This window comes from Ottowia sp., from assembly GCF_016703145.1.
Taxonomy (GTDB): domain Bacteria; phylum Pseudomonadota; class Gammaproteobacteria; order Burkholderiales; family Burkholderiaceae_C; genus Ottowia.
This window is the reverse complement of record NZ_JADJCO010000003.1, coordinates 1,070,001-1,124,303: the sequence shown is the minus strand read 5'-3', so window position 1 is coordinate 1,124,303 and position 54,303 is coordinate 1,070,001. Positions and strand designations below refer to the sequence as shown.

The 54,303-nt window shown below is 68.2% G+C and carries 56 protein-coding genes and 2 rRNA genes (2 of these 58 running past the window's edge); 21 read left to right on the top strand and 37 right to left on the bottom strand.

Annotated elements, in window-relative coordinates:
• From IPG65_RS09090 to IPG65_RS09055, 8 genes are all read right to left on the bottom strand, one after another.
• Positions 1 to 202, bottom strand: partial view of a deoxyguanosinetriphosphate triphosphohydrolase gene (locus IPG65_RS09090; RefSeq protein WP_293188895.1) — the start only. 944 nt of this gene lie to the left of the window's left edge; the window shows 202 of its 1,146 coding nt (coding positions 1-202); the start codon lies at positions 200 to 202; its stop codon lies off the left edge, out of view.
• Positions 203 to 256: 54 nt separating this feature from the next.
• A complete protein-coding gene (gene aroB, locus IPG65_RS09085) occupies positions 257 to 1,369 on the bottom strand; it encodes a 3-dehydroquinate synthase (RefSeq protein WP_293188894.1) in 1,113 nt (370 codons plus the stop codon).
• 25 nt (positions 1,370 to 1,394) lie between these two features.
• Positions 1,395 to 1,919 (bottom strand): shikimate kinase, encoded by a 525-nt coding sequence (locus tag IPG65_RS09080; RefSeq protein WP_293188893.1) that lies wholly within the window; start codon positions 1,917 to 1,919, stop codon positions 1,395 to 1,397.
• Positions 1,920 to 2,146: 227 nt separating this feature from the next.
• Complete coding sequence (locus IPG65_RS09075) at positions 2,147 to 4,237, bottom strand: type IV pilus secretin PilQ (protein WP_293190016.1); 2,091 nt, start codon at positions 4,235 to 4,237, stop codon at positions 2,147 to 2,149.
• Between the two features lie 68 nt (positions 4,238 to 4,305).
• Positions 4,306 to 4,848, bottom strand: a complete 543-nt coding sequence (locus IPG65_RS09070; RefSeq protein ID WP_293188892.1) for a pilus assembly protein PilP — start codon at positions 4,846 to 4,848, stop codon at positions 4,306 to 4,308.
• Positions 4,845 to 5,531, bottom strand: a complete 687-nt coding sequence (locus IPG65_RS09065; protein ID WP_293188891.1) for a type 4a pilus biogenesis protein PilO — start codon at positions 5,529 to 5,531, stop codon at positions 4,845 to 4,847. Before IPG65_RS09065 ends, IPG65_RS09070 begins: the two co-directional genes overlap by 4 nt.
• 19 nt (positions 5,532 to 5,550) lie before the next feature.
• Positions 5,551 to 6,177, bottom strand: coding sequence for a PilN domain-containing protein (locus tag IPG65_RS09060; RefSeq protein ID WP_293188890.1), 627 nt, complete (start codon positions 6,175 to 6,177; stop codon positions 5,551 to 5,553).
• Positions 6,174 to 7,211 (bottom strand): pilus assembly protein PilM, encoded by a 1,038-nt coding sequence (locus IPG65_RS09055; RefSeq protein WP_293188889.1) that lies wholly within the window; start codon positions 7,209 to 7,211, stop codon positions 6,174 to 6,176. Before IPG65_RS09055 ends, IPG65_RS09060 begins: the two co-directional genes overlap by 4 nt.
• A 361-nt stretch (positions 7,212 to 7,572) precedes the next feature.
• Here IPG65_RS09055 and IPG65_RS09050 point away from each other — a divergent pair, with 361 nt between their 5' ends.
• A complete protein-coding gene (locus tag IPG65_RS09050) occupies positions 7,573 to 9,960 on the top strand; it encodes a penicillin-binding protein 1A (RefSeq protein WP_293188888.1) in 2,388 nt (795 codons plus the stop codon).
• On the opposite strand, the gene cyaY is transcribed toward IPG65_RS09050, so the two are convergent.
• Entirely contained in the window at positions 9,957 to 10,286 is a 330-nt protein-coding gene (gene cyaY / locus IPG65_RS09045; protein ID WP_293188887.1) for an iron donor protein CyaY, read from the bottom strand. The genes IPG65_RS09050 and cyaY overlap by 4 nt on opposite strands.
• Before the next feature lie 13 nt (positions 10,287 to 10,299).
• Here cyaY and IPG65_RS09040 point away from each other — a divergent pair, with 13 nt between their 5' ends.
• Together IPG65_RS09040 and lysA are read left to right on the top strand one after the other, a co-directional pair.
• On the top strand, positions 10,300 to 10,542 hold the full coding sequence (locus IPG65_RS09040) for a lipoprotein (protein WP_293188886.1): 243 nt from the start codon (positions 10,300 to 10,302) through the stop codon (positions 10,540 to 10,542).
• A complete protein-coding gene (lysA, locus tag IPG65_RS09035; protein ID WP_293188885.1) occupies positions 10,539 to 11,834 on the top strand; it encodes a diaminopimelate decarboxylase in 1,296 nt (431 codons plus the stop codon). Before IPG65_RS09040 ends, lysA begins: the two co-directional genes overlap by 4 nt.
• 39 nt (positions 11,835 to 11,873) lie before the next feature.
• Here lysA and IPG65_RS09030 read toward each other — a convergent pair whose 3' ends face one another.
• The 5 genes from IPG65_RS09030 to IPG65_RS09010 all read right to left on the bottom strand — a co-directional run bounded on the left by IPG65_RS09030 (position 11,874) and on the right by IPG65_RS09010 (position 18,053).
• Positions 11,874 to 12,494 carry a sulfite oxidase heme-binding subunit YedZ gene (locus tag IPG65_RS09030; protein WP_293188884.1) on the bottom strand — a complete coding sequence of 207 codons (621 nt, stop codon included), beginning with the start codon at positions 12,492 to 12,494 and terminating at the stop codon, positions 11,874 to 11,876.
• A gap of 14 nt (positions 12,495 to 12,508) precedes the next feature.
• Positions 12,509 to 13,513, bottom strand: a complete 1,005-nt coding sequence (gene msrP, locus IPG65_RS09025) for a protein-methionine-sulfoxide reductase catalytic subunit MsrP (RefSeq protein ID WP_293188883.1) — start codon at positions 13,511 to 13,513, stop codon at positions 12,509 to 12,511.
• A 268-nt stretch (positions 13,514 to 13,781) separates the two neighbouring features.
• Positions 13,782 to 15,113: a c-type cytochrome biogenesis protein CcsB gene (gene ccsB, locus IPG65_RS09020; protein ID WP_293188882.1), complete on the bottom strand. Its 1,332-nt coding sequence runs from the start codon at positions 15,111 to 15,113 to the stop codon at positions 13,782 to 13,784.
• Positions 15,110 to 17,179 carry a cytochrome c biogenesis protein ResB gene (locus IPG65_RS09015; protein WP_293190014.1) on the bottom strand — a complete coding sequence of 690 codons (2,070 nt, stop codon included), beginning with the start codon at positions 17,177 to 17,179 and terminating at the stop codon, positions 15,110 to 15,112. The genes ccsB and IPG65_RS09015 overlap by 4 nt, the downstream gene beginning before the upstream one ends.
• Before the next feature lie 256 nt (positions 17,180 to 17,435).
• Positions 17,436 to 18,053, bottom strand: coding sequence for a c-type cytochrome (locus IPG65_RS09010; protein ID WP_293188881.1), 618 nt, complete (start codon positions 18,051 to 18,053; stop codon positions 17,436 to 17,438).
• A gap of 110 nt (positions 18,054 to 18,163) precedes the next feature.
• On the opposite strand from IPG65_RS09010, the gene yihA reads away from it, so the two are divergent.
• Positions 18,164 to 18,868: a ribosome biogenesis GTP-binding protein YihA/YsxC gene (gene yihA / locus IPG65_RS09005; protein ID WP_293188880.1), complete on the top strand. Its 705-nt coding sequence runs from the start codon at positions 18,164 to 18,166 to the stop codon at positions 18,866 to 18,868.
• On the opposite strand, the gene IPG65_RS09000 is transcribed toward yihA, so the two are convergent.
• Positions 18,865 to 19,275 carry a DUF488 domain-containing protein gene (locus tag IPG65_RS09000; RefSeq protein ID WP_293188879.1) on the bottom strand — a complete coding sequence of 137 codons (411 nt, stop codon included), beginning with the start codon at positions 19,273 to 19,275 and terminating at the stop codon, positions 18,865 to 18,867. The two genes, yihA and IPG65_RS09000, sit on opposite strands and share 4 nt — an antisense overlap.
• A 155-nt stretch (positions 19,276 to 19,430) precedes the next feature.
• On the opposite strand from IPG65_RS09000, the gene IPG65_RS08995 reads away from it, so the two are divergent.
• Positions 19,431 to 20,345, top strand: a complete 915-nt coding sequence (locus IPG65_RS08995; protein WP_293188878.1) for an alpha/beta hydrolase — start codon at positions 19,431 to 19,433, stop codon at positions 20,343 to 20,345.
• An 11-nt stretch (positions 20,346 to 20,356) separates the two neighbouring features.
• Here IPG65_RS08995 and IPG65_RS08990 read toward each other — a convergent pair whose 3' ends face one another.
• Together IPG65_RS08990 and IPG65_RS08985 are read right to left on the bottom strand one after the other, a co-directional pair.
• A complete protein-coding gene (locus tag IPG65_RS08990; protein WP_293188877.1) occupies positions 20,357 to 21,220 on the bottom strand; it encodes a lipid A biosynthesis acyltransferase in 864 nt (287 codons plus the stop codon).
• Entirely contained in the window at positions 21,217 to 22,050 is an 834-nt protein-coding gene (locus tag IPG65_RS08985; RefSeq protein ID WP_293188876.1) for a lysophospholipid acyltransferase family protein, read from the bottom strand. The genes IPG65_RS08990 and IPG65_RS08985 overlap by 4 nt, the downstream gene beginning before the upstream one ends.
• Before the next feature lie 144 nt (positions 22,051 to 22,194).
• Between IPG65_RS08985 and metK the strand changes: the two genes are divergently transcribed.
• Complete coding sequence (gene metK, locus IPG65_RS08980) at positions 22,195 to 23,376, top strand: methionine adenosyltransferase (RefSeq protein WP_293190012.1); 1,182 nt, start codon at positions 22,195 to 22,197, stop codon at positions 23,374 to 23,376.
• Here metK and IPG65_RS08975 read toward each other — a convergent pair.
• Positions 23,369 to 23,935 (bottom strand): C40 family peptidase, encoded by a 567-nt coding sequence (locus IPG65_RS08975; protein ID WP_293188875.1) that lies wholly within the window; start codon positions 23,933 to 23,935, stop codon positions 23,369 to 23,371. The two genes, metK and IPG65_RS08975, sit on opposite strands and share 8 nt — an antisense overlap.
• Positions 23,936 to 24,059: 124 nt before the next feature.
• Positions 24,060 to 24,494: a DUF2127 domain-containing protein gene (locus tag IPG65_RS08970; RefSeq protein WP_293188874.1), complete on the bottom strand. Its 435-nt coding sequence runs from the start codon at positions 24,492 to 24,494 to the stop codon at positions 24,060 to 24,062.
• 127 nt (positions 24,495 to 24,621) lie between these two features.
• On the opposite strand from IPG65_RS08970, the gene IPG65_RS08965 reads away from it, so the two are divergent.
• The 5 genes from IPG65_RS08965 (at position 24,622) to IPG65_RS08945 (ending at position 26,833) form a co-directional block, all read left to right on the top strand.
• Positions 24,622 to 25,704 (top strand): phospholipase D-like domain-containing protein, encoded by a 1,083-nt coding sequence (locus IPG65_RS08965; RefSeq protein ID WP_293188873.1) that lies wholly within the window; start codon positions 24,622 to 24,624, stop codon positions 25,702 to 25,704.
• Positions 25,689 to 26,066 (top strand): phospholipase D-like domain-containing protein, encoded by a 378-nt coding sequence (locus IPG65_RS08960; RefSeq protein ID WP_293188872.1) that lies wholly within the window; start codon positions 25,689 to 25,691, stop codon positions 26,064 to 26,066. Before IPG65_RS08965 ends, IPG65_RS08960 begins: the two co-directional genes overlap by 16 nt.
• Positions 26,067 to 26,208: 142 nt before the next feature.
• A complete protein-coding gene (locus tag IPG65_RS08955) occupies positions 26,209 to 26,367 on the top strand; it encodes a hypothetical protein (protein WP_293188871.1) in 159 nt (52 codons plus the stop codon).
• Positions 26,364 to 26,501: a hypothetical protein gene (locus tag IPG65_RS08950; protein WP_293188870.1), complete on the top strand. Its 138-nt coding sequence runs from the start codon at positions 26,364 to 26,366 to the stop codon at positions 26,499 to 26,501. The genes IPG65_RS08955 and IPG65_RS08950 overlap by 4 nt, the downstream gene beginning before the upstream one ends.
• A 2-nt stretch (positions 26,502 to 26,503) precedes the next feature.
• Positions 26,504 to 26,833, top strand: a complete 330-nt coding sequence (locus tag IPG65_RS08945) for a BrnA antitoxin family protein (RefSeq protein ID WP_293188869.1) — start codon at positions 26,504 to 26,506, stop codon at positions 26,831 to 26,833.
• Positions 26,834 to 26,905: 72 nt separating this feature from the next.
• Here the strand turns inward: IPG65_RS08945 and IPG65_RS08940 are convergent, their stop codons facing one another.
• From IPG65_RS08940 to IPG65_RS08920, 5 genes are all read right to left on the bottom strand, one after another.
• Complete coding sequence (locus IPG65_RS08940) at positions 26,906 to 27,181, bottom strand: thermonuclease family protein (protein ID WP_293188868.1); 276 nt, start codon at positions 27,179 to 27,181, stop codon at positions 26,906 to 26,908.
• Entirely contained in the window at positions 27,117 to 27,557 is a 441-nt protein-coding gene (locus tag IPG65_RS08935; RefSeq protein WP_293188867.1) for a LexA family transcriptional regulator, read from the bottom strand. Before IPG65_RS08935 ends, IPG65_RS08940 begins: the two co-directional genes overlap by 65 nt.
• 268 nt (positions 27,558 to 27,825) lie before the next feature.
• Positions 27,826 to 28,734 (bottom strand): pirin family protein, encoded by a 909-nt coding sequence (locus IPG65_RS08930; RefSeq protein WP_293188866.1) that lies wholly within the window; start codon positions 28,732 to 28,734, stop codon positions 27,826 to 27,828.
• The gene (locus tag IPG65_RS08925) at positions 28,731 to 29,039 is read right to left on the bottom strand and encodes a GNAT family N-acetyltransferase (protein ID WP_293188865.1); all 309 of its coding nucleotides are present in this window, start codon (positions 29,037 to 29,039) and stop codon (positions 28,731 to 28,733) included. Before IPG65_RS08925 ends, IPG65_RS08930 begins: the two co-directional genes overlap by 4 nt.
• Positions 29,040 to 29,183: 144 nt before the next feature.
• Entirely contained in the window at positions 29,184 to 30,047 is an 864-nt protein-coding gene (locus IPG65_RS08920; RefSeq protein ID WP_293188864.1) for a pirin family protein, read from the bottom strand.
• 125 nt (positions 30,048 to 30,172) lie between these two features.
• On the opposite strand from IPG65_RS08920, the gene IPG65_RS08915 reads away from it, so the two are divergent.
• Positions 30,173 to 31,111: a LysR substrate-binding domain-containing protein gene (locus tag IPG65_RS08915; protein WP_293188863.1), complete on the top strand. Its 939-nt coding sequence runs from the start codon at positions 30,173 to 30,175 to the stop codon at positions 31,109 to 31,111.
• A 3-nt stretch (positions 31,112 to 31,114) separates the two neighbouring features.
• On the opposite strand, the gene IPG65_RS08910 is transcribed toward IPG65_RS08915, so the two are convergent.
• Complete coding sequence (locus IPG65_RS08910) at positions 31,115 to 31,567, bottom strand: low molecular weight protein-tyrosine-phosphatase (RefSeq protein WP_293190010.1); 453 nt, start codon at positions 31,565 to 31,567, stop codon at positions 31,115 to 31,117.
• Between the two features lie 122 nt (positions 31,568 to 31,689).
• On the bottom strand, positions 31,690 to 33,108 hold the full coding sequence (gene ffh / locus IPG65_RS08905) for a signal recognition particle protein (protein ID WP_293188862.1): 1,419 nt from the start codon (positions 33,106 to 33,108) through the stop codon (positions 31,690 to 31,692).
• 96 nt (positions 33,109 to 33,204) lie between these two features.
• Between ffh and ccsA the strand changes: the two genes are divergently transcribed.
• From ccsA to IPG65_RS08865, 8 genes are all read left to right on the top strand, one after another.
• A complete protein-coding gene (gene ccsA, locus IPG65_RS08900) occupies positions 33,205 to 34,014 on the top strand; it encodes a cytochrome c biogenesis protein CcsA (RefSeq protein WP_293188861.1) in 810 nt (269 codons plus the stop codon).
• The gene (locus IPG65_RS08895; RefSeq protein ID WP_293188860.1) at positions 34,011 to 34,238 is read left to right on the top strand and encodes a PP0621 family protein; all 228 of its coding nucleotides are present in this window, start codon (positions 34,011 to 34,013) and stop codon (positions 34,236 to 34,238) included. Before ccsA ends, IPG65_RS08895 begins: the two co-directional genes overlap by 4 nt.
• A 31-nt stretch (positions 34,239 to 34,269) precedes the next feature.
• Complete coding sequence (locus IPG65_RS08890) at positions 34,270 to 34,620, top strand: hypothetical protein (RefSeq protein ID WP_293188859.1); 351 nt, start codon at positions 34,270 to 34,272, stop codon at positions 34,618 to 34,620.
• On the top strand, positions 34,617 to 36,134 hold the full coding sequence (locus tag IPG65_RS08885) for a sigma-54 dependent transcriptional regulator (protein WP_293188858.1): 1,518 nt from the start codon (positions 34,617 to 34,619) through the stop codon (positions 36,132 to 36,134). Before IPG65_RS08890 ends, IPG65_RS08885 begins: the two co-directional genes overlap by 4 nt.
• On the top strand, positions 36,121 to 36,711 hold the full coding sequence (gene ampD, locus IPG65_RS08880; RefSeq protein ID WP_293188857.1) for a 1,6-anhydro-N-acetylmuramyl-L-alanine amidase AmpD: 591 nt from the start codon (positions 36,121 to 36,123) through the stop codon (positions 36,709 to 36,711). Before IPG65_RS08885 ends, ampD begins: the two co-directional genes overlap by 14 nt.
• Positions 36,712 to 37,087: 376 nt before the next feature.
• Complete coding sequence (locus IPG65_RS08875) at positions 37,088 to 40,021, top strand: ribonucleoside-diphosphate reductase subunit alpha (protein WP_293188856.1); 2,934 nt, start codon at positions 37,088 to 37,090, stop codon at positions 40,019 to 40,021.
• Between the two features lie 118 nt (positions 40,022 to 40,139).
• On the top strand, positions 40,140 to 41,303 hold the full coding sequence (locus IPG65_RS08870) for a ribonucleotide-diphosphate reductase subunit beta (RefSeq protein ID WP_293188855.1): 1,164 nt from the start codon (positions 40,140 to 40,142) through the stop codon (positions 41,301 to 41,303).
• A 185-nt stretch (positions 41,304 to 41,488) separates the two neighbouring features.
• A complete protein-coding gene (locus IPG65_RS08865) occupies positions 41,489 to 41,875 on the top strand; it encodes a histone (RefSeq protein WP_293188854.1) in 387 nt (128 codons plus the stop codon).
• A gap of 145 nt (positions 41,876 to 42,020) precedes the next feature.
• On the opposite strand, the gene IPG65_RS08860 is transcribed toward IPG65_RS08865, so the two are convergent.
• The 7 genes from IPG65_RS08860 to IPG65_RS08830 form a co-directional block, all read right to left on the bottom strand.
• Positions 42,021 to 42,926 carry a carbohydrate kinase family protein gene (locus IPG65_RS08860; RefSeq protein WP_293188853.1) on the bottom strand — a complete coding sequence of 302 codons (906 nt, stop codon included), beginning with the start codon at positions 42,924 to 42,926 and terminating at the stop codon, positions 42,021 to 42,023.
• Positions 42,927 to 42,992: 66 nt separating this feature from the next.
• Entirely contained in the window at positions 42,993 to 44,000 is a 1,008-nt protein-coding gene (locus tag IPG65_RS08855; protein ID WP_293188852.1) for a zinc-ribbon and DUF3426 domain-containing protein, read from the bottom strand.
• Positions 44,001 to 44,052: 52 nt separating this feature from the next.
• Entirely contained in the window at positions 44,053 to 44,937 is an 885-nt protein-coding gene (gene prmA / locus IPG65_RS08850) for a 50S ribosomal protein L11 methyltransferase (RefSeq protein ID WP_293188851.1), read from the bottom strand.
• 91 nt (positions 44,938 to 45,028) lie between these two features.
• The gene (gene accC, locus IPG65_RS08845) at positions 45,029 to 46,378 is read right to left on the bottom strand and encodes an acetyl-CoA carboxylase biotin carboxylase subunit (RefSeq protein WP_293188850.1); all 1,350 of its coding nucleotides are present in this window, start codon (positions 46,376 to 46,378) and stop codon (positions 45,029 to 45,031) included.
• Positions 46,379 to 46,397: 19 nt separating this feature from the next.
• Positions 46,398 to 46,859, bottom strand: coding sequence for an acetyl-CoA carboxylase biotin carboxyl carrier protein (gene accB, locus IPG65_RS08840; RefSeq protein ID WP_293188849.1), 462 nt, complete (start codon positions 46,857 to 46,859; stop codon positions 46,398 to 46,400).
• A gap of 91 nt (positions 46,860 to 46,950) precedes the next feature.
• Positions 46,951 to 47,499, bottom strand: coding sequence for a TlpA disulfide reductase family protein (locus IPG65_RS08835; protein WP_293188848.1), 549 nt, complete (start codon positions 47,497 to 47,499; stop codon positions 46,951 to 46,953).
• Positions 47,496 to 48,092: a hypothetical protein gene (locus tag IPG65_RS08830; protein WP_293188847.1), complete on the bottom strand. Its 597-nt coding sequence runs from the start codon at positions 48,090 to 48,092 to the stop codon at positions 47,496 to 47,498. The genes IPG65_RS08835 and IPG65_RS08830 overlap by 4 nt, the downstream gene beginning before the upstream one ends.
• A gap of 157 nt (positions 48,093 to 48,249) precedes the next feature.
• On the opposite strand from IPG65_RS08830, the gene mpl reads away from it, so the two are divergent.
• Entirely contained in the window at positions 48,250 to 49,710 is a 1,461-nt protein-coding gene (gene mpl, locus IPG65_RS08825; protein ID WP_293188846.1) for a UDP-N-acetylmuramate:L-alanyl-gamma-D-glutamyl-meso-diaminopimelate ligase, read from the top strand.
• Between the two features lie 84 nt (positions 49,711 to 49,794).
• Here the strand turns inward: mpl and IPG65_RS08820 are convergent, their stop codons facing one another.
• From IPG65_RS08820 to IPG65_RS08805, 4 genes are all read right to left on the bottom strand, one after another.
• Positions 49,795 to 50,916, bottom strand: coding sequence for a 3-deoxy-7-phosphoheptulonate synthase (locus IPG65_RS08820; RefSeq protein ID WP_293188845.1), 1,122 nt, complete (start codon positions 50,914 to 50,916; stop codon positions 49,795 to 49,797).
• Positions 50,917 to 51,220: 304 nt separating this feature from the next.
• The gene (gene tldD, locus IPG65_RS08815) at positions 51,221 to 52,681 is read right to left on the bottom strand and encodes a metalloprotease TldD (protein ID WP_293188844.1); all 1,461 of its coding nucleotides are present in this window, start codon (positions 52,679 to 52,681) and stop codon (positions 51,221 to 51,223) included.
• 152 nt (positions 52,682 to 52,833) lie between these two features.
• Positions 52,834 to 52,946: ribosomal RNA gene (gene rrf, locus IPG65_RS08810) — 5S ribosomal RNA — on the bottom strand.
• Positions 52,947 to 53,063: 117 nt separating this feature from the next.
• Positions 53,064 to 54,303, bottom strand: a 23S ribosomal RNA gene (locus IPG65_RS08805) (it continues 1,629 nt past the right edge of the window).

Sequence of the window (54,303 nt, the reverse complement as noted above, 5' to 3'; positions counted from 1 at the left end):
GGGTGCGGAACAGGTCGCCCTCGTGGTTGAGGAACACCTGGGTCTTGTAGACCAGCCGGCGAAAGGCGGTGGAGTGGACGATGCGGTCGCGGTCGCGCTGGAAGGCGTCGCGCGTGGGCGCGGGAGTGGCAGCGTGGCGCCTGCCGCGAGAAAGCGCGGGGTGGCTGGCAAAGGCGGCGAGATCGGCAGGATTTTTAGTCAAATCAGCCTCTGGCCAGCATGGATATTATGCTTTAAGCTATTTAAAACATAGCATCTATTTGGCGCAGCAGCGGTCGATGACCTGCCGCACCAGCGCATCGGGCGCGGCGCGCACGGCGGCGCGGCCGGGGCCGTCGATGACGACGAAGCGGATTTCACCGCCCTCGGCCTTTTTGTCGACGCGCATCAACTGCAGGTAGCGGCCGGCGTTGTCGGCCGCGTCGATGACGGGGCCGCGCGTGGGCAGGCCGGCGCGGTGGATCAGCGCCGCCAGGCGCTGCACGAAGGCGTCGTCCACCAGCCCCAGATCGCGCGACAGGTGCGCCGCCATGACCATGCCCGCGCCCACGCCCTCGCCGTGCAGCCAGGCGCCGTAGCCCAGGCCGGCCTCGATGGCGTGGCCGAAGGTGTGGCCGAAGTTGAGGATGGCGCGCAGGCCCGATTCGCGCTCGTCCTGGCCCACGACCTCGGCTTTGATCTCGCAACTGCGCTGGACGGCCCGCGCCAGCGCCGCCGGCTCGCAGGCACGCAGGGCGTCGATGTGAGCCTCGATCCACCCGAGGAACGCCATGTCGAAGATGGGGCCGTACTTGATGACCTCGGCCAGCCCCGCCGACACCTCGCGCGCGGGCAGCGTGCGCAGCGCGTCCAGGTCGCACACCACCGCCAGCGGCTGGTAGAAGGCGCCGATCATGTTCTTGCCCAGCGGGTGGTTGATGGCGGTCTTGCCGCCCACCGACGAATCGACCTGCGCCAGCAGCGTGGTCGGCACCTGCACGAAGGGCACGCCGCGCATGTAGCAGGCGGCAGCGAAGCCGGTCATGTCGCCCACCACGCCGCCGCCCAGGGCGTACAGCACCGTCTTGCGGTCGGCGCCGTGGCCCAGCAGGGTGTCGAAGATCAGGTTCAGGCTGGCCCAGTCCTTGTGCCGTTCGCCGTCGGGCAGCGCCAGTTGGCGCACCTTCCGGTGGCGGCGCGCCAGCACCCGCGCCAGGCGTTCGGCGTAGAGCGGGCCCACGGTCTCGTTGGTGACGATGAGCGCGTCGTTGCCGGCGGCCGCGGCCTCGAACGCCGCCGGGTCATCCAGCAGGCCGGTGCCGATGAAGATGGGGTAGCTGCGCTCGCCCAGCGCGATGCGGACCTGTTGGGCGGAAGAGATGCCTGGCATGAATCGAGTGTAGCGATGGGGCCTGTCACACCGGGGCGGCGGGCGGCGCCAGCTCCAGTTGCATGAGGATGCGGTTGACCAGCAGGGACAGCGACGCACCGTGCGTGTCGATCACGTAGTGGGCGCACTCGCGGTAGAGCGGGTCGCGCTCGGCGTACAGTGACTGCAGGCGCTTGAACGGATCGGCCACCTGCAGCAGCGGCCGGCGCGTGTCATGGCGCACGCGCCGGAACAGTTGCTCGGGTGAGGAACGCAGGTAGAGCACGGTGCCGTGCTCGCGCAGGCGCTGGCGGTTGACCTCGCGCAGCACCGCGCCGCCGCCCGTGGCCAGGACGGCGGCTGGGCCTTGCGTCAGCTCGCCGATGACCTCCTGCTCGACATCGCGAAAGGCCGCCTCGCCATGGCTGTCGAAATAGCTGCGAATGGTGCAACCCAGGCGCCGCTCGATGACCGTGTCCGAGTCCACGAAGGCCATCTGCAGCCTGCGCGCCAACGAACGCCCGACCGTGGATTTACCGCTGGCGGGCATGCCGACGAGAACGATGATCACGAAAAGTTACCCCCGCGCTCCCCCGCTGCGCCAGGGTCGCTGCCCCCCGAGGGGGCGTCTTTCATCTTGAGTCGGCCCGGCGATGAAAAAATCCCCGGACGAGCCCAGGATGGTTGGGTCGTCAAGAACATAGCCCGATGCATGGGCCTGCACTCTAGCACCGCGAGGAAGCCTTCAAAGCCGCCAAATCGGCGGCGCTGGCGTGCCGAATGCCCGGCAACGTCGACCTACCGCACCGCGCCCCGGTCGGAAATCATCTTGGGGGTGATGAACACCAGCATCTCCTGCTTCTCGGCGCGGCGCGTGCGCTGCTTGAACAGGTTGCCGATCGCGGGAATGTCACCCAGCACGGGCACCTTGTTCTCTTGCTCAGTCTCGGTCAACTCGAAGATGCCTCCGATCACCACGGTGCCGCCATTTTCCACCAGCACCTGCGTCTTGACGCGCCGGGTGTTGATCGACATGGCCCCTTCGACAACCCCTCCAGGACTGTCCTTGTGGACATCCAGGTCGAGAATGATGCTGCCCTCGGGCGTGATCTGCGGCGTGACCTCGAGCTTGAGCACCGCCTTGCGGAAAGCCACGGCGGTGGCGCCGCTGGACGTGGCCTGCTGATAGGCGAACTCGGTGCCCTGCTCGATCAGGGCCTTGGTCTGGTCGGCGGTCACCACGCGCGGGCTGGACACGATCTTGCCCTTGCCGTCGGCCTCCAGCGCGGACAGTTCCAGGTTGAGGAAGCGATTGGCCGCGGAGCTGAACAGCGAAATGGCGAAGCTCGCCGGCATCGCGCCGGCCAGACCCAACGCGGGCAGGTTGAGGAACTGCGAGGTGGCGGTCGTCAGCCCGGCCGAGGCTGCCTCGCCGGTCGTGGCGGCGACGGCGCTGTAGCTGCCGCCGAAGGCGATGCGTGGACCGCCGTTGCCAAGCGCGTAGCCGGCATCGCCGCCGCGGATGCCGCGCAGGTCCGAGCCGCCCAGCTTGACGCCCAGCGACTTGCCGAAAGTGTCTGACGCCTCGACGATGCGCGCCTCGATCAAGACCTGGCGGACGGGGACGTCCAGCTTGGTGATCATTTCCTGGATCTGCTCGAGCCGCGAGGGGATGTCGGACACGAAGAGCTGGTTGGTGCGCGGCTCCGCGATCACGGAACCGCGTGAACTCAGCAGGCGGCCGGACTCGCCGACGACCCCGGACGAACCACCGCCTTGGCCACCGGACGAGGTCAGTTGCATCGCGATGTCCGTGGCCTTGGTGTAGTTGAGCTGGAACGATTGCGTGCGCAGCGGCTCCAGGTTGCGGATGGCGGCCTGCGCCTCCAGTTCGGCCCTCTCCTTGGCGGCCATTTCTTCCTTGGGGGCGATCTGCAGCACGTTGCCGACGCGCTTCATGCCCAGGCTCTTGGCCTGGAGGATGATGTCCAGTGCCTGGTCCCATGGCACGTCCTTCAGGCGCAAGGTCAGGCTGCCCTGCACAGCGTCGGAAATAACGATGTTGAAGTTGGTGAAGTCGGCGATCACCTGCAGCATCGAGCGCACGTCGATGTTCTGGAAGTTCAGCGACAGCTTCTCGCCGCGGTAGCCGGTGCCTGGGGTCGGCTTGTCTGGGTTGATCTTCTGCTGGCGCACTTCCACGACCAGTTGGCTGTCGCTTTGGTAGGCGCTGTGCTCCCACGGTCCCCTGAGCTCGATCACCATGCGGACCCGGTCACCCGACTGGACCGTGTTGATGGTCTGGACGGGGGTGCCGAAGTCGCTCACGTCCAATCGGCGGCGCAGCCCTTCGGGCAGGCTGGTCTTCAGGAACTCGACCACCAGGTTCTGCCCCTGCTGCCGGATATCGACACCCAGCTGGTTGCTGGCCAGGTCGACGACCACCCGTCCCGTGTTGTCCATGCCGCGGCGGAAATCGATGTCGCGCAGCGGCTGCGCGTTGTCGCCGCGGCTTTCGGCAAATGCCGCGGGCGCTGGCGCGGCAGGCGCGGCGGTCGCCACCGGATCGAGCGAAACCAGCAGGGAACGACCCTGCACCTCGGCACGGTAGGCCGTGGGCTGGTGGAGGTTCAGGACCACGCGCGTGCGATCACTGGCCTGGACCACATTGGCAGCGCGGAGGTTGCCTCGGTTGATCTCGACCGTGTTGCGTTGCAGCCCGCTGACCACGTCCGGAAAGTCCAACGCGATGCGCGCCGGCGATTGCATCGCGAATCCGGCAGGCACGGCCGTCAGCGGCTGCGTCAGATCGATGCGCACGACCTCGACGCCGCCCTGCACGGAACTGGTGATCGACTCGATGCTCGCCTGGGCATGCGCACCGGCCATCGCGCCCAGGGCCACCCAGCCTACCGCGGTTGATTGCAGCGTTCGCCACACTGACAAGGCCCACTTCCTCACTGTGTTTTCTCCCGCAGCCGCAATACGGCAGGGCGCTCGATCCATTCGCCCGCGGCGTCCTGCACGATCTCGCGCAAAATTACTTCGCTCTCTGAAACCTTCATCACCTGCCCGTAGTTCTCGCCCAAGTAGTTTCCGGCGCGCACCTGATGCAGCAGCTTGTCCACCTGAACCAGGGCCACGTGCTGGCCACCCCGGTTCAGGCTGCCCACCATCGCCATCACATCCAGCGGATAGGCCTCCAATGGCTCCTTGCGGCGATGAAGTTCGGGAGCAATCAGGGCCGCGCCCGCGCCGGCAGGCCCGGATTCACGACGCAGGGCTTGCGTCAGTCTCTGACTGCCGAAAGGCTCCGCCGCAGCGCTTTCCGAGTAGACGAGAGGAGCGTATTTCTTAAGCTCGCTGATCGCCGTCACCCTGGGCGCCGTTTGCCGGCGCTGCTCCTGCATCCATTGCTGGAGATCCTCGACGCCTGATGAACAGGCGGCTGTCAGCGCTGTCGCAGCCAGCAGCGTCCAGGTGCACGGACGCAATTTCATCCTTTGGCACCCGGCTTCGCGACGGCTTTCCGCTGCGCCGCGATCTCCTCCGGATCGAGGTAGCGGAAGGTCTTGACCGTCGCCTCCAGCACCAGCGAACCCGTCCTGTCCTTGTCCGTGCTGGGGTTCACCGCCAGATTGTTGAGGGTCACAATGCGCGGGAGGTTGGCGATGTCCGAGGTGAACGCGCCGATGTCGTGGTACTGCCCCGTCACCTTCAGGGCGATCGGCAACTCCGCGTAGTAGTCCCTGATCACGGGTTGTCCCGACCTGAACAGATCGAACTGAAGGCTCCGGCCCAGGCCAGCCTGGTTGATGTCCGACAGCAGCGCATCCATCTCCGACTTGCTGGGAAGCTGCTTTTCAAGCAGGTTTACGTACTGCAGCACCTGGGCGCGCTGCTTCTTCAGCTCTTCCAGGCTGACCGCCTTCTGCAGTTTCGACCGGTAGTCCGCGCGCAGCGTGGTTTCCCTGGCCCGCTCGCCCTCCAGTTCCTCGTCGGAGCTCTTGAGCCCCAGGAACCACAGCAGTCCCGTCACCAGCGCCGCGACGAGCGCCAGCAACGCACAACGGGGTAACGCCGGCCATGAGGAGGGATCGCGTGTGTCCAGGCCGCGGAACTGCGCCCCCACATACCTGAGGGGCCCCAGGACATCGACGGTCGAAGAAGACTTGCGAGCCATGATGCACGGAGGACTACGATCAGGTGGCCGCGCCTGTCGGGCGCGAGGCGCTCTGCCGCGCAGCCGATGCAGCCGCCTGGGCGTCGCTGGCGCGCTGCAGCTGCAAACGGACCGTAAAGTTGTAGACGCGGCGCTGCTCACGCGGGCTCAGCGCCAAGTTGGACGCCACGATTTCGATCAGTTCAGGCTTGGTCACCCAGTCGCTGTACCGCGCCAGATTGCGCAGCAACTCGGATACCCGTTCATTGGATTGCGCCACGCCGTGGATCAGGACGTTCTGGACCTCCTGCTTGATGCTTTTCAGGTACACCCCTTCTGGCAAGTGGCGCACCGATTCGTTCAGCAGGTGAACGGGAAGATTGCGATCCGCCTGGAGGTTTTCTACCGCCTCCTGACGCGCTTTCAGCGTGGCGATCTCCTCCTGCAGCGTGGCCACCTCCTTGATTTCGCTCTCGAGCTTTCGAATTTCGGAAACCAGCAGGGCGTTGCGATCCTGTTGCGTGGAAATCTCGTTCTGGTGCCAAAGATAGGCCCCGCCTGCGATGACGGAACCCCATACCGCGGACAACGCCAGTGACGCGCGGAAAACCTGGCGCGTCCGGTGGCGCGCCATCTCCCGGTGAGGCAGCAGGTTGATCAGGATCAACGCAGGAACCTCCGCATTGCCAACCCACACGCCGTCAGATAGGAAGGCGCCTCACGGCGCATCTTCTTTTCCTGCACCGAGCGCCCGATCTCCATGCCACCGAAGGGATTGACGACCTGGCAGGGATACGATGTGTGCTGGGTGATGGCCTCCGCCAACCCCGGCAAGCTGGCGCTGCCGCCCGCCAGCAGGACGTGGTCCACGCGGTTGTGCGGCGTGCTGGCAAAGAAGAACTTGAGCGCGCGCTCCACGTCCTGGGCCAGCGATTCCACGAAGGGCTGCAGCACCACCGCCGCGTAGTCGTCCGGTAGTCCGCCTGCCCGCTTCGTAGTTTCGGCCTCTTCCGCCGTGAAGCCGTAGTGGCGCACCAGCATCCGCGTCAGTTGCGCTCCGCCAAACACCTGGTCGCGCTCGTACACCTGTTCGTCGTGGCGCAGCACCTGCATGGCGGATGTCTGGGCACCGATCTCGAACAGCGCGACGACTGCATCCGCGCCACCGCCCGGCAGACGCTCGATGAGCCGGCTGACGGCCAACCTGGACGCGTAGGACTCCACGTCGATCACCACGGGCGTCAAGCCGACCGCTTCGGCCAGCCCCTGGCGATCCTCCACCTTCTCCTTGCGCGACGCGGCGATCATCACTTCGACGTCTCCAGCCGACGTCGTGCTGGGCCCCACCACGCAGAAGTCCAGGCTGACTTCATCCAGGGAAAACGGGATGTACTGGTTGGCCTCGGATTCGACCTGCACCTCCATTTCACGCTCGCTGAGACCGCCGGGTAAAATGATCATCTTGCTGATCACCACGGATGTGGGCAAGGCCATGGCAACCGTCTTCGCCCTGGAGCCGCTTTTCTTGATCAAACGGCGGGCTGCGCCTACCACTTCATCGAAATTCTCGATGTTGCCTTCACTGATCCAGCCGCGCTCCATCGGCTCGATGCCGCAGCGCTCAAGCATCAGGTTGCCGCCGCGATCCTGGGCCAATTCCACCAGCTTGATGCTGGAAGAACTGATGTCAAGCCCGATCATGGGCGGGGGTTGGCGACTGAACAACGAGCCAGTGTTCAAGAAAGCTCCCCGTTACGTTCTATTGCACAAGTAGAACACGCTTAAGGATTCGGTGGAATGCTAGCAGCAAGGCATTGCGCCGGCAAAGAGAAAGATCGCGCATTTTTTGATGCGCATTGTCAAAAAACTAACGAAAACCAGAGTTTCGTAACCGGCGGCAGCAAAGTACGCCATCGGCCGTGGCGACCGCCCCTCGCGTCGGGCTGCGCTCCACTCACAATGCGAAGCCTGCTCAGGAACGTGTTCACCTCATCTGCGTCAAAGCCGGATTCATCGTCTTGGTGGGCCGGATGCCGGCACTCACTCCCTCTAGATTTGTCTTATGTCCCCTGAAAAATCCACGCGCAGCGTGAAGCAGCGCCAGAACGCCGGTTCGCGCTGGATGGTATGGCTGGCGAAAGGCCTGGCCTGGGCCGGGGGGACGGTGATCGCCCTCGTGCTGTGCGCCGCCATGGCCGGGCTGATGGCCCTGGCGATCGCCTACCCCAATCTCCCCGATGTCTCGGAACTGTCCAACTACCGCCCCAAGCTGCCCTTGCGGGTGTACACGGCCGAGGGCAGCCTGATCGGAGAGTTCGGCGAGGAGCGGCGCAACCTGACGCCCATTGCCCAGATTCCCAAGGTCATGAAGGACGCCGTCCTGGCGATCGAGGACGCACGCTTCTACGAGCACGGCGGAGTGGACTACGTGGGCGTGCTGCGTGCGGCGCTGGCCAACCTGGGCCGCGAAAAAAGCCAGGGCGCATCCACCATCACCATGCAGGTGGCGCGCAACGTCTACCTGTCCTCGGAAAAGACGTACACCCGCAAGATCTACGAAATCCTGCTCACGTTCAAGCTGGAGCACCTGCTCAGCAAGGATCAGATCCTTGAGATCTACATGAACCAGATCTTCCTGGGCAACCGCGCCTACGGGTTCTCCGCGGCGGCCGAGACCTACTTCGGCAAACCCCTGAAAGACCTCACCGTCGCCGAAGCCGCCATGCTGGCCGGGGTGCCGAAGTTTCCCTCGACGGCCAACCCCATCGCCAACTTCACGCGTGCGCGCGAGCGTCAACTCTACATCATCGACCGCATGCTGGAAAACGGCTTCATCACGGCCGAACAGGCGGCAGCGGCCAAGGAGCAGGAGTTGCGCATCCGCCCCGTCGGCAACAACGGCCGCGTGCATGCCGAGTACGTGGCCGAGATGGTGCGCCAGATGATGTTCACCCAGTACGGCGACCAGACCTACAGCCGGGGTCTCAACGTCTATACCTCGATCAACGGCGCCGACCAAACCGCAGCCTATGCCGCGTTGCGGCGCGGCATCCTCGACTATGAACGGCGACAGGCCTACCGCGGCCCCGAGAAGTTCGTCGACCTGCCCAGGAACTCGAAGGAGCGGGACGAAGCCATCGACGACGTGCTGGCCAGCCACCCGGACATCGGCGACATGATGGCCGCCGTCGTCCTCGAAGCCGGCCCGCGCAAGATCGTGGCCGTGCGCCAGGGCGGCGAGGCGGTGGAGATCACGGGCGACGGCCTGCGGGCGGCGCAGGCCGGCCTCTCTGCTCGGGCCGCGCCGGCCGTCCGCCTTCGCCCCGGCGCCCTGATCCGCATCGTCAAGCAGGCCCGCGGCTCTTGGGAGACGGCTCAGTTGCCCGAAGTCGAGGGCGCCCTCGTCGCCGTGGATCCGCGCAACGGCGCCGTCAAGGCGCTGGTCGGCGGCTTCGACTTCGAGAAGAACAAGTTCAACCACGTGACCCAGGCCTGGCGCCAGCCGGGTTCCAGCTTCAAGCCGTTCGTGTACTCGGCGGCGCTGGAGAAGGGCTTCTCGCCCACCACCGTGATCAACGACACGCCGCTGTTCTTCGACAGCAGCGTGACCGGCGGCCAGCCCTGGGAACCCAAGAACTACGAAGGCGGGTTCGAGGGCCCGATGACCATGAAGCGCGGGCTGGCCCGCTCGCGCAACATGATCTCCATCCGCATCCTGCAGACGATCACGCCGCCCTACGCCCAGGAATGGGTCACGCGCTTCGGCTTCGACGCCGACAAGCACCCGCCCTACCTCACCATGGCGCTGGGTGCGGGCTCGGTCACGCCGATGCAGTTGACCGCAGGTTTCGCGGTGTTCGCCAACGGCGGCTACCGCGTCAACCCGTTCCTGATCACGCGCATCACGGACCACGCGGGCAAGGTGCTGGTCGAGAGCCAGCCGGCCGCTCCCGTCGAATCCAACCGCGCCATCGACGCGCGCAACGCCTTCATCATGAACACGCTGCTGCAGGAAGTCGCGCGCGGCGGCACGGCCGCCAAGGCGCAGGCCACGCTGAAGCGCCCCGACCTGTTCGGCAAGACGGGCACCACCAACGACTCGATGGACGCCTGGTTCGCCGGCTACCAGCCGACGCTGGCGACGACGGTATGGATCGGCTATGACACGCCGCGCAACCTGGGCAGCCGCGAGACTGGCGGCGGGCTGAGCCTGCCGATCTGGATCAACTTCATGCAGACCGCGCTCAAGAATGTACCGGTGGCCGAACTCACGCCGCCACAGGGCGTCGTCAAGGTCGGCGGCGACTGGTACTACGAGGAGTATGCGCGCGGCGAAGGCATCAGCAACCTGGGTGGCGCGGGCCTGGAGCCGGTGGCGGTGGAACCAGGGCGCGAGAGCGCCGCCCCCTCCGAGGAGCGCAACCGCATTCTCGACCTGTTCAAGAACTAGGGCAGGAACACCAGCGGCATGCCGGCATGCTCGCTGACGCTGCGCGACAGGCGCGCGAAGAATTCCTCGCCCGACTTGGTGTCGCGCCACGCGCCCTCGTGATGGCGGAAGTGGTAGCCCCCCGAGCGCGCCGCCAGCCACACTTCGTGCAGGGGCTTCTGCAGGTTCACCACGATCTGGCTGCCGTCGCGGAACACCAGGGTGATCATGCCGCCGACGCGCTGGTTGTCGATGTCGGCCTCGGTGGTCTCATTGACGCGGTCGCACTGCGTCTCGACGCTGCGCAGCAGGGCCTCCGCCCGGTCCATGTATTCAAGCTCGGTCATTACAATTCCATCCATGTCGCTCGCACCGCTGCCTCGAACCATTCTAGCCATCGCGGCGGGCCTGATCCTCGCGGGGCCATTGGCCGGCTGCGGCCAAAAAGGGCCGCTCTACATCCCCCACACCCCGGCGGCGGCGCAGCGCGCGACCTTGCCGCAAACCGTCTTCGGCGGCGGCCAGCCGCCCGCCGCGCCAGCCAGCCGGGCGTCCACCCCCGTGCCCCCGTCGCCGCTGCCCGACCTGCCCGATATCCAATGACCGCTTCGCCCGCCCTCCCCCCGCCGCCGCTGCCGGGGGCGCCCTTCGTGTCGTATCACGACGGCCAACTCATGGTCGAGGACGTGCCCCTGCAGACGCTGGCCGAGCGGCACGGCACGCCGCTGTTCATCTACTCCAAGGCCGCCATCCTGGCCGCGCTGGCGGCCTACCAGCGCGGGCTGGCGGGGCGCGACGCGCTGATCTGCTACGCCATGAAGGCCAACTCCACGCTGGCCATCCTGAAGCTGCTGGCGGACGCGGGCTGCGGCTTCGACATCGTCTCGGGCGGTGAGCTGGAGCGCGCGCTGGCGGCCGGCGCCGCGCCCGGCAGAATCATCTTCTCCGGCATCGGCAAGACGCGCCAGGAGATGCGCCGCGCGCTCGACGTGGGCATCGGCTGCTTCAACGTCGAGAGCGTCGCCGAGCTGGACGTGCTGAGCGAAGTCGCCCAGGCCTGCGGCCGGGTGGCGCCGGTCAGCATCCGCGTCAACCCGAACGTGGACGCCAAGACCCATCCCTACATCTCCACCGGCCTGAAGGGCAACAAGTTCGGCATCGCGCACGAGCAGGCGCTGGCGGCCTACCAGCGCGCCGCCGGCCTGCCGGGGCTGCGCGTGGCGGGCATCGACTGCCACATCGGCTCGCAGATCACCGCGCCCGCGCCCTACCTGGAAGCCATGGACCGGGTGCTGGACCTGGTCGCCGCCATCGAGGTGGCCGGCATCCCCATCCACCACATCGACTTCGGCGGCGGCCTGGGCATCGACTACAACGGCGACGCGCCGCCGGCCGCCGATGCGCTGTGGGCGGCGCTGCTGGCGCGCCTGGACGCGCGCGGCTTCGGCGGCCGCGCGCTGATGATCGAGCCAGGCCGCTCGCTGGTCGGCAACGCCGGCGTGTGCGTGACCGAGGTGCTCTACCTCAAGCCCGGCGAGCAGAAGAGCTTCTGCATCGTCGACGCGGCGATGAACGACCTGCCCCGGCCGGCGCTGTACCAGGCCTTTCACCGCATCGTGCCGCTGGCCGAGCCGGCCGCCGGGGCGGCGGCCGCGACCTGGGACGTGGTCGGCCCGGTGTGCGAGAGCGGCGACTGGCTGGGCCATGACCGCGCGCTGGCGGTACGCCCGGGCGACCGGTTGGCCGTGCTATCGGCCGGCGCCTACAGCATGAGCATGGCCAGCAACTACAACACCCGCCCGCGCGCCGCCGAGGTGCTGGTGGACGGCAACAGCACGCGCGTGGTACGCCGGCGCGAGCCCATGCAGGATCTGTGGCGTCTGGAGTCGATCTGAGGCTCGCCAGGTAGCTATTATTTATATAGCTACTGGCGATTATCTGGCGCTGACTTGAGGCCGATTTGGCTTGAAATAGCGCACCAGCCGCTCCAGCAGCAATGTGCCGATGACGGCACCGTACACCGCCACTTCGCCAAAGTCGTTCTTGCCGCTGCGCATCCAGAAGAAGTGCAGCAGCGCCAGCCCCGCGATCAGATAGACCAGCCGGTGCAGCGCCTGCCACTGGCGCCCGCCCAGCCAGCGCACGGCGCGGTTGGCCGAGGTCAGGGCCAGCGGCAGCAGCAGCAGCCAGGTGGCGAAGCCCACCAGGATGAAGGGGCGCTTGAGGATGTCGCGGCCGATCTCCGCCGGCTCCAGCCCCATGTCCAGCCAGGCGTAGGCCAGCAGGTGCAGGCAGGCGTAGAAGAACGTGAACACCCCCAGCATGCGCCTGAAGCGCGCCAGTTGCGGCGTGCGCGTGCGCACCCGCAGCGGCGTGACGGCCAGCGTCAGGCACAGAAAGCGCAGCGTCCAGTCGCCCAGCGCGCGGATCAGCGCCTCGGCCGGATTGGCGCCCAGCCGGTCGGCCACGGCGCCGAAGACCAGCCAGACCAGCGGCAGCAGGCACAGCGCGAAGACCACCGGCTTGGCCGCCGGCCGCAGCAGGAGCGCGCGCACGGTCACGGCGGGGGTCAATAGAACTTCTTCAGGTCCATGCCCGCGTACAGCTGGCCGACCTGGGCTTCGTAACCGTTGAACATCAGCGTCTTGCGCTTCTTGGCGAACAGCCCATCCTCGCCGATGCGTCGCTCGGTGGCCTGGCTCCAGCGCGGGTGGTCCACCTCGGGGTTGACGTTGGAATAGAAGCCGTACTCGTGCCGCGCCGCCTTGTTCCAGGCGGTGCGCGGTTCCTTCTCGGTGAAGCGGATCTTCACGATCGACTTGGCCGACTTGAAGCCGTACTTCCAGGGCACCACGATGCGCACCGGCGCGCCGTTCTGGTTGGGCAGCACCTCGCCGTACATGCCGAAGGCCAGCAGCGTGAGCGGGTGCAGCGCCTCGTCCAGCCGCAGCGCCTCGGTGTAGGGCCAGTCCAGCACGCCGGAGCGCAGGCCGGGCATCTGCTTCGGGTCGGCCAGGGTGACGAATTCGACGTACCTGGCACTGCCCAGTGGCTCCACGCGGCGGATCAGCCCGACCAGCGAATAGCCGACCCACGGGATCACCATCGACCAGCCCTCGACGCAGCGCAGACGGTAGAGGCGCTCTTCCATTGGCGCCAGCTTGAGCAGGTCTTCCAGCGCCCACCGGCCGGGTTTGCCGACCAGGCCCTCGACCTCCACCGACCACGGCGCGGTCCTCAGCGTGTGGGCCTGGCGCGCTGGGGCGGATTTGTCGGTGCCGAACTCGTAGAAGTTGTTGTAGCTGCTGGCGTCCTTGTGGTCGGTGGGCTTTTCCATCGTCACCGCGCCGGGCACGGCGGACCTGGCGCCCGGCAGCGGCGCCAGCTTGCCCGGGCGTGCGGCGGCGGGCGCCTGCGCGCGGGCGTCGCGCGCCGCCCAGCCCGGCAGCGCGGCGCCGGCCGCGCCGCCGGCCATCAGACGCAGCCACGCGCGCCGGTCTTCGTAGACGGCGCGCGGCGTGACGTCGCCGGGATGAGGGTGCACGAAGCCTGGGTCGCGGGATCGGATCAGCATGATGGAGCCTCGGGAGTGTGTGCCTGGGTTCGGGCGCCGGCCGCCTGGTGCGGGCGCGACGACTGTTGGAGACGGCACCTGTTCATTCGTTCCGATGGGCCGCCAGGTTACAGCGGCGCGCGGCCGGCGCAAGCCCTCAGGCCCGCGGCGCCTACCAGAATCGAACGTTTACTATTAAAATAATAGCTATCAGCGAAATATCCACGCGGGCTCAAGGCCGATTTGGCTTGAAAACATGCCGTCGCGGCGCGCCGCTGCCGCAACCCTGCTACAGGGTGCCGTAGCTGTGCAGCCCCGACAGGAACATGTTGACCCCGATGAAGGCGAAGGTGGTCACGCCCAGCCCCGCCAGCGCCCACCACGACGCGACGGTGCCGCGCAGGCCCTTCATCAGCCGCATGTGCAGCCAGGCGGCGTAGTTCAGCCACACGATCAGGGCCCAGGTTTCCTTGGGGTCCCAACTCCAGTAGCCGCCCCAGGCCTCGGCCGCCCACAGCGCGCCCAGCACGGTGGCGATGGTGAAGAAGGCGAAGCCCACGGCGATGGACTTGTACATCACGTCGTCCAGCACCTCGAAGCTGGGCAGGCGCTCGGCGATGCGCCGGCGGCCCAGCAGGATGCCGCCCACGATCAGCGCCGCGACGATGGCGTAGCCGAACCAGTAGCTGCCGCCGGCCTCGGCCAGGTTGCGCTGACGGAAGGCCAGGGGAACGAAACACAGCGCCATGCCCAGCAGCCACATGGGCGTGAGCGCATACCAGCGCTTCTCGGCGGCCTGCTGCTTGATGAGGTAGGCGAACGCCACCATCGCCGCCAGCGAGAAGGTGCCGTAGCCGATGAAGTTGGCCGGCACGTGCAGCTTCATCCACCAGCTCTTGAGCGCGGGCACCAGCGGCTGGATCTCGTGCGCCTCGCGCACCAGCGTGTACCACAGCAAAAAGCCCACTGCGGCGCTGACCACCAGCATCACGAAGGCGCCCATGGCGCGCGTGCGGTACTGCGCCTCGTAGTACAGGTAGAACAGCGCCGTCATCCAGCAGAACAGCACGAACACCTCGTACAGGTTGCTGACCGGGATGTGGCCGATGTCCGGGCCGATCTGGTGGCTCTCGTACCAGCGCACCATGGTGCCGACGAGCGCCAACCCCACCGCCACCCAGGCGATCTTGCTGCCCAGCCCCTCGAACACGGCCGCCTGCCCGCGCGCGAACATGCCGATCCAGTAGAACGCCGTGCTCATGAAGAACAACATGCTCATCCACAGGATGGCCGACTGGCTGGACAGGAAATACTTGAGCCAGAAGACGGTGTCGCCGCGCCGCAGGTCGCCGTCGTAGGACACGATGGCCAAAAGCGAGAAGGCGGCCACCACCAGCATCAGGTGGCGCAGCGGCCGCCAGAACCAGCCCAGCCAGACCACCGCCGGCACCGCTGCGGCGAGGATGCCCTTCTCGTAGACGTCCATCGCCGCGTGGTAGCGCTGGAACGCGAAGACGGCGCCGGCCACGGCCAGCAGGGCGAACGCCCAATCGCCCCAGTTGCGGCGCGCGAAGTAGCCCTCGTTCAGCGTCAGGGGCGCGGGTGCGACGGTGGTGTTCATGGCCTGGAAGCCCCCTCGTGGGATGTCTCGTGGGACGGCTCGGCAAGCAGCTTGAGCCGCAGTTGTTCGAATTCGCGGTCGGCGTCCATCGTCTTGCGGTTGGACGACAGGGCCATCGTGGCCCGGGCGCCGGCGCCCTCGGGCGCCAGCCAGATCCACAGGCGCCGCTCGCGCACGTAGAGCATCGCAAAGACGCCCAGGATCAGCAACAGGCAGCCCAGATAGACCACATTCTGGCCCGGGGCGCGCGCCACCTGGAACACGCTGGCCTGCACCTGGGTGAAGTCCTGGAGCTGGAAGACCACCGGCGCCGGGTACAGCGGCGCGTCCGACAGCGCCAACACCGCCTGCGTCATGTACTGCCGGGTGGCTTCGTCGGCTTCCGACAGAGGCTTCTGGCCCCGCGACTCGCGCACCAGCGCGTTCAGCTCCAGCAGGGTGCCGTTGAGGATGCGCAGCAGCACCTCGGCGGCACGCTCGCGCTCGCCCTCCGGCACGGCCGCCTCCATGAAGTCCGAGATGGCCTGCAGGCCGCCGATGCGGGTGCCGTTCACCGCCTCGGCCCCACCGAACAGGCCCAGGGCGCGCGAGGCCGACATCGCCAGTTGCTCGGCCAGCTCCGGCCGGCCCGGCTCGACCGCCTTGGCGACGTAGCGGCGTACCGCGCGCTCGCGCTGCGCCGGGTCCTCCAGGGCCGCGCGCAGGGCGACGAAGCCGGCCAGCGAGCCTTCGTCGTCCGCCGGCACGCGCAGGTAGCGGAAGGACTCGGCCGGCGTGTTGCGCACCCCGACCAGGAACACCGGCGCGCCGTCGCCGGTATCGACCGGCAACATGTAGTTGTGGTACTCGCGCGCCTGGCCGGCCGCGTCGCGCAGCTTGTAGGTGATGCTGGGGCCGACGTTGCGCAGCTCGCGCCTGGTGACGGTCTTGTCGGCCGCGCCCAGGCGCTGCGCCACGGCCTGGCCCAGGTCGACGCGGCGCACGTCCACGCCGGCCGGCGGGTCGCCGGACAGGTTCTCGACGTTGATGACGCGCAGGGCGGTGTATTCGAGCGTCAGCTGGTCGCTGCCGTTGGTGATCTGCGAGGAGCTGCCGATGGTGCCTTCGACCTCGAACGGCCGCGCGCTGCCGTTCAGGGGCAGGGCCGCCAGCTTCACGCGCGAGCCGCCGTCGTCGAAGCTGCTCTGGTAGATCTGCACGCCCTTGTAGCTGGCCGGGTGGTTGACCTCGACGCGCGCCGGGCGCTGCTCGCCGGTGGCCTTGTCGTGGATCACGATGTCGCTGGCGAACAGCTTGGGCATGCCGGTGGAGTAGTACTCGACGATGAACTTCTTCAGTTCCACCGCGAACGGCAGCTCCTGCAGCAGCACGCCGTCGGACTGGCTCAGGATGGCGGTGCTCGACTGCGTACCCTCCGACACCACCAGATTGCCGCGGAAGGTGGGGTTGGTCTCGGGCAGGCGGTGCTCGGGCCCGACCTCGGACACGAAGCCGCTGCCGGCGTAGACCGTCTTGCCGCCGAACCAGGTCAGCGCGCGCACGAACAAGTCGCCGTCGAACAGCCCGCCCAGGCAGACCAGCACGATGGCGCTGTGCGCGGCGATGTAGCCGATCTTGTTGGCCCCGCCGGCCTTGGCGGCCACCATCCAGCCGGGACCGGCCGGCGTGTCGCGCGGCTGCAGGCGCACCTTCCAGCCGCCGCCGGCCAGCAGGCGGCCGATGCGCTCGGCCCCGGCCTGGGGCGACTCGGCCAGGCGCGCCTCGGCCTTGTGGTGGAACGCCTTCAGGCTCTGTTCGCGGATGTTCTCCTTGTAGCTGCGCAGGTCGGCCACGATCTTGGGCGTGTTGCGCGAGATGCACAGCGAGGTGCTGACGACCAGGAAGGCCAGGATCAGCAGGAACCACCACGCGCTGTACACCGCGTTGAGCTTGAGCGCCAGGAACAGATCGGCCCAGAACGGCCCGAACTGGTTGGTGTAGTTGACCGCCGGCTCATGCTGCTTGAGCACGGTGCCGATGACCGACGCGATGCAGATGACGGTGAGCAGCGCGATGGCGAAGCGCATCGACGACAGCAACTCCACGCCCGGGCGCCAGGGCCGCGGGCCGTGCGGGACGTCGTGGTGGAGGGTGTCTGCCGATGCCGTCATGCGAAACCAGTGCGCGCTCCGGCGGCGTGCCGGACGCTCGCCATTGGAGCGTGCCGCCAGCGCGCCCGTTCCCCCTTCGACGCGATTTCTTGACCTGGATTCATTCTGGCGCTCATAAAAAACCGCGCCGGGCCAAGCCGGGCGCGGTGTCAGGTCAGCGCCGCCCCGCTTTTCAGCGCAGGCCGGCGATGTAATCGGAAACCGCCTTGATCTCGCGGTCGTTCATCTTGGCGGCCACGCCCGTCATCTGCAAGTTGTTCTTGCGCGCGCCATCGCGAAAGGCCACCAGCTGCTTGGCGGTGTAGTCGGCGAACTGGCCCGCCAAGCGCGGGTACTGCGCGGGAATGCCGGCGCCGTTGGGGCTGTGGCAGCCCGCGCAGGCGGGAATCTGGCGGTCGGGAATGCCGCCGCGGTAGATGCGCTCGCCCAGCATCACCAGGTCCTTCTCCTTGGCGAAGCCGGGCTTGACCTTCTGCGACGCCAGCCACCACGCGATGTTGCGCGTGTCTTCCTCGCTCAGCGCGGCGGCGAAGCCCTGCATGATCGGATCCTGGCGCGTGCCGCTCTTGAATTCGAGCATCTGCTTGACCAGGTACTCGGGGTGCTGCTGCGCCAGCTTGGGCTGCAGGGGCACCGTTGAGTTGCCGTCCGCCGCATGGCAGGCCACGCACACCGCGGCGTAGCTGGCGCCGCCCTTGGCCAGGTCGACCTTGGGCGCGGCTGGGGCGTCGGCGGCCGACGCGGTGGCGGCGAGCAGCGAGGCGGTCAGAAGGGCAGCGAGCGACTTCATGGGCGATCGTCTTCTTTTGAATGGTGGAGGTCGTGGGCGCTTTAGCGGGGCGATTCTACAATGCCGCACTCGCGCCCCCGCTCCGGGGACGATGCTCCCGCCCCGCCTTCATGCCCCTCCCGCGCCCCTCCTCCGCCCACCCGCCCGTCCCCAGCGCCGCCGCGCGCGAAGCCCTGGGCTGGCTGCACACGGCGCGCTTTCTGACCACGGCGGCGCAACTGCACCACCTGCCGGCGCTCCAGGTGCCGGAGATCGCCTTCGTCGGCCGCTCCAATGCCGGCAAGTCCACCGCCATCAACACCCTGACGCAGCAGACGCAACTGGCGTTCGCCTCCAAGAAGCCGGGCCGCACGCAGCACATCAACCTGTTCACCCTCGGCCGGCAGGGCGGCATGGACGCCGTGCTGGCCGACCTGCCCGGCTACGGCTACGCGGCCGTGCCGCTGGCCGACAAGGTGCGCTGGCAGCGCGTGATGGCCAACTACCTGGTCTCGCGCGAGAACCTGGCCGGCGTGGTCATGCTGTGCGACCCACGCCACGGCCTGAAGGAGCTGGACGAGGCCCTGCTGGAGGTCATCCGGCCGCGCGTCGAGCAGGGCCTGAAGTTCCTGGTGCTGCTGACCAAGGCCGACAAGCTGGGCCGCGCCGAACAAGCCAAGGCCTTGTCCATCGCGCGTCTGAACGCGGGGGGCGGCGAGGTGAAACTGTTCTCGGCCCTCAAGCGCCAGGGCGTGGACGACGCGGCGCTGTGGCTGCGGCGGCTGGTGGACGAGGCGCCGCGGCCGCCCCCGGACGTCGCCCCCGCACCCGCCTAATCGGCCAGGTCCGCCCCGCGCTCGGCCAGCAGGGCGCGCAGGATCGAACGATGGCAGCGCGACGCGTCCTCGCAGTAGCAGCCGAGCGAGAAATGGGCGCCGTGCGACAGCGCCGCCAGCACGTCCAGCGTGCGCGCCGCGTCGGGCTCGGCCATCGCCTTGCGAAACCCGCGCGTGAACAACGCCCAGTCCTTCTTCGACTGCGCACTGTCCGGATGCGCGTGGGTGGACAGCGCCAGCTTCATCAGCTCGGGGCTCGGCGAAAGGTTGGGGTACCACACGTCGTACCAGTCGTCGCTGGCGAACCGCGCCTTGGGCACGCCGCGCGGCGGACGCCGCACCGTGCCGATGCGCACGCCCTCGTCCGGCGCGCGCGGGCTGCCCAGACGCACGATGCGGATGCCCATGCCGCTCTCCTATTGATAGCTTCCGGCACAATAGCCACGCCGGCCAAGGCCATTTTTATCATGAATCCGTGCGCAGGACGATCCTCGATGCCGGCCCGGCCCGGCGTGGCGCACAATGCACCCGCACCACCGCACTTGAAAGAGGAGACCCACCCATGATCGACACCTGGACCATCGACCTGCCCCAAGGCATCACGCTCAGCTGCCGCTCGGCCGGCGAGCGCGGGCGGCCGCTGATGATGTTCCTGCACGGCTTTCCCGAAGCCGCGTTCATCTGGGATGAACTGCTCGAATACTTCGCCCAGCCCGAGCACGGGGGTTTCCGCTGCGTGGCGCCCAACCTGCGCGGCTTCGAGCGCTCCAGCGCGCCCAGGGAAGTGGAGGCCTACCGCCCGCAACTGCTGACGCAGGACATCGAGGCGCTGGCCGCCGCCGAAGGCCAGGGCGGCCGCATCGAGACCCTGGTGGCGCACGACTGGGGCGGCGCCTTCGCCTGGGCCTATGGCAACCTGCACGGCGACAAGCTGGGCCGGCTGGTGATCATCAACTCGCCCCACCCCGGCACCTTCGCCCGCGAGCTGCGCGAAAACCCGGCGCAGCAGCAGGCGAGCGCGTACATGAACTTCCTGGCCCGCCCCGATGCCGAGGCGCTGCTGGCGGCCGACGACTACAAGCGCATGTGGCCCTTCTTCACGCTGATGAAGGCCGGGCCGGACGGCTTCGGCTGGCTCACCGAGGCGGTGAAGGACCAGTACCGCGCCGTGTGGGACCAAGGCCTCACCGGCGCCTGCAACCTCTACCGCGTGACGCCCCTGAAGCCGCCGCTGCCCGGCGCCGGCGTGGACGGCATCCCCGTGCTGCCGCGCGAGCGCCTGCTGGTGAACGTGCCAACCTTCATCTTCTGGGCGCTCGACGACACCGCCCTGCTGCCCGGCCTGCTCGACGGCATGGCCGACTACGTGTCGCAGCTGGAGATGAAGAAAGTGCCCGGCGCCACCCACTGGATCATTCACGAGCAGCCGCAACTGCTGGCGCGCGAGATCGAGGGCTTCATCGCGCGCCATCCGTAGCGCGCCGGGCGTCAATACATCGACGGCTCGCCGGGCGGCCGCGTCTTGAAGCGCTTGTGCACCCAGTAGTACTGCTCGGGCATCGCGTCGATGTAGCCCTGCAGGCGCTGGTTCATCAGCGCGGTGTCGGCCACGGCGTCGCTGCTGGGATAGTCCGCCCAGGCCGGATGCACGCTGACCTCGTAGCCCTGGGGCGTGAGCCGCGTCACCACCGGCACCACGCGCGCGCCGCCCAGCTTGGCGAAGCGCGACAGCGACGGCACGGTGGCCGCCGGCACACCGAAGAAGGGCACGAACACCGATTCGTGCGGGCCCAGGTCCATGTCGGGCAGCAGGTACAGCATCTTGCCTTGGCGCAGCGCGCGCACGATGGGCTTGACCCCCTCGTTGCGCGACAGCAGGGTGGCATCGCCAAAGCGCTGGCGGCCGGCGCGCATCCAGGCGTCCAGCGTGGCGTCGGACTGGGTGGAGTAGATGGTGCAGGCCGGCCGCGCGATCTGTTGCATCACGGCGCTGCCGCCGGCGTCCATGCCGTAGAAGTGCGGCGCGAACATGACCACCGCCCCTTCGCGCGTCAGGTCCTGCACCGCGCCGGTGATGCGCAGGCGCTGGCGCACCGTCTCGGGGTCGCCGTGCCACAGCCACGACCGATCGAGGAACGCCTGGCTGAAGACCACGAAGTTGCGCCGCGCCACGGCCCGGCGCTCGGCTTCGCTCCAGTCCGGGTAGCACAGGCGCAGGTTGGTCAGCGCGATCCGGCGGCGCGGCCACGCCAGCAGGTACAGCAGGCGGCCCAGCGCGGCGCCCAGCCCGCGCACCAGCCCCAGCGGCAGCGGCGCCAGCGCGCGCATGAAGAGGACGCCGGGGTGGATCATGCGGTGGCCGGCCTCGGCGTCTTGTAGCGCCCGTAGCCCCACAGGTACTGCTGCGGGCACTCGCGGATCAGGCGCTCCATGGCGCGGTTGATCTGTTCGACGGCCGGCGCCAGTTCGCCGGCCAGCGGCTGGGCCAGCGCGCGGAAGTGCAGGCAAAAGCCCTGCCCGCGCGGCAGCCGCTCGCCCCACACCAGCACCGGCGTGGCGCCAGTCTGCAGCAGCAGGCGCGCGGCCAGGGTCATGGTGTAGGCCGGCTGGCCGAAGAAGGGCGCCCACTGGCCCATGCCCTCGGGCGGCACCTGGTCGGGCAGCAGGCCGATGGCGCGGCCGGCGCGCAGCGCCTTCATCATCTGGCGCACGCCGGCCAGCGTGGTGGGCGCGGTCTCCAGGCCCTCGCGCCGGCGCGCCGTCTCCACCACCCGCGCCAGCGCGGCCTGGCGCGCCGGGCGGTACAGCACGGTGATGGAGCCGTAGCGCGCACGGTAGCGCTCGGCCAGGCCCTGGGCGGTGATTTCGAAGCAGCCCAGGTGCGGCGTGAGGAACACCACGCCCCTGCCGGCGGCGTAGGCGGCGTCCACCACGTCGGTGCCGTCCCACTGGATGGGCACGGGGGGGCCGAACCACAGGCGCGGCGTCTCCAGCGCCATGCGCCCGGCGTGGGCCACGGCCGGCCGCACCTCGGCGAACCGGTAGCCCGCCAGCCGGGCATGCGCGGCCAGGCGGCGCCGGTAGGTGGGCGAGGCCAGCCAGGTCAGCCAGCCCAGCGCCGCGCCGAGGGCGTGCAGCAGGCCGAGCGGCCAGCCGGACACGAGGCGATACAGGGCAAGCATGGTGGATTGGCTAAAATCGGGGCGTCGCCGAGTTACTGAACTACTTGCAGGGCGACGTTAAACAAGATCTGCTAAAGCGTTCGCCAGGGCTCCGCAAGGTTTGGCAACGCAGGCGTTCAAACCACAGGAGTTTATTCAATGGAACTGGCGAACAGCTTTCTCTTCACTTCCGAATCGGTTTCCGAAGGCCATCCCGACAAGGTGGCCGACCAGATTTCCGACGCGATCCTCGACGCCATCTTCGCGCAGGATCCGCGCTCGCGCGTGGCCGCCGAGACGCTGACCAACACCGGCCTGGTGGTGCTGGCCGGCGAGATCACCACCAACGCGCACGTGGACTACATCCAGGTGGCGCGCGACACCATCCAGCGCATCGGCTACGACAACACCGACTACGGCATCGACTATCGTGGTTGCGCGGTGATGGTCTGCTACGACAAGCAGAGCAACGACATCGCCCAGGGCGTGGACCACGCCAGCGACGATCACCTGAACACCGGCGCCGGCGATCAGGGCCTGATGTTCGGCTACGCCTGCGACGAGACGCCCGAGCTGATGCCCGCGCCGATCTACTACGCGCACCGCCTGGTCGAGCGCCAGGCCCAGTTGCGCAAGGATGGCCGCCTGCCCTTCCTGCGGCCGGACGCCAAGAGCCAGGTGACGATGCGCTACGTGGACGGCAAGCCGCACAGCATCGACACCGTGGTGCTCTCCACCCAGCACCACCCCGAGCAGAGCGAGACCGCCAAGATGAAGGCCTCCTTCGTCGAGGCCGTGATCGAGGAGATCATCAAGCCGGTGCTGCCCAAGGAATGGCTGAAGGAAACCCGCTTCCTGATCAATCCCACCGGCCGCTTCGTGGTGGGCGGCCCGCAGGGCGACTGCGGCCTGACCGGCCGCAAGATCATCGTCGACACCTACGGCGGCGCCTGCCCGCACGGCGGCGGCGCCTTCAGCGGCAAGGACCCCACCAAGGTGGACCGCAGCGCCGCCTATGCCGCGCGCTACGTGGCCAAGAACATCGTGGCCGCCGGGCTGGCGCGCCAGTGCCAGATCCAGGTGGCCTACGCCATCGGCGTGGCCGAGCCGATGAACATCACCATCTACACCGAGGGCACGGGCACGATCCCCGACGAGCGCATCGCCCAACTGGTGCGCGAGCACTTCGACTTGCGGCCCAAGGGCATCATCCAGATGCTCGACCTGCTGCGCCCCATCTACCAGAAGACCGCCGCCTATGGCCACTTCGGGCGCGAGGAGCCCGAGTTCACCTGGGAGCGCACCGACAAGGCCCAGGCGCTGCGGGCGGCGGCCGGCCTCAGGTAGCAAACACCCGCCGCGCGCCCAGGTAGCGCGTGGCGAAGTAGCGATTGTCCAGGCTGGCCTTGCGCACGATGCCGCCGCTGCTGGGCGCGTGCACGAACTGCTCGTCGCCCACGAGCAGGCCCATGTGCGAAAACGGCGTGCCGGTGGTGTTGAAGAACACCAGGTCGCCGCGCTGCATCTGCGCGTCCTGAACCGGTACGGTGGACGCGGCCCATTGCGCGGTGCTGCGCGGCAGGCGGCGCGTGCCGCCCGTCACTTGCTGAAATACATACTGAATCAGGCCGCTGCAGTCAAAGCCGCCCTGCGGCGTGTTGCCGCCGTAGGTGTAGGGCGTGTTCACCAGCAGCATGGCGTTGGCGACGGCGCCCTCGCGCTCGGCGGGGTCCAGGTTGAGCGGCGGCAGGCTGGGCGGCGTGGGCACGGCCGGCGCGCGGCGCACCCCGCCGCCGCCGGTACCGACGGCTCCGCCCGCGCTGGTGCGCGACGCCGGCCGGCTGGCGCAACCGGCCAGCCAGCCCGCCGCCAGCAGGGCCAGCGCCAGGCGACGGCGTTCGTTCAAGCGGCTCTCCGTCTGCATGGCGCACACCTCTCGCATGGTCTCTCGCCTGCCACATCACAGACGTTTAAGCTATTCTATATATAGCGCATGGCGCTTGTCCAGCGCTGGCTGGAGGGCTTTTTGACTATGAGTTTACGGTTTGCCGGCGCAGCCGCAGGCGCCACACCATCAGCGCCACCACCGCCACATTGAACAGCACCACGCCGGCCGACACCGCGCTCGGCCGGTGCGCCAGGTGCATCAGCTCGAACGGCAGGTACAGGCCGGTGGAAAGCGCCGCCAGCCATTCGGCCCAGGGCCGGTCGCGCCACAGGCCCCAGGCTTCGGCAAAGCGCAGCACCGCGTAGGCCAGCGCCAGCGTGAGCACCTGGGCCGGGTGCACCTCCTGCAGCTTGTCCGACCAGCCGATGAACACGGCCGGCAGGTGCGAGTCGGCGTGCAGGTGCAGCCGGCCCACCAGCGCCACCGCCAGTTCGTGCAGGTCGCGCTGCTGCAGCGCCTTGAACCCCAGCCCCAGCGCCAGCGCCGCCAGGCCCTTCAGGCCCTCAAACAGGGCCACTGCGTGAACGGTGTCGTCTATCAGTGAGCGCTTCTTCATTGCTGGGCCGTGGACTGTGGGGGTGCCATTGGTCATGCGGGCGATTCTGGCGCACGCGCCGCGCCCGCCCTGCGCCAAAATGCCGCCCATGCTGTTTCTGCTGCTACACACTTTGCTGGTCCTGGGCGTGGGCGGGCGCATTTTGCTGCGCGACGACCTGAACCCCGACGCGCGCATGGCCTGGCTGGCCACCATCATCGTGCTGCCCTACCTGGGCTGCGTGCTGTACCTGCTGTTCGGCGAAGTCACCGTTGGCCGCTACGTGCTGCGGCGCGAGCAGCGCACGGCCGACTTCATGGCTGCGCGCCTGGCCGGCCACCCCGCCGCGCGCGAGGTGCTGGGCGACGCGGCCGACACCGCCCGCATGATCGCGCCCGCCTGGTTGCCCGCCTTCGGCTACGCGGCCTCCATCAACGGCGTGCACCCGGTGCCGGGCAACCACGGCGAGCTGATGGCCAACGGCGCCGCCGCGCGCGAGCGCATGCTGGCCGACATGGACGCGGCCGAGCGCGAGATCAACGTGCTGTACTACATCTGGCTGAACGATGAAACCGGCACCCGCACCGCCCACGCGCTGATGCGTGCCGCCCAGCGCGGCGTCACCTGCCGCGCCATGGTCGACGGCCTGGGCTCGCGCGCTTTCATCCATTCGCCGCTGTGGCGCCAGATGCGCGAAGCCGGCGTGCAGACCGCCATCGCGCTGCCCTTTGGCAACCTGCTGAAAGTGCTGCTCACCAGCCGCATCGACCTGCGCAACCACCGCAAGATCACGCTCATCGACGGCAGCATCACCTACGTGGGCAGCCAGAACTGCGCCGACGAAGCCTTTCGCGTCAAGGCCAAATACGCCCCCTGGGTGGATGTGATGCTGCGCGTGCGCGGCCGCGTGGTGTCGCAAATGCAGTGGCTGTTCGCCAGCGACTGGATGCAGACCACCGGCCAGAGCTTCGACCCCTTCCAGCCGCTGGCCGCCCCCGTCGCCGACGGCTTTCCCGCCGTCGTCACGGCCATGGGCCCCACCGAACGCCCGCTGGCCACGCCGCAATTGCTGTCCGTGCTGATCGCCGCCGCGCGCAGCGAGTTGACCATCTCCACGCCCTACTTCGTGCCCGACGCCACCGTGCTCGAAGCCTGTGCGCCGCCGCCTGGCGCGGCGTGCGGGTCACCCTGATCCTGCCCGCGCGCAACGATTCGTGGGTGGTGGGCGCCGCCAGCCGCAGCACCTACCGGCGCCTGCTCACCGCCGGCGTGGCGCTGCACGAATTCCGCGGCGGCCTGCTGCACGCCAAAACCCTCACGGTGGACGGCCAGGTCACGCTCCTCGGCTCCACCAACCTGGATCTGCGCAGCTTTGATTTGAACTTTGAAAACAACCTGCTGCTGCAAGACGCCGCCACCACCGCCGACGTGCGCGCGCGCCAGCATCAATACATCAACCAGTCCGTGCCCGTCACACTGGATGAAGTGCTGCACTGGCCCTGGTACCGGCGCATCTGGCACAACATGATGGCGACGGTGGGGCCGTTGTTGTAGGGGCGGGTTTGGCGAGAAGGTGAACCTGAGCCCCACTTCATGAATGCTGAACCCAGTAAAGCCCTGGCAATAGGCCGCGAATTGGCCGCGTGGCTACAAACAAAGACTTGCCGCACAAATTAATCGTAGCTACAATCAATACATGCTCACGGTCATCGAAACCGCCGAATTCGTCAAGCAAGCAGATGCGGTGTGGACGGAGCAGGAGCGTTTGGATTTCTTTGCCTGGCTCTGCCTGAACCCGGAGGCGGGTGACGTGTTCCGGGTGCTGGCGGCGCGCGCAAGGTGCGCTGGGCGGTGAAAGGCCGGGGCAAGCGGGGCGGCGCCCGCGCGATCTACTACGTTCTGCGCGCTGACGGTGCCTTGCTGATGGTGCAGGTCTACACAAAGGCGGTGCAGGCCAATGTTCTGCCCAAGGACATCAAGAGGAAATGACCATGAAGACCATTCAAAGCCTGAAAGACTTCCAGCAGATGGACGTGGAAAAGGTAGCCCGTGCCGTGGAGGCTGACGCGGGCCACGCGCTGCCAGGCTTGCGGCAATCGCTGCGAGAGGCGGCGACGGGTGTGGTGGGGCGCATGACCACGCCGGAGCAGATTGCCAAGCGGCGCGGCCGACCGGCTGGGTCGGCCAAGGCCAGTACCAAGGTGCTGACCACGCTGCGCCTTGCCCCGGACGTGCTGGCAGCGCTCAGAGCTTCGGGGCCGGGCTGGCAAACGCGGGCCAGCGAGGCGCTTCGGGCCGATCTGGAAGCGGGGCGGCTGTAGGCGCAATCAGTCCTGCACCACCTGCACCCACAAAAAACCGCCTCGGTGGGCGGCTGGGTGGGGATGGGTCAGCTACTCCCGCCAACAAAGCGGGCATCCGCAGTACAGCGGCTCAACGCCTGGCGGCCTGGTGTAGTGCGGGTGCCCAGGGATGACGTGGCGCTCTACAAGATCGGCATCGCGCCCGCGGCACTCCACCCGCGCCACCGTGCGGCCATAGCGATCCGTCGCAGTCTGCCGGATCGTGGCCTCGGTCTTGAAGCACAGCGCCGCGAGGTGCTGTCTACTCACGTTCCCGAAGGGCTGTTTGCGCTCGGGCGCGTCGATTTCGGCAAGGCGCACGCGCATCTGCTCGTATGGGTTTGCCGCGTCCTGCGTCGGGCAGCGGGCGGTGAGGGTGAAGCTTGATGTACTTCTCGTCCGGTGGCCAATTTGGGTTGATCGCTTCCAGATACGGATTGCCATCCATCAAGACATAGCGTTTGAATGTGGCTGCAGCGAGACCGGCGCCTCGCCGAACAATGACGAACTGGCCGGGCTGCGGGGTCATGCCTGGGTTGACGTGCAGGATCATCCCCTTCGGAAAGCTGAAGCGTTCGCCGGGCGCATGCATGCTTTTCCCGCTGACGCGCAGCAAATAGCCGCACTTGCCCAGGTTCTTGGCCGAAGACAGCCATTCGTCGGCATCGCCGGCGTGAAAGTTGTCGTGTATCTCCGTCCACATGCCGGCTTGCACATCTGAAATGAGGCGTATGGGCCGTAGGGCTCAGGGTCATCGGTGACGTTTTTTTGCATGCCAGGCGCGGGGATGGGGGTATCGGTTTCCCGGGGTTGAGGGGCGTGCCGCAGCCCGATGCCGTCTGCGATCCAAGCCGCACTCCAGCCCCTCGCTGGCCCCCACACCATCTTGTCGGCGTACTTCCGCTTGATCGACAGCGTGGCGCCGCAGAACCAACCATTCACAGAGGGAGAGGGTAAATATCAGCAGCCGCCTACCCGCCCGCCCGCAAATGCACCCCCTCCAGGCTGGGCGCCTTGAGCGGCGCGGCCAGGGTGCCCGCGCGCACGGTGCCAAAGCGCCCACCGGTGTTGGGCTGGGCGTTCCAGTCGGCCAGGGCCTGTTCCATTTCGGCCTGGGTGCGGGCGACGAAGTTCCACCACACGAGGATGTCTTCGCCAAAGGGCATGCCGCCCAGCAGCAGTAACTGGGCTTCGCCGTCGCATTGCACGCCCAGCACGGTGCGGCCGGGCGCGAAGTACAGCCATTCGCCGGGCGACAGCGCCTCGCCGGCCACTTGGGCGCTGCCGCGCAGCACCAGGGCGGCGTATTCAAAGTCGGCCTGCAGGGGGACTTCGGCATGCGCGGCGCCGGCGGCGCTGAGGTCGATGCCCACCAGCGGCGTGTAGATGGTGGCGGGCGAAGCCTGGCCCCAGGCGCTGCCGGCCAGCACGGTGGCGGTGAAGCCGCCGACGGGCAGGCGCGGCAGTTCGGGATGGTTCTGGAACGCGGGTTCGCGCGCGTGCTCGCCCCGGGGCAGCGCGATCCACAGTTGCGCCGCGTGCAGGCGCGCGCCTTCGTGCAGCGAGTCCTCGGTGTGGGCGATGCCGCGCCCGGCGGTCATCAGGTTGACCTGGCCGGGACGGATGACCTGTTCGTTGCCCAGCGAGTCGCGGTGCACCACCTCGCCCTCGATGAGCCAGGTGAAGGTCTGCAGGCCGATGTGCGGGTGCGCGCCCACGTGCATGCCGGCGCCGGGCGCGAACTGCACCGGGCCGGCGTGGTCGAGGAAGCACCAGGCGCCCACCAGCCGGCGCTCGCGGTGCGGCAGGGCGCGCGCGACGGGCGTGTCCTCGCCGACGATGGAGACGCGGGACGCGTAGCGTTGCGGGGCGGCGGTCATGGCTGGCTCCGACCAGCGCCGTGCGCCAGTGAGATGGACTGGTATTCTGGGTGGCGGTCGATGTAGGCCTTCACGAACGGGCAGTCGGGACGCACCAGAAGATGGTGCCGCACCGCGTAGTCCAGCACGTGCCTGACCAAGCGGCTGCCGATGCCGCGCCCTTCCAGCGCCGGGGACACGACGGTGTGCAGGTAGGCGATGCCGCCGGGAAAGCGCTCGAACACTTCGTAGGCCCTGTGGCCGTCCACCACCAGTTCGAAGCGGTGCTCGGCTTCGTTGAGGACGACGGGGAGCAGATCGGTCATGGGAGGCTCCTGGAAGAAAGTCGGGTGATCAAGTATGGCGGGCCCGGCACGGGCCGGCAAAGCACCCGGGATTTCGAGTGTTTTTGGCCTTCAGCCGGTGTGAATATTGCGGTAACAGCTATCAATATTGAAGCAATCGACTCTTCACACGCGGCCGAAGCGGCCGCTGTTGAAGTCCTCGATGGCCTGCGTGATCTGCTGCGGGCTGTTCATCACGAACGGTCCGTAGCCCACCACCGGCTCGTCAATGGGCTCACCGGCCAGCACCAGCAGTTTGGCGTCGCCGTTGGCCTCGATGGTCAAACCCGTGCCTGCCGTGGACAGCGTGGCCATCTCGGCCGCGCGCAGCACGGTGTCGCCGTTGACGGCCACGGTGCCGGCCAGCACCACCACCAGCGTGGTCCAGCCCTCGGGCTGCGGCAGCGCCACCGTGCGCCCGGCGCGCAGGCGCACGTCCAGCACGTTCATGGGCGTGAAGGTGCGCGCGGGGCCGGCCGCGCCCTCGAACGTGCCGGCGATCACGCGCACCTGGCCGGCGCCGTCGGGCAGCGCCACGGCGGGAATCCGCGCGTCGGCGAGGGCCTGGTAGCCGGCCGGCGCCATCTTGTCCCGGGCGGGCAGGTTGACCCACAGCTGCACCATCTCGAACGGCCCGCCGCGCGCGGCGTAGTCGCCGGAGTGGAACTCCTCGTGCACGATGCCACCGCCGGCCGTCATCCACTGCACGTCGCCCCGGCGGATGACGCCGCCGGCGCCGGTGGAGTCGCGGTGCTCCACCTCGCCGTCGTAGACGATGGTCACGGTCTCGAAGCCGCGATGCGGGTGGCTGCCCACGCAGCGGCGGTGCCCCGCGGGCGAGAACTCGGTCGGCGCGGCGTAGTCCAGCAGCAGGAACGGGCTGCGCTCGGCCACGCCCTCGCCGCTGTAGCCGAACAGGCCGTGCACGGGAAAGCCGTCGCCCACCCAATGGCGGCCGGGCGCGCTGCGGACGGAAAGCGCTTTTTTCATGACGAGACTCCTGTGAGGCGGAACGCTGGCCGATCCGCCAGCGCATGGATTGAATGTACGGCCGATCCAATCTCAATGAAAGACGGCAAAATGGGATTCATCATTCCATCAATGGAACAATCACCATGCATGACTTGAACGACCTGGGCTACTTCGCCGCCGTGGTCGAGCACGGCGGCTTTGCCGCCGCCGAGCGCGCCACCGGCGTGCCCAAGTCGCGCCTGAGCCGCCGCATCGCCGCGCTGGAAGCGCGCCTGGGCCTGCGCCTGCTGCAGCGCACCACGCGGCGCTTCGCCATCACCGAGATCGGGCAGGAGCTGGCCCAGCACGCCCGCGCCATGCTGACCGAGGCCGAGGCCGCCGAGGCGCTGGCCGCCGAGCAGAGCCGCGAGCCGCGCGGCAGCGTGCGCCTGATCTGCCCGCCCGCGCTGCTGCAGCACGGCGTGGCCGACCTGCTGGCCGGCTTCCTGCGCGCCTGGCCGCGCGTGCAGGTGCAGGTCGAATCGACCAACCGCAACGCCGACGTGTGGCACGACGGCATCGACCTGGCGCTGCGCGCGCGGCCCGCACCGGCCGGCCACGCGCCGGGCCGGGGCGACGAGATCGTCCGCCCGCTGGCGCGCAGCCCGCACGTGCTGGTGGCCGCGCCCGCGCTGCTGGCCGCCGCCGCGCCGCCGGCCACGCCGCGGGACCTGGCGCGCCTGCCCACGCTGGGCCTGGGCAATTCGCGCGAGGAGCGGCTGTGGACGCTGGCCGGCCCCGAGGGTGCGCAGGCCGAGGTGCCGCACGAGCCGCGCCTGATCGCCAACGACATGGCCACCCTGCTGTGCGCCGCGCTGGCCGGCGTGGGCTGCGCGCCGCTGCCGCGCCTGCTGGTGCACGAGGCGCTGGCGCAAGGGCGCCTGATTGCCTTGTTGCCGGGCTGGGCGCCGCCAGAGAGCCTGATCCAGGCCGCCTTCGCCTCGCGCCGGGGCATGCGGCCGGCGGTGCGGCAGTTGCTGGACTTCCTGGCCCAGGGCTTCGCGCGGCTGGCGGCGCAGGGGCGCTGCCTGGCGGCGGTGTAGCCGCTAACGCGCCGCCAGCGTCCGCAGCAGGCCGGCGCAGGCGTCTTCCACCAGGTCCAGCACCTGCTCGAAGCCGGCATCGCCGCCGTGGTACGGATCGGGCACTTCGGTGGTGGCGTGGCGCGTGCAGAAGTCGGTCAGCCGGCGCAGGCGCTGCCGCGCGCCGGGCGGGCACAGGGCACGGGCGGCACGCTCGTTGGCGGCGTCCATGACCAGCACGAGGTCGAAATCGTCGAAGTCGCGCCGCGTGAGCTGGCGGGCGCGCTGGGCGCTCAGGTCGTAGCCGCGTCGGCGGGCGTGCGCCTGCGCGCGCGCATCGGGCGGCGCGCCGACGTGGTAGCCGTGCGTGCCGGCCGAATCGACGGCGATGCGGCCGGCCAGGCCGGCGTCGCGCACCATCTGCTCGAACACGCCGTGCGCCGTGGGGCTGCGGCAGATGTTGCCCATGCAGACCATCAGCACACGCACGGGGCGCTCAGGGTTCGCGGGCCGCGCCTGGTTACTCATTTTTTAATAGCTATCACCGCAATACTGGCGCTGGCTAGAGGCCAAAATTGCTTTGAATCCGCCGCCCAGGCTCACTTGAACGGCAGCTTGGGCCCGCCCGGCCCGCCGATGCCCGGCGGCATGCCGCCGGGCATCAGGCCGCCCAGGCCTTTCATGCCACCCATGCGGCGCATCATCTTCATCAGGCCGCCGCCCTTCATCTGCTTCATCATGCCCTGCATCTGCTCGAACTCCTTGAGCAGGCGGTTGACTTCCTGCACCTGCACGCCGGCGCCGGCGGCGATGCGGCGCTTGCGGCTGGCCTTGAGCAGATCGGGCTTGCGGCGCTCCAGCGCGGTCATGCTGTTGATGATGCCTTCCTTGCGGCGGATGTCGCGCTCGGCGCGGGTCATGTCGGCGTCGGTGGTCTTGGCGGCCATCTGGGCGGGCAGCTTGTCCAGCAGGCTGGAAATACCGCCCATCTGCTTCATCTGCTGGAGCTGGCCCAGGAAGTCCTGCAGGTCGAAGCCGCTGCCGCTCTTGACCTTCTCGGCCAGCTTCTTGGCGGCCTCCATGTCCACGTTGGCGGCGACCTGCTCGACCAGCGCCACCACGTCGCCCATGCCCAGGATGCGGCCGGCGTGGCGCTCGGCGTCGAACACCTCCAGGCCGTCGATCTTCTCGCTGACGCCGGCGAACTTGATGGGCGCGCCGGTGATCTGCCGCACCGACAGCGCCGCGCCGCCGCGCGCGTCGCCGTCCATCTTGGTCAGCACGATGCCGGTGAGCGGCAGCGCGTCCTTGAAGGCCCGGGCGGTGTTGGCGGCGTCCTGGCCCTGCATGGCATCGACCACGAACAGGGTCTCGACCGGGTTCAGCGCGGCGTGCAGGGTCTTGATCTCCTGCATCAGCGCCTCGTCGATGGCCAGACGGCCGGCGGTGTCGACCAGCAGCACGTCGTAGAAGTGCTTGCGGGCGTGGTCGAGCGCGGCGCGGGCGATGTCCAGTGGCTTCTGATCGGGCGAGGACGGGAACCAGTCGGCGCCGGCCTGTTGCGTCACCGTCTTGAGCTGCTCGATGGCGGCGGGCCGGTACACGTCGCCCGACACGGTCAGCACCTTCTTCTTGCGCCGCTGGATCAGGTGGCGCGCCAATTTTGCCGTGGTGGTGGTCTTGCCGGCGCCCTGCAGGCCGGCCATCAGGATCACGGCGGGCGGCTGGGCGGCCAGGTCGAGGTCGCTCACGCCCGCGCCCATCGTCGCCGCCAGCTCGCGGTTGACGATGCCCACCAGCGCCTGGCCGGGCTTGAGGCTGCCCAGCACCTCCTGGCCCAGGGCCTTGTCCTTGACGCGGGCGATGAAGTCGCGCACCACGGGCAGCGCCACGTCGGCCTCCAGCAGGGCCATGCGCACCTCGCGCAGCATGTCCTGCACGTTGTCTTCGGTGATGCGGGCCTGGCCGCTGATCTTCTTGACCAGGCTGGAGAGTTTGTCGGTGAGGGCTGTGGCCATGGTGGGTTCACGCCGCCGCGGCGGGCGGGCGATAAGGCGGGGAAAGGGGCGCTCGCGCGGCCCCGGCGACGGGGGGCGAACCGCTAAACTGTGCCCATGATTCTAGCCAGCGCCTCCCCGCTCAGCCTGCTGCTCGGCGCGGCGGCCGCCCTGGCCTACGCCGTGCCGGCGCTGGCGGCGCGGGCGCTCGGCCCTGTCAGCGCGCGCCGGGTGCTGCTGCTGGCCTGGGTGTTGCACGGCGTGCTGCTGGCCTGCGGCCTGGCGGGCGAGGCGCCGCGCTTTGGTTTCGCCCCGGCGCTGTCCATCACGGTGTGGCTGGTGCTCACCGTCTACGCCATCGAGAGCCAGCTCTACCCGCGGATGAAGGCGCGCTGGACGCTGGCGGGCTTCGGCACGGTGGCCATCGTGCTGGCGCTGCTGTTTCCGGGCACGCCGCTGCCGGCCACGTCCTCGCCGCTGCTGGCGCTGCACTGGGCGCTGGGCCTGTCGGCCTACGGGCTGTTCGCCGCCGCCGTGGCCCATGGCTGGCTGATGACGCGCGCCGAGCGGCAGATGCGCCATGCCGCGCCGGCGGGCAACGGCGGCGTGCCGCTGCTGACGCTGGAGCGGCTGATGTTCCGCTTCGTCGGCGCCGGCTTCGTGCTGCTCACGCTCACGCTGTTGGCGGGCCTGTTCTTCGGCGAGCAGCTCTACGGCTCGGCGCATGCCGGCTGGCGCTGGGACCACAAGCGTGTGTTCACCGTGCTGTCGTGGGCCGTGTTCGCCCTGCTGCTGATCGGGCGCTGGCGCTTCGGCTGGCGCGGGCGGCGCGCGGTGCGTGTGCTGTATGCGGGCACGGCGCTGCTGCTGCTGGGCTACGTGGGCTCGCGCTTCGTGGCGGAAGTGCTGCTGGAGCGCGCGGCATGAAGCTGCTGATCGTGCTGCTGGTGGTGCTGGCCGGCGTGTGGCTGTGGCGGCGCGGCCGGCGCCTGCCGCCCACCCGCGACCCGGCGCGCCCGAGCGGACAGGCGGCCTTGCCCATGGTGCGCTGCGCCCGCTGCGGCGTGCACGTGCCGGGCGACATGGTGGTCCACGGCCGGCAAGGCGGCTATTGCTGCGCGGCCCACCGCCAGGAGGCCGAGGGCGCATGAACCCGCGCATCGCCACGCCGAAGGCCCTCCGATGAGGCCAGCGCCGCCGGAACCGCCCACCTGGTTCGGCGCGTCCGCCCTGCCGCCGCCCGGCGCGCCCGCGCCGCCCCGGCGCATCTCCATGCCGGCGCAGGCCGACACCCTGGGTTTCGCGCGCCTGTGGACGGCCTTCATGTCGGCGCGCGTGCTGGTCGCGCTGGCGATCGTCGGCCTGCATGTGAGCGTCCACCTGCTGACCCAGTCCATCCCGCTGTGGATTCTGGGCCTGTTCATCTGCCGCGAAGACGGCCGCATCGTGGAGGGCAATGAATTCTTCGTCAGCTTCCGCCGCGCGCACGGCGGGCAATCGACATGGCAACTGGAGGATCTGGCGGTCTCATGAACGCGGCACCGGCATCTCCCGCCACGGCCCGCGTGCTGGTGGTGGACGACGAACCCGACCTGCGCACGCTCTACGAGCTGACGCTGCTGCGCGAGGGCCACCACGTGCAGGCGGCGGGCTCGCTGGCCGAGGCGCGCGAACAGCTGAGCGGGCAGCAGTTCGACGTCGTCATCACCGACATGCGCCTGCCCGACGGCCTGGGGCTGGAGCTGCTGCGCGGCATGGCGGCCGAGCAGCGCCGCGAGCGCTGCATCATGATCTCCGCCTTCGGCTCGGCCGAGAACGCCGTGGAAGCGCTCAAGTGCGGCGCGTTCGACTACCTCACCAAGCCGGTCGATCTCAAGCAGTTCCGCGGCGTCGTCAGCGCGGCGCTGCAGGCGCCGCAAGCCGCCAGCCAGGGGCCGGGGCAGAACCCGGCGCCCACCGCCGGCGCGGCGGACGCGGGGACGGGCGCGGCGAGCGGCGCGCTGGCCCGGCTGGTCGGCGAGTCCAGGGCGATGCGCGGCGTCAAGCAGCGCATCGCCAAGGTCGCGCGCAGCATGGCGCCGGTGCTGGTGCAGGGCGAATCGGGCACGGGCAAGGAACTGGTGGCCAGCGCCGTCCACGCCTGCAGCCACCGCGGCCACGGCCCCTTCGTGCCAGTCAACTGCGGCGCCATCCCGGAAAACCTGCTGGAGGCCGAGTTCTTCGGCGCGCGCAAGGGTTCGTACACCGGCGCCCTGCAGGACCGCGAGGGCTTCTTCCAGGCGGCGCGCGGCGGCACGCTGTTCCTGGACGAGATCGGCGATCTGCCGATGGCCATGCAGGCCAAGCTGCTGCGCGCCATCCAGGAGCGGCGCGTGCGGCCGCTGGGCACGACGCAGGAGGAGCCGGTGGACGTGCGCATCGTCAGCGCCACCCACAAGGACCTGGCGGCCGAGGTGCAGGCCGGCCGCTTCCGGCAGGACTTGTTCTACCGCTTGAACGTGATCGAGATCGCGGTGCCGCCGCTGCGTGAGCGCCGAGAAGACATTCCGGCGCTTTGCGAGGCCTTGATTGCGCGGATAGCACTCGAATCAGGCGCAGAAGTGCCGCGCCTGCCGGCCCGTCAGATGCAGGAGATCGCCAGCGCGCCGTTGGAAGGCAACGTGCGCGAGCTGGAGAACCTGCTGCACCGCGCCATCGCCCTGGACGAGGGCCGGGACTCGGTCTTTGGCGACCCGGCGCCCCTGATGGATACGGCCGGCACGGCGGCGCCCGACCCGGTGGAGACGGTGCCGGACGCCGTGGCAGCCCCCCCGGCGGCGCCCCGCGCGTCCGGCAGCCCGCCGCCGGCCCTGCCCTGCGACCTGGCAGCCTGGCTCGACGAGCAGGAGCGCCTGGTGCTGGTGCGCGCGCTGGGCGAAACCGGCTTCAACCGCACCGCCGCGGCGGCGCGCCTGGGGCTGAACCTGCGCCAGATGCGCTACCGCATGGCGCGCCTGGGCATCACCGCCCCCTCGGGCGAGAACAGCGCGGACGATGCCAGCGGATGACGCCGCGCCGCTATGGCGCCAGGGCTGGTACGCCTTTGCGCGAGCACTGCCTTCGCCCAACCACGGCCCGCGGCCCGCGGGCATGGACGCGAGCCTGATCGTGGTGCACTCCATCAGCCTGCCGCCGGGCGAGTTCCAGGGCGAGCACGTGCAGGCCTTGTTCACCAACACGCTCGACTGGGACGCGCACCCCTACTTCCAGCAGATTCGCGGGCTGGAGGTGTCGGCGCATTTCTACGTCCGGCGCGACGGCGCGCTGTGGCAGTTCGTCGGCACCGGCGCGCGCGCCTGGCACGCGGGCGTCTCGCGCCACGCCGGGCGCGAAAACTGCAACGATTTCTCCGTCGGCATCGAACTGGAAGGCCTGGAGGGCGGCCCCTTCGAGCCGGCCCAGTACGAAACCCTGGCCAGCCTCTGCGCCGCACTGGCGGCGCGTCACCCGATCGACGCCATCACCGGACACGAGCACATCGCGCCCCGCCGCAAGGGCGACCCCGGCCCGGGGTTCGACTGGGCGCGGCTGCGGCGCATGCTGGGCTGGCCGGCGCGCGCTTTTCCCGACGGCGCGGCAGGGTAATCCACGCCCGCGCGTCATGCCCCGTTCCCGCGCCCACGGCGCACGCCGGGCAGGAAAGCACGCCGTCATGCGCCTTGCCCGCCCAAATCGCCCGGCAAGCAGCATGCAGCAAGGACTTGCGGTGCCGTTGCCAGCAACGACGCGCCCTGCGCGGTGATGGCCCGCGCCCCCTGACGGCGGCCATCGTGAACGATTCGACGCACCTCGCATAACCACTACATCTAGTGTCTTGCTGTTCGATCAGCCACAAGATATAGTGCGTCCGTCCGTTTCGCCCCCATAACATCACCACACCGGGCCACGGACCACGGCCCCGACAACCGGCCGCCATGCCGCGCCATCCGTGCGCCCGTTCACGCTTTCACCAGAGGACTCCATGCAGACAGCCCGCAGCGCCACGCCCGCCTCCCGTCAACCCGCCCTCTCCGGGCCGCAAGCGGCCAGCGGCACGCCGATGGTGGCCAACGCCGCGCTGGCGCACTACCAGATCATGCGCCGCAACGGCGCGGTGGTCGCTTTCGAGCCCAGCAAGATCGCGGTGGCGCTGATGAAGGCGTTCCTGGCCGTGCATGGCGCGCAAGGCGCCGCCTCGGCCAGCGTGCGCGAAGTGGTGGACGGCCTGACCCAGGCCGTGGTGCGGGCGCTCATGCGCTCGCGTCCGGGCGGTGGCACCTTCCACATCGAGGATGTGCAGGACCAGGTCGAGCTGGGCCTGATGCGCAGCGGCCACCACGAAGTGGCCCGCGCCTACGTGCTGTACCGCGAGCGCCGCGCGCAGGAGCGCCTGAAGCAGGGCGAGCAGGCCGCGCCGGCCGCGCCGCAGATCCACGTGCTGGATGGCGGCGAGCGCGTGCCGCTGAACGCGGCGGCGCTGCATGCGCTGCTGCAGTCGGCCTGCGCCAACCTGGGCGACCACGTGAGAGCCGAGCCCATCGTCACCGAGACCATGCGCAACCTCTACGACGGCGTGCCGCTCGACGAGGTCTACAAGGCCTCCATCCTGGCGGCCCGCACGCTGATCGAGAAGGACCCCGACTACACCTATGCCACCGCCCGCCTGCTGCTGCACACGATCTTCAAGGAAGTGCTGGGCCGCGAGATCACCCACGCGGAAATGAGCGAAGGCTATGCCGACTACTTCCCGCGCTTCATCAGGAAGGGCGTGGACAACGAGCTGCTCGACGAGCGCCTGCTGCAATACGACCTGGCGCGCCTGGGCGCGGCGCTGAAGGCCGAGCGCGACCTGAAGTTCGACTACCTGGGCCTGCAGACCCTGTACGACCGCTACTTCCTGCACGTGCGCAAGACCCGCATCGAGCTGCCGCAGGCCTTCTTCATGCGCGTGGCCATGGGCCTGGCCCTCAACGAGATCGACCGCGAGGCGCGCGCCATCGAGTTCTACGAGGTGCTGTCGTCCTTCGATTTCATGTCGAGCACGCCGACCCTCTTCAACAGCGGCACGCTGCGCTCGCAGCTGTCGAGCTGCTACCTGACCACGGTGCCGGACGACCTCGATGGCATCTACGAGTCGATCAAGGAAAATGCGTTGCTGTCCAAGTTCGCCGGCGGCCTGGGCAACGACTGGACGCGCGTGCGTGCTTTGGGCAGCCACATCAAGGGCACCAACGGCGAGTCGCAGGGCGTGGTGCCCTTCCTCAAGGTGGTCAACGACACCGCCGTGGCCGTCAACCAGGGCGGCAAGCGCAAGGGCGCGGTGTGCACCTACCTGGAGACTTGGCACCTGGACATCGAGGAGTTCCTGGAGCTGCGCAAGAACACCGGCGACGACCGCCGCCGCACGCACGACATGAACACGGCCAACTGGATTCCCGACCTGTTCATGCGCCGCGTGATGGAAAAGGGCCACTGGACGCTGTTCTCGCCCTCCTCCGTGCCCGATCTGCACGACCTGTTCGGCGCCGATTTCGAGCGCGCCTACGTGGCCTACGAAGACAAGGCCGCGCGCGGCGAGATCCGGCCCAGCAAGACCATCCCGGCCACCGACCTGTGGCGAAAGATGCTCTCGATGCTGTTCGAGACCGGCCATCCCTGGATCACCTTCAAGGACGCCTGCAACGTGCGCTCGCCGCAGCAGCACGCCGGCGTGGTGCACTCGTCCAACCTGTGCACCGAGATCACGCTGAACACCAGCGACACCGAAACCGCCGTCTGCAACCTGGGTTCGGTCAACCTGCTGCAGCACCTGAAGGACGGCGGCGTCGACCACGAGAAGCTGAAGAAGACGATCTCGACGGCGATGCGCATGCTCGACAACGTGATCGACATCAACTACTACGCCGTGAAGAAGGCGCGCGACTCCAACCTGCGCCACCGCCCCGTGGGCCTGGGCGTGATGGGTTTCCAGGACGCGCTGTACCAACTGCGCATTTCCTACGCCAGCGAGCAAGCCGTCGAGTTCGCCGACCGCTCGATGGAAGCCATCTGCTACCACGCCTACTGGACCTCGACCGAGCTGGCCCGCGAGCGCGGCCGCTATTCCAGCTACAAAGGCTCGCTGTGGGACAAGGGCATCCTGCCCATCGACTCGCTGGACCTGCTGGCGCAGGCGCGCGGCGGCTACGTCGAAGTGGACCGCTCGGTCTCGCTCGACTGGGACGCGCTGCGTGCCAAGATCCAACAGGACGGCATGCGCAACTCCAATTGCGTGGCCATCGCGCCGACGGCGACCATCTCCAACATCATCGGCGTCGATGCCTCCATCGAGCCCTGCTTTGGCAACCTGTCGGTCAAGTCCAACCTGTCGGGCGAGTTCACCGTCATCAACCACTACCTCGTGCACGACCTCAAGCGCCTGGGCCTGTGGGACGACGTGATGGTGATGGACCTCAAGCACTTCGACGGTTCGCTGCGTCCGATCGACCGCGTGCCGCAGGACATCAAGGCGCTGTACGCCACGGCGTTCGAGGTCGAACCCCAATGGCTGGTGGAAGCCGCCGCCCGTCGCCAAAAGTGGATCGACCAGGCCCAGTCGCTGAACATCTACATGGCCGGCGCCTCGGGCAAGAAGCTGCACGACACCTACACGCTGGCCTGGCTGCGCGGCCTCAAGACCACCTACTACCTGCGCACCACCAGCGCCACGCACGCAGAAAAATCGACGGTGCAGTCGAGGCGCCTGAACGCCGTGTCCTCGGGCGGCAACGCTGGAATGGCGGCGGCGTCGGCGGCCACGATGAGCGCGCTCGACCGCGCCGCCATGGCCGCGCCAGCGCAGTTGGCCGACGGCGCGCCGGCCACCGACATCAAGTTCTGCGCCATCGACGACCCGGGCTGCGAAGCCTGCCAGTAAGCCTGATCGCGCGACGGGCGCGCGCCGCGATGCCTTGTCGCAACACACCCCTGAGCAACGCGCGGGAAAGCTTTGCTTTTCATAGCGTTGCTCCCATAATCGGAGCATTGGAAAAGCCATGTTGACCTGGGACGACGACGCACAACCCGCCACGCTGCAACCTCGCTTGCAGCCGGTGTCCGAAACGCTGTCCTCGGCCGCGCGGGGATTCGCCGCCGCCAAGGCCTCGCCGGCCATCGCGGCACCCGCCGCCAGCCCCAGCCAGCGCCGCGTCAACGCCGCCGACAAGCGCATCATCAACGGCCAGACCGACGTCAACCAGCTGGTGCCGTTCAAGTACAAATGGGCGTGGGAGAAGTACCTCGCCACCTGCGCCAACCACTGGATGCCGCAGGAAGTGAACATGAACCGCGACATCGCGCTGTGGAAGGACCCGAACGGCCTGACCGAGGACGAGCGCCGCATCGTCAAGCGCAACCTCGGCTTCTTCGTCACCGCCGACTCGCTGGCCGCCAACAACATCGTGCTGGGCACCTACCGCCACATCACGGCGCCCGAATGCCGTCAGTTCCTGCTGCGCCAAGCTTTCGAGGAAGCGATCCACACGCACGCCTACCAGTACATCGTGGAGTCGCTGGGCCTCGACGAGTCGGAGATCTTCAACGCCTACAACGAGGTGCAGTCGATCCGCGACAAGGACGAGTTTCTGATCCCCTTCATCGAGGCGATCATGGACCCCAACTTCCACACCGGCACGCCCGAGACCGACCAGCGCCTGCTCAAGAGCCTGATCGTCTTCGCCTGCCTGATGGAGGGTTTGTTCTTCTACGTCGGCTTCACCCAGATCCTGGCGCTGGGCCGGCAGAACAAGATGACCGGCGCCGCCGAGCAGTACCAATACATCCTGCGAGACGAGTCGATGCACTGCAACTTCGGCATCGACCTGATCAACCAGCTCAAGCTCGAGAACCCGCACCTGTGGACGCCCGAGTTCAAGGCGGAGATCAAAACGCTGTTTCAAAAAGCCGTCGAGCTCGAGTACCGCTACGCCGAAGACACCATGCCGCGTGGCGTGCTCGGCATGAACGCCTCCATGTTCAAGGGCTACCTGCGCTACATCGCCAATCGACGCGCCACGCAGATCGGTCTGGAAGCACTCTTCCCGAACGAGGAAAACCCGTTCCCGTGGATGAGCGAGATGATCGACCTGAAGAAAGAGCGCAATTTCTTCGAGACCCGGGTGATCGAGTACCAGTCGGGCGGCGCTCTCTCGTGGGACTGACCAAGCGACCAGATCGTGTGCTCATCCAATCAGCAACCCAGCCGTGGCGCCCTGGCGCCACGGCTGGGTTGCGCCCGTGTTCATGGTGATGGACTCTTCTCCAGTGCCATGAATCGCTTTGTGTGTCCCAACAGGCACGAAGCGTTTCCTGCTGTTGATGGTTCAACTTGATCAAGGAGAAAAACATGGCAACTGCGAAGAAACCGGCCGCCAAGAAGGCCGTAGCGAAGAAAGCCCCGGCCGCCAAGAAAGCCGCACCGGCCAAGAAGGCCGTAGTCGCCAAGAAGGCGGCGGCGCCGGCGAAGAAAGCGGCACCTGCCACGAAGGCCGCGCCCGCCACGAAGGCAGCGCCGGCCAAGAAGGACGCGCCGGCCAAGAAAGCAGCGCCCGCCAAGAAGGCCGTACCGGCCAAGAAAGCTGTCGTCGCCAAGAAAGCGGCACCGGCCAAAAAGCCTGCAGCAGCAAAAAAAGCGCCGGCCAAGAAAGCGGCAGCCAAAAAGGCCGCCCCCGCGGCGAAAACCACGCTGAGCCCGCAGGCGGCGTGGCCCTTCCCGACGCCCAACAAGCCTTGAGCATCGAAGAAGACCTCGCCCCGTCCAGGCTGGGGTTTCCTTCACCCTCCAAGCCCGGCACGCGTCGTCGTGACGGGCTTTTTCTCGTCCAGGCCGCGAAGGTCAGCCACCAGGGTTCACCAGCCGGCGCGAGCCATCCACGAGCTCACGCGACACCCGGCGCCACGCCATCCACCACATAGTTCTGCGGCCCGCGCGAGGCGACCTTGAGCGCCCCGAGCCGGTTGCCGAGCGCCGCGCAGCGGGCCAGCGGCCAGCCCTGCTCCAGCCCGTACAGCAGCGCGCCGCGCCAGGCATCGCCGCAGCCGGTGGGGTCCACCACCTCCGCCGCCCTGACGGCGGGTACAAGGGTCCTGCTGCCGTCTTCCCAGATCTCGCAGCCTTCGCCGGCCAGCGTCACCACCAAGCCACGGACTCGGCGCGACAGCTCGGCCAGTTCCACGCCCATGCGGTCGCACAGCATGCGTCCCTCGTAGTCGTTCACCGTGACCCAGTCCGCCAGCTCGACGAAGTGCGCCAGCTCGGCGCCGTCGAACATCGGCAGGCCCTGGCCGGGGTCGAACACGAAGGGAATGCCCGCGGCATGGAACTGCTCGGCGTGCTGCAACATCGCGTCGCGCCCGTCGGGCGAAATGATGCCCAGCCGGATATCCGGCCGCGACGGCACGCGCGTGGCGTGCGCCTGCATCATCGCGCCCGGGTGGAAGGCGGTGATCTGGTTGTTGTCGCGGTCGGTCATGATCATGGCCTGCGCGGTGTAGGTGCCGTCGATCTCGCGCACGAACTCGGTGCTGATGCCCAGCGCCTCCAGGCGCCCCAGGTAGTCCGCGCCGTCGTTGCCCACGGTGGCCATCGGCAGGGGCTCGCCACCCAGCTGGCGCATGGCATAGGCGATGTTGCCGGCGCAGCCGCCGAAGTCGCGCCGCAGGCTCGGCACCAGGAAGGACACGTTCAGGATGTGGAGCTGGTCGGGCAGGATCTGCGCCGCGAAGCGCCCCTCGAAGCCCATGATGGTATCGAACGCCAGAGAGCCGCAGATCAGAGTCGCCATGAGAAAAGCAATGGGTTGGAAAGCTGGAAAAGCGCGCCGCGCCACCCGAAGGTGGCCACGCCGCCGTCAGGGATAGAACGCGTTGAGCCGATAGCCGACGATGGCCGAGGGTTGGGACGCGTCGGCCACGGTCAGCGCGCTGGCGCCGCTGAACTCGCCGCGCGCCGCCAGGGCCGCCGGTGCGCCCAAGTCGGCCGGGTGGACGACGCGGCGCACCATCACCTGGTCCTGCACATCGGTCAGGGCCAGTTCGAGGGCCGGCGTCGCCACCGGCAGGCCGGCGCTGTTGCGCAGGGTGAGGCTGAAGCGGAACGCATTCGGTCCTTCGCGGTTGAAGCTGGAACTGTCGATGACGATCGCCTCCAGGCGCCGGTAGGGCTGGACGGCGCACCCCAGCGGGTGGCACAGCGCGGCCAGCGCGGGGGCGAGTTGCGGATGGCGTGCGGCCAGCCAGTCGCGCTGGCTGACGATCATTTGCAGCCCCAGGCCCAGCGCCAGCACCACCACGGCCAGCCCCAGCCCCAGCCGCACGGGGCGCGACGCCCAAAACGCGCGGCGCCGCGCCTGCGCGACGAAGGACGGCGTCTCTTGCGGTGCATCGTCCGCGGCGGATGGCGCGGATGGCAAGCCGTCGCCCGGATCGAACTGAGAGTCCTCCTCATTCCGCCCCAGGTCGCTGAGGACGAAATCGACCGTGGTGACAGGCTCGGCGGCGGCCGGGTCTGCGACCAGCGGGACTACCACCGGCACGGCAGCGCCAACGTCCGCGCTGGCGGCCCCGGCTGGTTCGGCCGCCTCATCAGGCCAGGCCACCGGGGACACCGCCACGGCATCGGGTTGATCGGGCTGGCGCAGCAGGGATGCGAAATTAGGAATGGGCTCGGGCGCTGGCACGGACACCGGCGCTATGGTTTGAGGCACTTCGGCGCCCAAGCCCTGCGGCTGCAGATGCGCTTGCGCATCGAACACTTCCGCGCAATGCCCGCAGCGCACCCAGCCGGCCGAGATGCGCAACTGGTCCGGCACGACCTTGAACAGGGTCGAGCAGGCGGGGCAGCACGTGATCAGGTTCATGGTTGCGGCGATTGTAGGCAGGCGCCCCACCCGCGCCCCGCCCGTGCGAGGCTCAGACGCGGCGCGCGGTGAGCAGCACCCAGCCATCCTCGCGGTCGGCCACTTGCAGCGCCAGATCGGGCCGGTAGGCCGCCTGCAGTTCCTCGGTCTGCCGCTCCAGCACGCCGGCCAGCACCAGCGCGCCACCGGGCGCGACGTGGCCGCACAGCAGCGGCGCCAGCACCTTCAGCGGCGTGGCCAGGATGTTGGCCAGCACGGTGCCGTACAGGCCCTGCGCCTGATCGGGCAGGCCGGCGGCCAGCCGCACGCCGTTGGCGGCGGCGTTGTCCCGGGTGGCGCGGACGGCGGCCTCGTCGATGTCGACCGCATCCACCTGCGCCGCGCCATGCAGCGCCGCGCCGATGGCCAGGATGCCGGAGCCGCAGCCGTAGTCCAGCACCCGCTGGCCTCTCAGGTCCGTCCTTGCGATCCAGCGCAGGCACATGCGGGTGGTGGGGTGCGTGCCGGTGCCGAAGGCGAGGCCGGGGTCGAGCCGGATCACGCGCTCGGCCCGCGCGGGCACGTCGTGCCAGCTCGGCACGATCCAGAAGCTGGGGGTGATCTGCACCGGCTCGAACTGCGACTGCGTCAGACGCACCCAGTCCTGCTCAGGCACGGGGGCGATGGTCTGCACCGCGCTGCCGGCGAAGAAGTCCTGCGCCGGCAACAGCCGCGCCGCCTCGCGCGCGCCGGCCTCGTCGGCGAACAGCGCCACGACCGCGGTGCGCGCCCAGCCCTCGGCCGGCGGCGGCAGGCCGGGCTCGCCGAACAGCGCGCGCTCGGCCTCGGTGCCTTCGTCCGCGTCCTCCACGCCGACGCTGAGCGCATCCAGGGCCTGGAGCGCGTCGCAGACCGGCTCGACGGCATCTTCCGGGCAGATCAGCCGCAGTTCAAACATGGCATTCACTACAAAATAAATAGCTTTCAGCGAAATATTGGTGCGGGCTTGAGCCCGATCTGGCTCAAATAACCCAGGCGCCGCCCGGCCGCTAGCGACGGTGCTCGCTCAGCCACTTCTCCAGGTAGTGGATGTTGGTGCCGCCCTCGCGGAAGCGCGCGTCCACCATCAACTCGCGGTGCAGCGGGATGTTGCTGCTGATGCCTTCCACCACCGTCTCGGCCAGCGCCGTCTGCATGCGGGCGATGGCCTGCTCGCGCGTGTCGCCGTAGACGATGATCTTGCCGATCATGGAGTCGTAGTTGGGCGGCACGAAGTAGTTGTTGTAGACGTGCGAATCGACCCGCACGCCCGGCCCGCCCGGCGGGTGCCACAGCGTGATGCGGCCCGGCGAGGGGGTGAACTTGAACGGGTCCTCGGCGTTGATGCGGCACTCGATGGCGTGGCCCTTGAGCTGGATCTGCCGCTGCGTGAAGGGCAGCTTCTCACCCGCCGCCACCATGATCTGCGTGCGCACGATGTCCACGCCGGTGATCCACTCGGTCACCGGGTGCTCCACCTGCACGCGGGTGTTCATCTCGATGAAGTAGAACTCGCCGTTCTCGTACAGGAACTCGAACGTGCCCGCGCCGCGGTAGCCGATCTTCTTGCACGCGGCCACGCAGCGCTCGCCGATGCGCTCGATCAGGCGGCGCGCGATGCCCGGCGCTGGCCCCTCCTCGATCACCTTCTGATGGCGCCGCTGCATGGAGCAGTCGCGCTCGCCGAGGTAGACGGCGTTGCGGTACTTGTCCGCCAGCACCTGGATCTCGATGTGGCGCGGGTTCTGGAGAAACTTCTCCATGTACACGGCCGGGTTGTTGAAGGCCGCCGCCGCCTCGCCCTTGGTGGTCTGCACGGCGCCGATCAGCGCCGCTTCGGTGTGCACCACGCGCATGCCGCGCCCGCCGCCGCCGCCGGCGGCCTTGATGATCACCGGGTAGCCGACCGCCTTGGCGATGCGCTTGATGGCCGCCGGGTCGTCGGGCAGCTCGCCCTCCGAGCCGGGCACGCAGGGCACGCCGGCCTTGATCATGGCCTGCTTGGCGGACACCTTGTCGCCCATGATGCGGATTGACTCGGGCGTGGGGCCGATGAACTGGAAGCCGCTTTTCTCCACGCGCTCGGCGAAGTCGGCGTTCTCGCTCAGGAAGCCGTAGCCGGGGTGGATGGCCTCGGCATCGGTCACTTCGGCGGCCGAGATGATGGCCGGCATGTGCAGGTAGCTGTGCGCCGAGGGCGCCGGGCCGATGCACACCGCCTCGTCAGCCAGCTTGATGTACTTGGCGTCCTTGTCGGCCTCAGAATAGACCATGACGGCTTGAATGCCCAGCTCACGGCAGGCACGCTGCACGCGCAGAGCGATTTCGCCGCGGTTGGCGACCAGAATCTTCTTGAACATCCGCTGCTCCGCGGTTGGCTTATTCGATGACGAACAACGGCTGGCCGTATTCCACCGCCTGGCCGTTCTCGCCCAGGATCTGGGTGATGGTGCCGGACTTCTCGGCATCGATCTCGTTGAGGATCTTCATCGCCTCGATGATGCACAGCGTGTCGCCCTCGTTGACCTTCTGGCCCACTTCGACGAACGACTTGGCGCCCGGGCTGGCCGCGCGGTAGAAGGTGCCGACCATCGGCGACTTGACGATGAAGCCCCTGATCTCGGCCACGGCGGCCGGCGCGGGGCTGGCCGCCGCCGGTGCGGGAGCCGGTGCCCCGCTGGCCGCAGCCGGAACCGGATGCGGCACGATCAGGGCTTGCGCCGGCGCCGCTGGCCCGCCCTTGACGATGCGCACCTTGCCTTCGGCTTCGGTGATCTCGAGTTCGGAGACGTTGGATTCCGACACAAGGTCGATCAGAGTTTTGAGTTTGCGCAGGTCCATGAAGCGTTTTCGTTAAATTTGCCTCATCTTAACCAATTTGGACGCAACTTTCCCGATTTGATTTCAATTTCTACAACTCGACGCCAGCGGATCAGCCGCGCCAGACCGCGAGATCGGCCGGCTGGATCTGTCCGATCTTGCGGTGCCGCAGCGCACCCTGGGCATCGAACACCACGCTGAACGGCAGCCCGCCCGCCGCGTTGCCCAGCGCCCGGGTCAGATCGACCCCTGCCAGCCCCGCCAGCGCCACCGGAAAGCTGACCGGCGCGCGGGCCAGGAAGCGCCGGACGGGCTCCACCTGATCGACCGCCAGCCCCAGCACCTGCCAGCCGCCGGCCCGGTTGTCGGTGTAGAAACGGCTCAGCAGCGGCAGCTCCTCGACGCACGGCGGGCACCAGGTGGCCCAGAAGTTGACCAGCAGCGGCCGGCCCCGCAACTCCGCCAGCGCCAGCGTGCCGCCCTCGGGCGTGGGAAACGAGTGCCCCCAGAATCCGCTGGTGTCGGCCTCTTCCAGCCGGAAGCGCTGCCACGCCACGCCGGCGCCTGCGGCGGCGGCCAGGGCGGCCACGCCCGCCAGCACCCAGCGGCGGCTGCCGCGCGCGGGCGCGGCAGCCGGCGGGGTCGGTCCCGGCGCCGTCATGCCTGGGTCTCCCGCGCCATGCGCTGCGCCAGCGCCTGGCGGTCGCCGCGCGGCGGCTGGCCGTCGGTGCCAGGCTTCAGGGCACCGCGCAGGTCGCCCCAGTCGTGAATCATCAAGTGCACGCCGATGGGCTCGCCCAGTTCCGGGCAGGGGCTGGAAAAGCTCAGCGCCTCCACCGCCGCGCCGTTGAAGCCGGCCACGGTGCGCGCGACGTGGTCCACGCGGTGATCGATCAGCGCGATCTCGGCGGACTTGGGGTCGTCGCAGAACAGTTGCAGGTGGACGTCGCAGCGGCGCGTGGCGGTGCCGTTCCACACCGCGCCGCACAGGTGCGGGCGGAACTCGGCCAGCCGCTCCATCCACTGCAGCGCCAGCCGGCGCAGCGCCGCCAGTTCAGCGGGCTGGGTGTCGGCGTGGAACAGCGCGAGGTAGGCGCGCACCTCGGCCTCGACCAGGTCGTTGGCCGGCAGCGCCGTGCGCGGAGGGGCGCCCAGCGTCTTCTGCGCGCGGCGCTTGGCGGCGCCGTAGTCCAGCCCGTCTTCGACGACCAGCCGCGCGGCGACGGCGGCGATCTCGTGCGTCAGGGTTTCCATGGGCCGCATTCTGCCCTGCGGCGGCGCGCGACGGCAGCGCCGGCCTCCGCCCATCCTGTTTTGATAGCTGCAAGCGCAGTATCCATATAGGCTGCAGCCGATTTTCATCCGAAAACCGGCCCGGTCGCCGTCTTGAAAGCCGCCTAGAATCGGCCGCATGCACATTCACATCCTGGGCATTTGCGGCACCTTCATGGGCGGCTTGGCGGCGCTGGCGCGCGAGGCCGGCCACCGCGTCACCGGCTGCGACGCCCAGGTCTACCCGCCGATGAGCGAGCAGTTGCGCGCCCTCGGCATCGACCTGATCGAGGGCTATGGCGCCGACCAGTTGGCCCTGGCGCCCGACGTCTTCGTCGTCGGCAACGTCGTGTCGCGCGCGCGGCTGGTGGACGGCTCGCCCAAGTTCGCGCTGATGGAGGCGATCCTGGACGCCGGCGCGCCCTACACCAGCGGCCCGCAGTGGCTGGCCGCGCACGTGCTGCAGGGCCGCCACGTGCTGGCGGTGGCGGGAACGCACGGCAAGACGACCACCACGTCAATGCTGGCGTGGGTGCTGGAGGCGGCCGGCCTGTCGCCCGGCTTCCTGGTGGGCGGCGTGCCGCTGAACTTCGGCGTGTCGGCCCGATTGGGAGGCGGTGCTTCGCCCGAGCCGTCGCCGGGCGGCCCCAAAGCGGCGAGCGCCCCCTCGGGGAGCGTGAGGGCCACATTCGTGATCGAGGCGGACGAGTACGACACCGCCTTCTTCGACAAGCGCAGCAAGTTCGTGCACTACCGCCCGCGCACGGCGGTGCTGAACAACCTGGAGTTCGACCACGCCGACATCTTCGACGACCTGGGGCAGATCGAGCGCCAGTTCCACCATCTGCTGCGCACCGTGCCGCCCAGCGGGCGCGTGGTCGTCAACGACCTGGAGGAAAGCCTGGCCCGCGTGCTGAACCAGGGCTGCTGGAGCGAGCGGCGCGGCTTCGGCGCGGCGGTGAGCGACTTCAGCGCCGTGGGCGATGCGTCGGACTTCGAGGTGCTGCAGCGCGGCCGCACCGTCGGCCGCGTGCGCTGGGCGCTGTCGGGCATGCACAACCAGCTCAACGCGTTGGCGGCAATGGCAGCCGCCGAGCATGTGGGCGTGGCGCCCGCGCAGGCCTGCGAGGCGCTGGCGCGCTTTCAGAACGTGCGCCGCCGCATGGAGGTGCGCGGCACCGTGGCCCGCGCGGGCGGCGCCGTCACCGTCTACGACGACTTCGCCCACCACCCGACCGCGATCCGCACCACGGTGGACGGCCTGCGCCGCCAGCTCGACGCGGCGGGGCGCGGGGGCGAGCGCATCCTGGCCGTGTTCGAGCCGCGCAGCAACACGATGAAGCTGGGCGCCATGAAGTCGCAGCTGCCCTGGGCGCTGGAGCATGCCGACCTGTCCTTCTGCCACGCTGGCGGGCTGGACTGGGACGCCGCCGCCGCGCTGGCGCCGCTGGGCGCGCGCGCGCAAGTGGCGCCGTCGGTGGCCGAGATCGTGCGGCAGGTCGCCGCCGCCGCGCGGCCCGGCGACCACGTGCTGTGCATGAGCAACGGCGGCTTCGGCGGCGTACACGGGCTGCTGCTCGAATCACTCCAAAAACAATAGCTGCCAGCGCTTATTTCGCGCTGGCTGGAGCCCGTTTTCACTCAGAATCCCGCTGCCGGCACAGGCCGGGCGGCGGCAGGGCCGTCAACGCGCGCGGCGCGCCCGCACCGCGTCGGCCAGCAGCTGCAGGATGGTCCGCGAGCCGTCCCAGCCGATGCAGGCGTCGGTGATGCTCTTGCCATACTCCAGCGCGCTCACGTCGTCCTTGCCGGGCGTGAACTTCTGCGCGCCGTCGTGCAGGTGGCTCTCGACCATCACGCCGAAGACGCGGCGTGAGCCGGCGCTCACTTGTGCAGAGATGTCGCGCGCCACGTCGAGCTGGCGCTCGTGCTGCTTGCTGCTGTTGGCGTGGCTCATGTCCACCATCAGCGCGGCGGGCAGCTTGGCGGCCTCCAGTTCCTGGCAGGCGGCCTCGACGCTAGCGGCGTCGTAGTTGGGCGTCTTGCCGCCGCGCAGGATGACGTGGCAGTCCCTGTTGCCCTCGGTCTGGACGATGGCGACCTGCCCGTTCTTGTGCACCGACAGGAAGTGGTGCCCGCGCGCCGCAGCCTGGATGGCGTCGGTGGCGATCTTGATGTTGCCGTCGGTGCCGTTCTTGAAGCCGATGGGCGCCGACAGGCCGGAAGCCAGCTCGCGGTGCACCTGGCTCTCGGTGGTGCGGGCGCCAATGGCGCCCCAGGCGATCAGGTCGCCGATGTATTGCGGCGAGATCACGTCCAGGAACTCGCTGCCCGCCGGCAAGCCGAGACGGTTGATGTCGATCAGCAGCTGGCGCGCGATGCGCAAGCCCTCATCGATGCGGAAGCTCTCGTCGAGGTAGGGATCGTTGATGAGGCCCTTCCAACCGACGGTGGTGCGCGGCTTCTCGAAGTACACGCGCATCACGATCTCCAGCGCGTCGGCATAGTGGTCGCGCAGCGGCTTCAGGCGACGGGCATAGTCCAGCGCCGCCGCCGGGTCGTGGATGGAACAGGGGCCGATGACGACCAGCAGGCGGTCGTCCTGGCCGCCGATCATGCGGCGTATGGCCTGGCGCGTGCCGCCGATGAGCGACTCGACCGGCGTGCCGCGGATGGGGAAGAAGCGGATCAGGTGTTCGGGTGGAGGCAGCACGGTGATGTCCTTGATGCGCTCGTCGTCGGTCTGGCTGGTGCGATCCTGCGGGGAGAGCTTGGTCTCGGAGTCGGGCACGGCTTTGGCGTTCATCGGAAGCTTTCTGGAGGAAGTCGAAATGAGGTGATCGGGCACAAAAAAACCGCCGGGCGGATCGCGTCGGCGGTTCTTGTCGAAAGGTCTGCTGTGGGCTTACACGTCCGCCTCTCGTCCGCCGGGGACCGAGAACCAAAAGTAGAAGTCAAAAGCGACCGAGGGTTTCATCACGGTGAGAATGTAGCACAGCTCGGGGATGGGCTTGAGCCGCATGCTGAGCGGCTGCCGATTGCTCCTTAAAGATAGCTTCAGGCAAAGACTGGATGCGGGCAGAAGGCCATTTTCACCGAAATACCGATGGTCATGCCGTGCCGCCCACCGTCAGGCCGTCGATGCGCAGCGTCGGCTGGCCGACGCCGACCGGCACGCTCTGCCCTTCCTTGCCGCAGGTGCCAACGCCGGAGTCGAGCGCCATGTCGTGGCCGATCATGGTGATCTTCTTCAGCGATTCCGGGCCGCTGCCGACGAGGGTCGCCCCTTTCACCGGGTACTGGATGCGGCCGTTCTCCACCCAGAACGCCTCGCTGGCCGAGAAGACGAACTTGCCGCTGGTGATGTCCACCTGACCGCCGCCGAAGTTGGTCGCGTACAGGCCGCGCTGGATGCTGGCCACGATCTCGCGCGGATCCTTGTCGCCACCAAGCATGTAGGTGTTGGTCATGCGCGGCATCGGAATGTGCGCGTAGCTCTCGCGCCGGCCGTTGCCGGTCGGCTTGACCTTCATCAGGCGCGCATTCATCGTGTCCTGGATGTAGCCCTTGAGGATGCCGTCCTCGATCAACACGTTGCGCTGGGTCGCGTGGCCCTCGTCGTCCACGTTCAGGCTGCCGCGGCGGTCGGCGATCGTACCGTCGTCCAGTACCGTCACGCCCTTGGCGGCCACGCGCTGGCCGATGCGGCCGCTGAACGCGCTCGAACCCTTGCGGTTGAAGTCGCCCTCGAGTCCATGGCCCACCGCCTCATGCAGCAGCACGCCCGGCCACCCCGGCCCGAGCACCACGGTCATCTCGCCGGCAGGCGCCGGCCGCGATTCCAGGTTGGTGAGGGCCGCGCTGACGGCCTCGTCCACGTAGCGGCGCACCAGCGCATCGTCGAAACAAGCCAGGCCGAAACGGCCGCCCCCGCCGAAGGAACCGACCTCGCGCCGGCCGTTCTGCTCGGCAATCACCGTCACTGACAGCCGCACCAACGGCCGCACATCCGCAGCCAGCGTGCCATCGAGCCGGGCGATCAGCACCACGTCGTATTCGCTGGCCAGCCCCGCCATCACCTGCACCACGCGCGGATCCTTGGCACGGGCCATTCGCTCGATCTGCTCCAGCAGGCGCACCTTGGCCGTGCTGTCGAGCGAGGCGATCGGATCCAGGCCGTTGTAAAGCGTGCGGCCGGTCGCCACCTTGCGCCGAGGCAGCTTGATGCGCCGGCTCTGGCCCGCCGCACCGATGGTCCGCACCGTCTGCGCCGCATCGGTCAACGAGGCCAGCGAAATGTCGTCCGAGTAGGCAAACGCGGTCTTCTCCCCCGCCACCGCCCGCACGCCCACGCCCTGATCGATGGAAAAGCTGCCAGTCTTGACGATGCCTTCTTCCAAGCTCCAACTCTCCGCGCGCGTGTACTGGAAGTACAGGTCCGCATCATCAACTTGATGGGACGAGATCAATCCGAGGGTTCTGCCCAGATCGCCCTCGCTCAGGTCGAAAGGCGCAAGCAGCAGTGCGTCGGCCGTGGCCAAGCGCTCGATGGTCGGTTCGCGGGACATCATGGTTCGATTGTAGGCATCTGGCGACCAATCGGCTCGGCACGCCTGAGCAGCGCAATCAGATCGAACGCCCAACCGCACAAAACAAAGAGACGAAAATCGAAGCCACAAAAGAAAACGCCCGGTCTTTCGACCGGGCGTCTCTCGCTGTAATAGCCTGACGATGTCCTACTTTCACACGGGAACCCGCACTATCATCGGCGCTAAGGCGTTTCACTGTCCTGTTCGGGATGGGAAGGAGTGGTACCACCTCGCTATGGTCATCAGGCATAACTTTTTGCCGCCAAGCCCATGGGCTTGAGCGACCAATTCATAGAGCAAATCAGCTTTTATTTGAATACGTCACTTGGCATAACCACCTTGATCGGCCTTAGACCAAAGTTATAGGGTCAAGCCGCACGAGCAATTAGTACTGGTTAGCTTAACGCATTACTGCGCTTCCACACCCAGCCTATCAACGTCCTGGTCTTGAACGACTCTTCAGGGGGCTCAAGGCCCCGGCAGATCTCATCTTGAAACGAGTTTCCCGCTTAGATGCTTTCAGCGGTTATCTCTTCCGCACTTAGCTACCCTGCGATGCCACGGGCGTGACAACAGGTACACCAGCGGTGCGTCCACTCCGGTCCTCTCGTACTAGGAGCAGGCTTTCTCAAATCTGCAGCGCCCACGGAAGATAGGGACCAAACTGTCTCACGACGTTTTGAACCCAGCTCACGTACCTCTTTAAATGGCGAACAGCCATACCCTTGGGACCGGCTACAGCCCCAGGATGAGATGAGCCGACATCGAGGTGCCAAACACCGCCGTCGATATGAACTCTTGGGCGGTATCAGCCTGTTATCCCCAGAGTACCTTTTATCCGTTGAGCGATGGCCCTTCCATACAGAACCACCGGATCACTATGTCCTGCTTTCGCATCTGCTCGACTTGTCAGTCTCGCAGTTAAGCACGCTTATGCCATTGCACTATCGTCACGATGTCCGACCGTAACTAGCGTACCTTCGAACTCCTCCGTTACGCTTTGGGAGGAGACCGCCCCAGTCAAACTGCCTACCATGCACTGTCCCCGACCCAGATAATGGGCCCAGGTTAGAACCTCAAACACACCAGGGTGGTATTTCAACGTTGGCTCCATGCGATCTAGCGACCGCACTTCAAAGCCTCCCACCTATCCTACACAGATCTGTTCAAAGTCCAATACAAAGCTACAGTAAAGGTTCATGGGGTCTTTCCGTCTTTCCGCGGGGAGATTGCATCATCACAAACATTTCAACTTCGCTGAGTCTCTGGAGGAGACAGCGTGGCCATCGTTACGCCATTCGTGCAGGTCGGAACTTACCCGACAAGGAATTTCGCTACCTTAGGACCGTTATAGTTACGGCCGCCGTTTACTGGGACTTCGATCAAGAGCTTGCACCCCATCAATTAATCTTCCAGCACCGGGCAGGCGTCACACCCTATACGTCCACTTTCGTGTTTGCAGAGTGCTGTGTTTTTGATAAACAGTCGCAGCCACCTATTTATTGCAACCCATTCGTGCTCAGATGTTCTCATCACACTACTAGGGCACACCTTCTTCCGAAGTTACGGTGTCAATTTGCCGAGTTCCTTCTCCAGAGTTCTCT

What these genes read in the sequence shown, in the direction of transcription:
- mpl (WP_293188846.1), top strand. Translation starts at nt 48,250, where the DNA reads ATGCACATTCACATCCTGGGCATTTGCGGCACCTTCATGGGCGGCTTG.
- IPG65_RS09065 (WP_293188891.1), bottom strand. Translation starts at nt 5,531, where the DNA reads ATGGCTCGCAAGTCTTCTTCGACCGTCGATGTCCTGGGGCCCCTCAGG.
- accC (WP_293188850.1), bottom strand. Translation starts at nt 46,378, where the DNA reads ATGTTCAAGAAGATTCTGGTCGCCAACCGCGGCGAAATCGCTCTGCGC.
- IPG65_RS09075 (WP_293190016.1), bottom strand. Translation starts at nt 4,237, where the DNA reads ATGGCCGGTGCGCATGCCCAGGCGAGCATCGAGTCGATCACCAGTTCC.
- aroB (WP_293188894.1), bottom strand. Translation starts at nt 1,369, where the DNA reads ATGCCAGGCATCTCTTCCGCCCAACAGGTCCGCATCGCGCTGGGCGAG.
- prmA (WP_293188851.1), bottom strand. Translation starts at nt 44,937, where the DNA reads ATGTTTGAACTGCGGCTGATCTGCCCGGAAGATGCCGTCGAGCCGGTC.
- IPG65_RS08890 (WP_293188859.1), top strand. Translation starts at nt 34,270, where the DNA reads ATGAGGCCAGCGCCGCCGGAACCGCCCACCTGGTTCGGCGCGTCCGCC.
- IPG65_RS08855 (WP_293188852.1), bottom strand. Translation starts at nt 44,000, where the DNA reads ATGAACCTGATCACGTGCTGCCCCGCCTGCTCGACCCTGTTCAAGGTC.
- IPG65_RS09040 (WP_293188886.1), top strand. Translation starts at nt 10,300, where the DNA reads ATGTCGCTCGCACCGCTGCCTCGAACCATTCTAGCCATCGCGGCGGGC.
- IPG65_RS08965 (WP_293188873.1), top strand. Translation starts at nt 24,622, where the DNA reads ATGCTGTTTCTGCTGCTACACACTTTGCTGGTCCTGGGCGTGGGCGGG.
- IPG65_RS09010 (WP_293188881.1), bottom strand. Translation starts at nt 18,053, where the DNA reads ATGAAGTCGCTCGCTGCCCTTCTGACCGCCTCGCTGCTCGCCGCCACC.
- IPG65_RS09055 (WP_293188889.1), bottom strand. Translation starts at nt 7,211, where the DNA reads ATGATCGGGCTTGACATCAGTTCTTCCAGCATCAAGCTGGTGGAATTG.
- IPG65_RS09050 (WP_293188888.1), top strand. Translation starts at nt 7,573, where the DNA reads ATGTCCCCTGAAAAATCCACGCGCAGCGTGAAGCAGCGCCAGAACGCC.
- IPG65_RS08885 (WP_293188858.1), top strand. Translation starts at nt 34,617, where the DNA reads ATGAACGCGGCACCGGCATCTCCCGCCACGGCCCGCGTGCTGGTGGTG.
- IPG65_RS08925 (WP_293188865.1), bottom strand. Translation starts at nt 29,039, where the DNA reads ATGACCGATCTGCTCCCCGTCGTCCTCAACGAAGCCGAGCACCGCTTC.
- IPG65_RS08830 (WP_293188847.1), bottom strand. Translation starts at nt 48,092, where the DNA reads ATGGAAACCCTGACGCACGAGATCGCCGCCGTCGCCGCGCGGCTGGTC.
- IPG65_RS08990 (WP_293188877.1), bottom strand. Translation starts at nt 21,220, where the DNA reads ATGATCCACCCCGGCGTCCTCTTCATGCGCGCGCTGGCGCCGCTGCCG.
- IPG65_RS08860 (WP_293188853.1), bottom strand. Translation starts at nt 42,926, where the DNA reads ATGGCGACTCTGATCTGCGGCTCTCTGGCGTTCGATACCATCATGGGC.
- lysA (WP_293188885.1), top strand. Translation starts at nt 10,539, where the DNA reads ATGACCGCTTCGCCCGCCCTCCCCCCGCCGCCGCTGCCGGGGGCGCCC.
- ccsA (WP_293188861.1), top strand. Translation starts at nt 33,205, where the DNA reads ATGATTCTAGCCAGCGCCTCCCCGCTCAGCCTGCTGCTCGGCGCGGCG.
- IPG65_RS08820 (WP_293188845.1), bottom strand. Translation starts at nt 50,916, where the DNA reads ATGAACGCCAAAGCCGTGCCCGACTCCGAGACCAAGCTCTCCCCGCAG.
- IPG65_RS08935 (WP_293188867.1), bottom strand. Translation starts at nt 27,557, where the DNA reads ATGTGGACGGAGATACACGACAACTTTCACGCCGGCGATGCCGACGAA.
- IPG65_RS08875 (WP_293188856.1), top strand. Translation starts at nt 37,088, where the DNA reads ATGCAGACAGCCCGCAGCGCCACGCCCGCCTCCCGTCAACCCGCCCTC.
- msrP (WP_293188883.1), bottom strand. Translation starts at nt 13,513, where the DNA reads ATGCTGATCCGATCCCGCGACCCAGGCTTCGTGCACCCTCATCCCGGC.
- IPG65_RS08930 (WP_293188866.1), bottom strand. Translation starts at nt 28,734, where the DNA reads ATGACCGCCGCCCCGCAACGCTACGCGTCCCGCGTCTCCATCGTCGGC.
- ccsB (WP_293188882.1), bottom strand. Translation starts at nt 15,113, where the DNA reads ATGAACACCACCGTCGCACCCGCGCCCCTGACGCTGAACGAGGGCTAC.
- ffh (WP_293188862.1), bottom strand. Translation starts at nt 33,108, where the DNA reads ATGGCCACAGCCCTCACCGACAAACTCTCCAGCCTGGTCAAGAAGATC.
- IPG65_RS08985 (WP_293188876.1), bottom strand. Translation starts at nt 22,050, where the DNA reads ATGCTTGCCCTGTATCGCCTCGTGTCCGGCTGGCCGCTCGGCCTGCTG.
- IPG65_RS08895 (WP_293188860.1), top strand. Translation starts at nt 34,011, where the DNA reads ATGAAGCTGCTGATCGTGCTGCTGGTGGTGCTGGCCGGCGTGTGGCTG.
- IPG65_RS08940 (WP_293188868.1), bottom strand. Translation starts at nt 27,181, where the DNA reads ATGCGCGTGCGCCTTGCCGAAATCGACGCGCCCGAGCGCAAACAGCCC.
- IPG65_RS08910 (WP_293190010.1), bottom strand. Translation starts at nt 31,567, where the DNA reads ATGGTCTGCATGGGCAACATCTGCCGCAGCCCCACGGCGCACGGCGTG.
- IPG65_RS08870 (WP_293188855.1), top strand. Translation starts at nt 40,140, where the DNA reads ATGTTGACCTGGGACGACGACGCACAACCCGCCACGCTGCAACCTCGC.
- cyaY (WP_293188887.1), bottom strand. Translation starts at nt 10,286, where the DNA reads ATGACCGAGCTTGAATACATGGACCGGGCGGAGGCCCTGCTGCGCAGC.
- IPG65_RS09070 (WP_293188892.1), bottom strand. Translation starts at nt 4,848, where the DNA reads ATGAAATTGCGTCCGTGCACCTGGACGCTGCTGGCTGCGACAGCGCTG.
- IPG65_RS08915 (WP_293188863.1), top strand. Translation starts at nt 30,173, where the DNA reads ATGCATGACTTGAACGACCTGGGCTACTTCGCCGCCGTGGTCGAGCAC.
- IPG65_RS08955 (WP_293188871.1), top strand. Translation starts at nt 26,209, where the DNA reads ATGCTCACGGTCATCGAAACCGCCGAATTCGTCAAGCAAGCAGATGCG.
- tldD (WP_293188844.1), bottom strand. Translation starts at nt 52,681, where the DNA reads ATGATGTCCCGCGAACCGACCATCGAGCGCTTGGCCACGGCCGACGCA.
- yihA (WP_293188880.1), top strand. Translation starts at nt 18,164, where the DNA reads ATGCCCCTCCCGCGCCCCTCCTCCGCCCACCCGCCCGTCCCCAGCGCC.
- IPG65_RS09000 (WP_293188879.1), bottom strand. Translation starts at nt 19,275, where the DNA reads ATGGGCATCCGCATCGTGCGTCTGGGCAGCCCGCGCGCGCCGGACGAG.
- accB (WP_293188849.1), bottom strand. Translation starts at nt 46,859, where the DNA reads ATGGACCTGCGCAAACTCAAAACTCTGATCGACCTTGTGTCGGAATCC.
- ampD (WP_293188857.1), top strand. Translation starts at nt 36,121, where the DNA reads ATGCCAGCGGATGACGCCGCGCCGCTATGGCGCCAGGGCTGGTACGCC.
- IPG65_RS09015 (WP_293190014.1), bottom strand. Translation starts at nt 17,179, where the DNA reads ATGCGCTTCGCCATCGCGCTGCTCACCGTCATCTGCATCGCGTCGGTC.
- IPG65_RS08920 (WP_293188864.1), bottom strand. Translation starts at nt 30,047, where the DNA reads ATGAAAAAAGCGCTTTCCGTCCGCAGCGCGCCCGGCCGCCATTGGGTG.
- IPG65_RS08835 (WP_293188848.1), bottom strand. Translation starts at nt 47,499, where the DNA reads ATGACGGCGCCGGGACCGACCCCGCCGGCTGCCGCGCCCGCGCGCGGC.
- IPG65_RS08945 (WP_293188869.1), top strand. Translation starts at nt 26,504, where the DNA reads ATGAAGACCATTCAAAGCCTGAAAGACTTCCAGCAGATGGACGTGGAA.
- IPG65_RS08865 (WP_293188854.1), top strand. Translation starts at nt 41,489, where the DNA reads ATGGCAACTGCGAAGAAACCGGCCGCCAAGAAGGCCGTAGCGAAGAAA.
- IPG65_RS08995 (WP_293188878.1), top strand. Translation starts at nt 19,431, where the DNA reads ATGATCGACACCTGGACCATCGACCTGCCCCAAGGCATCACGCTCAGC.